We start from the raw sequence: 57,671 nt of genomic DNA, 5'->3' as shown, positions 1-57,671 counted from the left end.
TCACCCGGCATTACCGCTGGCAGCAGCAGAAAACTCAACAGTTACGCCGATCGAACCATTTACTGTGGTTGAATGGAGCTAACAGTCCGCTGGCAATGGTAGGCTGGGATGAAGATTTTCGGATTGTTCAGTGGTCGAAACGCGCTGAAGAAATCTTTGGCTGGACATCCGATGATATGATGGGCAAGCAGTTCGGCGATTTGGCTTTGGTTTGCGAGGAAGATAGAGAGGCTGTAAGCGCGATCGAGCTCGAACTAGCCACCGGCAACGGCAATACTTCAATTAACCGCAACTATACTAAAAGCGGACAGGTGATTTGGTGTCGCTGGTTCAACTCGATTATTCGCAGTGGCGATACTTTTACCGTGCTTTCTTTGGTGGAAGATATCACCGATCGCAAACGATTGGAAGCAGAAAAAGCCCAAGCTTCTCGCCTCACAGCAATGGTAGCCGATGTGGGTATTGCCCTCACCAAACACCCTCAAGATATCCTGCTTCCCTGCTGCGAGGCAATGGTGCAGAATCTTGATGTCGCCTCTGCTGAAATTTGGACTTTCAACTCTCAACAGAATCTTTGGCAATTACAAGCAGCCTCGGGAATCTACAGCCGCACAGACGATCGGGCTAGCTTTATTGAAAGTAAGGTTAACTCGATCGCCAAACAGCAAAAACCGGAATTTGACTGCGGATTTGAACTCAACAATTTTGGACTCCCAGAGGAAGAATCCCCGAAAGCAACAGAGGCGCAAAGTTCCGAAGTAGCAATTATCAACACGAGTCAAAAGCCGACAAATTGCCCCATACCTAAGCAAATTTTTACCTTCGCCGGCTACCCTTTGATAGTCGAAGAACGGCTGGTGGGAGTCATGGTAATTATCAGCCGCCAGCCGCTGACAGCACCTTTTCAAGAAACTTTAGCATCGGTGGCTGATGTCATCGCTTTAGGCATCGAACGCAAGCGTGCAGAAGCTGAATTAAAATCTGCTAGAGGGTTCCTCAATTCCGTAGTAGAAAATCTGCCGGTGGGAGTTTTTGCTAAAGATGCTTCTTCGCTGAAATTTGTGCTGTGGAATAAAGCGGGAGAAACGATCGCAGGTGTTACCTCTCAAGAGGCGATCGGCAAAAATGACTACGATATTTACCCCAAAGAACAAGCTGATGTTTTTACTGCTCAAGACAGGGAAATATTGACGGGTGATCATAACCAATCTACTGTTAAAGACATAGCGGAAGAGCCGATCCAAACTCGCCATAAAGGTATGAGAATACTGCACACCCGCAAAGTGCCAATTCTCGACGCCGCAGGCCGTCCTCAGTACGTTTTGGGGATTACTGAAGATATTACCGAACGCAGGCAGGTAGACGAAAGCGTGCGCCTCTACGACCAAATTGTGGAGAATATGCAAATTGGTTTGTACGTCTACCATTTGGAAAATATAGACGATGACAGCACTCTCAGGGCGATCGCCTCAAATCCTGCGGCTACCCTATTTACCGGATTAGAAATGGCTGATGTTTTGGGAATGACAATCGACGAGATTTTTCCCCATCTGCGATCGAAAAACATTCCCCAAGCATTTGCTTCGGTAATTCGCACCCAGAAAGCCGTAGAACTTGAAGATATTGACTGCGATGAAGGCGGCCGAATAACTCGCGCTTTTTCTATTAAAGCTTTTCCATTACCCAACAACTGCGTCGGTGTGGCTTTTGAAAACATTACTGCTCGCAAGTGCCTAGAACTAGAACTGCAGGCGTCGTTGGAAAAAACCGAACGTTCCGAACAACTCCTGCGTACAGTAATAGACAAAACTAGCGACTGGATTTTGGCAAAAGACAAAAATTTTCGCTGTATTTTGGCAAACAAGAGTTTCGCTCAAGCAATTGGTAAAACCGTCGAAGAAATTATTGGCAAATCTGATTTAGAATTAGGATTTTCAGAAGAACTCGTGTTTGGGAATTGGGCTAAAAATATCCGAGGCTTCCGCACAGACGACTCTGCTGTACTGGCAGGCGAAATCATCCACAATCCCTGCGATCCGGCAACTATTGCTGACGGTTCAGTACATATTTTTGATACCCAAAAACTTCCCCTGCGCGACGCTGAAGGTAATGTATTTGCAGTGCTAGCTTTCGCTCACGATATTACCGAACGACATGAGTCCGAAGCAGCTTTGCGTAGAAGTGAAGCAAGATTTAGGTCTTTGGTAGCTAATATTCCCGGAGTGGTTTATCGCTGGAAGTGCGATTTTTCGACTAATTTTATTAGCGATGCCGTTTACTTATTAACGGGCTACCCTGCGGCTGATTTTATTTTGCTTTTGGACAGGAGAGGCCGGACTTTTGCTAGCATTATTTACCCGGAAGATTTGCCAAAAGTAGAAGCAACTATTCGGCAAGGCATAGAAAACAAAGAGTCTTATAACTTGGAATACCGCTTGCTAGCAGCAGACGGCACGGTTAAATGGGTTTGGGATAAAGGTTCTCCTGTGTTCGACGCAGAGGGAAACGTTTGCTATTTGGACGGGGTGATTTTTGATATTAGCGATCGGTACTACGCAGAGGAAGCATTGCGCCAAAAAACTTTAGAGTTAGAAGCAGTTTTTCGCGCTTTACCTGATTTGTATTTTCGACTAGATGCTGACGGTATAATCGTGGATTATTTGTCAGGAACTTCCTCGAGTTTATACGTGCCTCCCGAACATTTTATGGGTCAACGAATGACAGACATATTGCCACACAATGTCGCCTGCCAATTTGCCCAAGCAATCTTTGAAGTTTCCGAAACAAGAAACTCAATCGATATAGAATATTCGCTTTCCATGTCGGAAGGAGAAACAACTTATGAAGCCCGACTGTTGCCGTTTAATTCCGATCAGATTATTATTCTAGCTCGCAATATTACCAAGCGCAAACAAGCCGAAGCTCAATTAAAACATAAAAATCGCCAGCTAGAGCAAACATTGAAACAATTAGGCAGGACTCAAGCTCAACTAATTCAAGCGGAAAAAATGTCGGGTTTGGGACAGCTAGTGGCGGGAATTGCTCACGAAATCAATAATCCTGTCAGTTTTATTTACGGTAATATCACTTACGCTAGTGAGTATGCCAAAAACTTGCTGGAACTGTGCAGTTTGTACCAAGCACACTACCCGGAACCTGTTGCGGTTATCCAAGATTTGGCAGAAGAAATAGAACTGGAATTCATGAAAGAGGATTTCCCGCACCTGCTGAATTCAATTCAAACCGGAGCCGATCGCATTCGCCAAATAGTTCTGTCTTTGCGTAATTTTTCGCGCCTGGAAGAATCAGATCTTAAGCGTGTTAATATTCACGAAGGAATAGACAGTGCTCTGTTGATTTTGCAACACAAGATTAAAGAAAATGGCAGAAATCGTCATATTCAAATAGTTAAAGAATATGGAAAATTACCGCAGATACAGTGCTACGTGGGACAGTTAAATCAAGTGTTTATGAATATTTTAAATAATGCTGTTGATGCTTTAGCAGATGTCCGGCAGAGGAAGTTGGAATTGTCTAGTTATTCGGAAGAGGAACGGCAAGATTTTGCTAGTTTACCTTTAAGTTGCTCCGCAGTGCCGTGGATTCGGATTCGCACGGAGTTGCTGGAGAACAATCGGGTGGCGATCGTAATTTCAGATAACGGGTCTGGCATGGCAGAGTCTGTTAAGTGTCGGGTATTTGACCCGTTTTTTACTACTAAACCAGTAGGCAAAGGTACAGGTTTGGGACTGTCTATCTCCTATCAGATTGTGGTGGAAAGACACGGAGGGACGCTGCAGTGCATTTCCGCCCCGGGAGAGGGAACTGAATTTGCGATCGAGATTCCAATTCGGCAGAGGTAATAAGTCATTGGTAATTGGTAGTTGCACCAGAAAAATGATACTCTAACTAAAGGTTGTAAAAGTCAGGAATATTAGCATGGTATACAAAAGCATACATACTTCTAATGCCGTTGCAAAACCAATTAAAGATGATGAGGATGATGATGATTCCTACGTTGACTATTTTTATGACGATCAGGGGGCTCCGCCGGGAACTCTCGACTTAGAACCCGATGCGCCGCCTCCCGAGATTGTATTAATTGACTATTGCGAAACAGCAGCTACTCGCGCCCACTTGGCAAATCCTCGAGAAGGTGCTGCGTATTTAGATACAGCATCTGTTTCTTGGGTTGATATGTTGGGATTGGGAAACAAAGAAACCTGGCGACAAATGGGCGAAGTATTTAATTTGCACCTAATGGCTCAGGAAGATGTAGTTAATGTTCCCCAGCGACCGAAAGTAGTAGACTATGAAGAACACATTTTAATCATTGCTTGGATGGTGATGCTGCATCCAGAATCTGATACTTTTCATAAAGAACAAGTAAGTTTTATTTTGGGCAAGCATTACCTGCTAACTGTTCAGGAAGAACCAGACTATGATTGTTTTGAACCAGTGCGCGATCGCATTCGTAAAGGACAAGGGATTATTCGCAAACACGGAGCCGATTATCTGGCTTATACTCTGTTAGATTCGATTATAGATGGATTCTTCCCTGTATTAGAAGTTTACGGAGAGCGCATTGAAGAATTAGAGGATGAAGTGGTGGTGAACCCCACCCGCAAAACCCTGGAAAAAATCTATAAAATCCGGCGAGAATTGCTGACGCTGCGCCGCGCCATTTGGCCACAGCGGGATGCAATTAATGTTTTGATTCGAGATAGCAGTGATTTGATTAGTCCAGAGGTGCGAATTTACCTGCGCGACTGTTACGATCACACGGTGCAGGTGATGGATATGGTGGAAACCTATCGAGAGTTGTCTTCTGGTTTGATGGATGTTTACTTGTCTTCGGTGGGCAATAAAATGAATGAAATCATGAAGTTGCTGACGGTGATTTCGAGTATCTTTATTCCTCTAACTTTTGTGGCGGGAGTATACGGGATGAATTTCAATACAGAGAAATCGCCATTAAATATGCCGGAACTGAATTGGTATTTTGGCTATCCGCTGTGTTGGGCTGTTATGGTAGGAATCGCCTCTGGTTTAGTTTACTTTTTCTGGCGGCGCGGCTGGTTTGATAATTTTTCTACTATCAAAGATGACTCATTAAAGTAACCGAATTGAAGATTTGAGATTGGGGATTAAAGATTGAAGAATTCAAAATCCTGTTAGGTGAAAAAGTTTCCTGCCCCTAGTTGAATCCGTGCGATAAATCCTTGGATGATAATTGCCAACTTTTGGGCCTCCTGATTCATCCGTGAGTGATTTTAAGGGGAGTTGCATGGAAATTTAATTGTTGGGCAGGCTTTCGGGCGCACCGTACAAGAGTTTCAATAAACTGAGATGTTGCAGCATTGTCAAGAACAGGCTTTCCGGCCTGTTCCACAATAAAATTCATCTCTTGTGGAACAGGCCGGAAAGCCTGTTCATAAAAAGCTTATTGACAATAGTGCCAGATGTGAGAATAAACACCAATGTCCAAATTAAGTGGGCGACAATTTAAAATATTCAATCTAAAATCCCAAATTGATTGACGAACGATCGCGTACAATAAATCTGGGGAAAAAGTAGGCGCAGGCGGTTGCGGATTAGCGAAAGCTTGTCTGAGGAAAGTCCGGGCTCCCGAAAAACCAAACTTGCTGGGTAACGCCCAGTGCGAGCGATCGTGAGGATAGTGCCACAGAAAGATACCGCCCCCCGATTTGAGATTGGAGATTGGAGATTTGAGATTGAATCAAAAATCAAGCATCGAAAATCGCAAAGTGTTAGGGGGTAAGGGTGCAAAGGTGCGGTAAGAGCGCACCAGCAGCATCGAGAGGTGCTGGCTCGGTAAACCCCAGTTGGGAGCAAGGTCGGAGGGACTATGGTTGGTTTTTTACCAGTTCCGTTTTTTGGTACCGCTTGAGGCGTCTGGTAACAGGCGTCCCAGATAGATAACTGCCCTCAAAAACTGCTTGCAGTGGAGAGAACAGAACCCGGCTTATGTCCGACTTTTTCCCCCCCAAAATCCCCGACTGGGAGAGTGGGGGAGGGGGAGAGTGGGAGAGTGGGAGAGTCAGAGAATTTTTAGATATTTTTAGAATAAGGTGAGATACACCAGATACATTCCCAATGCCCCATGCCCCATGCCCCATGCCCAATTCCCCATTCCCCATTCCGTATGAATCTGATTTATCCGGGTCGCCAAAAGCAACTTGAAACATTAATTCAAAAATTGGGACTGCCGAAGGATGCTTCGATAAAATGGCATCTCCTCGATTTAGCTTTGACTCATGCGAGCGCGTCAGCTAAGGCAAATTACGAACAACTAGAGTTTGTCGGCGATGCAGTCGTGCGGCTGGCGGCGTCGGAATTGTTGTTTGAGGTTTATCCTGACTGTACAGTGGGGGAATTTGCTGCTATTCGATCAATCTTGGTGAGCGATCGCATTCTTGCTAAAATCGCTGAAAGTTACGGGTTCGATCGCTATTTAATTGTTTCCAGCAGTGCCGCGTCGGACAAAACAGGCGCTGAACCCCGGCTGGCAGATGCTTTGGAAGCGGTACTGGCTGCGCTTTATTTGAGTACCCAGACGTTAGAATTAATTCGCCCTTGGCTAGATTCTCACTTTCAACGCCTAGCGACGGAAATCCGCAACGATCCTGCCCGCCAAAACTACAAAGCTGCTCTCCAAGAGTTGACTCAAGGCAAATACAAAACTTTGCCCAAATATAGCGTGCAAGAAACCGGGACGGTGCAGGGCGGGGAGGATCGTTTTACCGCAGAAGTTCTGATTCAGGGAAAGTTGGTAGCAGAGGGAAAAGGTCGATCGATCAAAGCGGCCGAACAAGCAGCGGCTCAGGCAGCTTTCAATAAATTAGTTAATAGTCAGTAGTCAGTAGTCAGTAGTCAGTAGTCAGTAGTCAGTAGTCAGTAGTCAGTTGACTGGTCTTATCAGTTATGGGTTATTTGTTAGCAGCTACCAATAACCAATCACCAATCACGACTGCCAACAGTTAACAGTCAACAGTGATTTTTTTGAGTTAAAACATAGATAATAATAACAAAATATGCTATAATTACTGTGCGATTTTTTAAATTATAATTAATGAAAATCGGAATAGCTGTATTGGGTGCAGGTCGCTGGGGAGTGAACTTAATTCGCAACTTTCTCGAACATCCCAACAGCCAAGTTTTAGCGGTGGTAGACCCGAATCGAGATTCATTGGCGGCTGTTCAAAAACAGTTTAATCTCGATGCCTCGGTGATTCTAGCTACCGATTGGTCTCAAGTGCAAGCCTTGCCGGGACTGCAAGCTGTGGCGATCGCTACTCCAGCTTCCACACACTACACCCTCGCAGCAGCAGCGCTGAAACAAGGCTACCACGTCTTAGCAGAAAAACCCCTCGCCCTCAACCTGACTGAAGCAATAGAACTCTGTCAATTAGCCGAAAAACAGCAGCGGCAACTCTTCGTTGACCACACTTATCTGTTTCATCCAGCAGTCGATCGAGGCCAAAGAATTATTCAACAGCATCAACTCGGAAAATTGCGCTACGGTTACGCCCAGCGCACCCATTTTGAACCGGTTCGCCATGACGTTGATGCCCTGTGGGACTTGGCGATTCACGATATCGCTATTTTCAATACTTGGCTGGAACAAATGCCAATTGAAGTAAGGGCGATCGGCACTGTTTTTCCGAAGAAATCAGGAATCAGGAATCAGGAATCAGGAATAAATAAAGAAGAAGCAGCAGAAATTGAAAATCAATTTTCTCCTTCACTGCTGACTACTAATCCTGCAGAAAAACTAGCAGATTTAGTTTGGGTAACGCTCACCTATCCCGATGGATTTCAAGCATTTATTCACCTGTGCTGGCTAAATCCCGACAAACAACGGCGCTTAACAGTTGTTGGCAGTTTGGGAACCTTGATTTTTGATGAAATGTCGCCAGAAACTCCCCTGATTGTGCAGCGCGGTAATTCGGATTTGGGGGGCGAAGAGAATAATTTTTGGGAAAGTGCGATCATCGCGCCACAGCCAACAAGCCTCAGACACCGCGAAGTGTTGAGTTTAGAACAAGTAGAACCGCTGAGGCGAGTGTGCGATCGCTTCCTCAATTGCGTGCAAACAAATACCCCCTGTCTTACCTCTTCGGGCGCCGCCTCCGTCGAATTAATCCGCATTCTCAGCACTTTGAGCAAATCCCTCGAACTCGGCGGACAGCCCCTAATACCATTTTAGATTTGAGATATTAGATTGCTAAAATCACTCCTCAATTTTTAAAACTTCCCTTTTCCGTTACTAAGTCGGGGCTGTGAAAATAAAAACTTGACTGCTGATTGACAGGCAAAGAAATCATCACCGTAGTACCTTGATTCACGCCCGCGCTGTGCAGGGTAATGCTTCCGCTCATAGATTCCATTATCCTTCGCGAGATAGCCAAGCCCAAACCGTTACCGCCAAACTTGCGAGTTGTAGAACCATCAGCCATCACAAAAGGTTGAAACAATTTCTGCTGGTGCTCGGGATCGATACCAATTCCCGTATCTTTAATTGTCACCACCACCCAATCGCTTTGACCGCTGGGGCCCGTCGTACTTTCAGCACTGCCGTTAAAACTACCAGAATTAGTTCTCGACTCTAGTCGCACAGATATATTAATGCTCCCCGACTCTGTAAACTTAACGGCATTGCTCAAAACATTTAAAAACACCTGTTTTAGCTTCTCCGGATCGGCATGAACAATAATCGGATCGTGAGGATCTGGCAAACTTAACTTCAAGCCTTTTTCCTCGATTGGACTCGCTTGCAAATCAATCGCGTCTTCCAGTACCTGAGTAATATCAACTACTTCTAACATCATGGAGAACGTGCCGGATTCTATTTTAGCAATGTCCAAAATATCATTAATAATATTGAGCAATTGCATTGACGAGTCGTGGGCCCGCTGTAGAAATTCCATTTCTTCATCTCGGTCATCGCAGTAGCCGTCCCGCACAATTTGAATAAAACCAATAATTCCGTTGAGGGGCGTTCTCAATTCGTGAGAAATATTCCCCAAAAATTCATTTTTTAATTGATTGGCAACTTGCGCTTCTTTGGTGGCGACTTCCAATTCTTTGGCCCAGGATCTAAGGCGCTGCACCATGCTGTTGAGTGCTTCTGATAGTTGATTGAATTCCCTAATTTGGAAATCTTGGGGCACTGTCTGCGACGCTTCCGTATCTACTTTCATCGCGTAGTCTCTCAGTTTTTCCACAGGACGCGCCAAGTCGCGAGACAGATATAAGGTCGCGATGATACTAGCAGCAACCAAACCTACAATTAAATTAAATAAAACTTGCTGAATTTCTTCCAAACCTGACAGAGCGTAATCTAAACGAGAAACAGCTAAAATAATCCACTTGCTGTTCTCCTGTGTAGTTGAAGGACTCGGGATAGCGGCGTATCCTGCTAGCAACTCTACACCATTTCTTTCAAAGGAAAATAGGTGGAGAAAAGCTTGTCCGCCGGCGATCGCCCTTCTGACAATACTTTTTAGTCGAGCGGCATCTGCCTCTTGGTCAATATTGCGGCCCACGCGATTGATATTGGGGTGCGCCAAAATCGTCCCATCTTGGTCGATCGCCACCGTATAGCCCGCTAAAGAACCCTTGGGAGCGCTGGTTTGGACAGGCAAGGCCGACTGCAGACTCAAAGCATAACTCAACTGCAGGGTATTGCCCCGACGAATGTAAACAGGAGCGCTCAACACCAAACTCGCTTGGCTATCGGAGCCTTCTTTACCCGCATCGGGAAAATCCTCAGCCCCCAAAGCCACATTCTGATCGCTTGCTGTCCCCTGTCGCTGCGGAGGTAAGGACAGGCTGATGTAAACGCTCTTGTCGTCCAGCAGCGTTTGCTGCTGCTGTACGGGCGGCCAAAATTTTGCCGGCAACGACTGAATCGGCTGCTGCCCGCAAGTGCTTGCTATCACTTGATTTGTCTTTACATTAGTCAATTGCAAGCAATCAACCTGCGCCGGCAACCGCTGCCCTAATTGGGCAATAAACTTTTGATAATCCTTCGGATCTACCGACTGCAACATCGAGCTTTCCGAAGCGCCGATCAGATTCGACTTCAGCGATTTCGCCCACTGTTCAATAGTGTCTGCTTTTCTGACTGCACTTTCTGTCAAGTTTTGACGAGCAGTTTCCAGAAGCGTCGAGCGTGCCTTGCGATAGGTAACATACTCCCCCACCAGTAGAACAGGTACGCTGAGCAACAAAATCCGCGACAGTAAAATACGGCGAAAGGAGGATTGACCTAACTTAACCATAGGAAATATCTAAATTAAGGTGCAACACCCAACAGCGACCATTAAAGTGAAATAAACCAGACCGAAAGCGCGAATCTGTCTAGGGGGCTCTGCTGACTGGACAACACAGCTTCCGAACAACATTTAAACACAATTATAGAAGCCACTGTAATAATCTCGATTCTAAGTGTGTGGGGCCAAAGATGCTCAGCAATTTGTTTCGCAAATGCCTGTGATTTCGGTCACACTTCCCTTCTCAATTCTCGGAACGACTGGCATCCAATCGCCCAGGTGCCATTTTTTCAGGCTGCAAAAAGCGTCGGGTGGACATACCGCCGTTGCTTGAAGCTAGAATCGCATAGATGCACTCGCCCCCAATTAACAGGCAAAAAGTTCGGTTTCCGGCTAGTGTACAGAGATAATTCTTGCTCGATCGGACTTTTTCTTTCCCAAGGCCTTCGAGAGATGGGCCAGAGATGGGCGATGCGAGATTTTGCACCCTGTCAAATATTTCTTTTGCCATCCGATTGATTCAGTGAAAATAATTCACCTGTCAAACAAAAAGAATGAGACGATCGAGCTGCCGATCGACTCTGACAACCCTAATGTGGGCAACCTTGGCCCAAACAGTGCACCCACGCTTCGTAAATGTGCGGTCTCGGCAATAATCTCCATAGCTTAATCGATGAAAAAAAACTTTAGCAATTATACGTATTATTACACAAACAACCGTCCGAGATATCATCACGCATATTTGATATCTCCTCTTTTAGAAATGCTGGCGACACTTCAGCATACCAGCAAGACAAAACTCCGAGTTTTGGATCTCGGCTGTGGCAATGGCAGCCTCAGTCACGTTATCGCAGAGCACGGCTGCGAAGTTGTCGGCGTTGACACTTCTGCGGCCGGAATTGCCATCTCCCGTCAAAGTTTCCCCGATTGTCAGTTTATCCAAGCAGATATTTACGACCTTCCAGATATCGATATTCTGAACTCATTTGATGTTGTCTTAGCTATTGAAGTAATCGAACACTTGCTTTATCCTAAAGAACTAGCAAAAACTGCAAAAAGATGCCTCAATCCGGGAGGAATGTTAATTATTTCCACACCCTACCACGGCTATTTAAAAAATTTGGCTTTAGCTGTTTCTGGCAAACTCGATAAACATTTTACCGTCCTTTGGGATAACGGTCACATTAAATTTTTTTCAGTAGAGACGCTGACCAAGTTATTAATATCCGAAGGATACACAGAGATAAAATTTAAATTTGCTGGTCGGTGTCCCTATCTTTGGAAATCAATGTTATGCTCTAGTAAGTTTTCAGGACAACCTGAAACTTATGAGTTGTGAGTTGTCAATAAATTAAGTTTCTTGACTAGACCACTAGACCTCATAAAAAGTAAAAAATAAGTTTCACTCACAAAAAGTAAAATGACTGTTGGCGTTTGGATATTAGGCGATCAACTGTGGGAGAACCAAGCTGCTCTCAACCGCACAGATGATAAATCCTCCCTACCGATAATTTTAATTGAATCTTGGCAGCACGTTCAACAGCGACGGTACCACCAACAAAAATTAGTATTAATTTGGTCGGCAATGCGGCACTTCGCTGAAGAATTGCGCGGCAGTGGATGGCAAGTTACTTACACAAAATCGGAGGACTTTGAAGCACCTCTCACAGCTTGGATACAAGCTCACAATATCACCGAAGTGCGGGTGATGGCTCCGAACGATCGACCTTTTTTACAAATCGTTCAAAACTTGCAACTCCCCTGTCAAATAACCCTAATTCCCAACAATCAATTCCTCTGGACAGAAACAGAATTCAAAGATTGGGCTTCAAGCCGCAAACGTTTGTTAATGGAAGACTTCTATCGAGCCAGCCGCCAACGTTTTCAAGTTTTAATGGATAGCAGCAATAAACCTGTGGGAGGGAAGTGGAATTTTGACAAAGAAAATCGTCAGCCACCCAAAGGAAAACTGGATACCCCGAAACCTCTCTGGTTTGAACCCGACGCCATAACTCAAGAAGTTATCGCACAAGTTAAATCTCTATCTTTCCCAACTTACGGCAAGATTGAACCTTTTCGCTGGGCGGTTACACGAGAGCAAGCACTGCAAGTATTAGATAATTTCATCGAACAGTGTCTCCCCGCTTTTGGCCCTTATCAAGACGCGATGGTAACGGGGGAGGAAACAATGTGGCATTCCCTAATTTCTCCGTATCTCAATATTGGATTACTTCATCCTTTAGAAGTTATTCAAGCCGCCGAAACAGCCTACCTCGAAAAAAACTTAAATTTAAACGGCGTCGAAGGTTTTATCCGCCAAATTCTGGGCTGGCGAGAATACATTCGCGGTGTGTATTTTTACGTGGATGCTGATTATTTTGAAAAGAATTGGTTCAACCACACTCAGCCGCTGCCGGAGTTTTTTTGGGACGCTAGTAAAACAGATATGAACTGTTTGCGCCAAGTTTTAACTCAAGTCGAAGGCAGCGGTTACGCGCACCATATCCAGCGGTTGATGATTTTGAGCAATTTTGGTCTAATTGCGGGAATCTCGCCCCAGGATCTAGAAAAATGGTTCCACAGTGCGTTTGTGGATGCCTATGACTGGGTAATGCAGACTAATGTGCTGGGCATGGGTTTGTTTGCTGACGGCGGTGTGTTGGCCTCGAAGCCCTATGCTGCTTCTGCCAATTACATTAATAAAATGAGCGATTATTGTCGGGGGTGCAAATTCGATCGCACAGTGCGATCAGGCGAAAATGCCTGTCCCTTCAACTTCTTCTACTGGGATTTCCTAGCGCGCCACCGGGACAAACTTCAGTCGATCGGTCGCATGAGCTTTATTTTAGCCAATCTCGACAAAATGCCGCCGGAAGAATTGGCAACCATCCGCCAAAAAGCGGCAGAGTGGCACTTAGGAAGTCATTAGTCAGCAGTCAGTAGTCAGTAGTCAGTAGTCAGCAGTCATTTGTTATTTGCTACCCATGCCTCATGCCCCATGCCCTTTGCAATTCTTATTTTTTCCCTGACTTTTCCCTAAACATTCCACAGCGTTTCCACAGGCAAGTCTGAGGTTTTCCACAGATCCCACAAAGTTTTCCACAGAAATTAACGGCACGGTAGCATCTTGCTGCGGAATTGGGGATTTCCTTAACTTGCTGGCTAATTCCTCATAAACCGCCCACCACATAAAGATATGTAACAAAAAATGCCCTAAAAAGCTGATTCTTTGGTAAACCTTTTTTTTATCTAAAGGACTTTGTAATATTTCGCAACATTGACAAACCCACCCCCTCATAGCGCACAATGATGCGACCGACCTAAAAAAAAGCGCTCTGATTTCGGCTGTGCCTGCACCTGTATCCGGCCGAAGGGGGGTTCTGTTTTCAATTTATTAGCGAGACTAAACAAAATGATCAACCCAACAGTCAGTATTTTTGCTGAAATTCCCGAAACGCTGCACGATTCTCTCAAAACTTACCTAGAAACCCATCCCGAATGGGATCTAGACCGAGTATTTTGCGCGGCCCTGTCGCTGTTTTTGTTGCAGAATGCCGATAGCGGTACGCCTGAAGCTTCGCGCAGTTATCGCCAAGCTGCGAGAGTTTATCTCGAAACTCTGTTTCAATCTCCTCAAGACTTGCACAGCAACAATGTAACTCCGTCCTCTTAAAAGATCAGGGGAGAGAGGGAGACGCAGTTTCTGGGAAGGATTTTAGTTGACCGAGAGGGCGCGCACTGCATAGGTGGCAACTTCAGCTTAAAATCCCTGAGAACTATCGCCTATAGCTTAATGCAGAGCTCCATTGCATCTCCCTTAAGAAGCAGGGCGGTTTCATTCTCCCGAAAATCGCGATTTTGTAGGGGCAGTGCTACCCCTACTCCCCGTGCCTACCCCCTCCACGGACGAGGGAATCGGTGTTTCAAATATTGGGGCAACCACGGGGGGATTGGGGCAACCACGGGGGGATTGGGGCAACCACGGGGGGATTGGGGCAACCACGGGGGGATTGCCCCTACAAGAGAATGAAAAATCCCCCCGGACTATCAGGGGATGCCGGGAGGGTAAACTGCCTTAATCGTCAAACAGTAGACGGGTAGTAGTACATAAGACGCGCTTGTTTACACGCATGGTGCTTATGGCGCACTCTACAGACTACAAACTAATGGCTGAAGACTACATCATGCCCATGCCGCCCATGCCGCCCATGCCGCCCATGCCGCCCATGCCGCCCATGCCGCCCATGCCGCCCATGCCGCCCATGTCGCCCATGTCGCCGCCGGCTTTTTTCTTCTCGGGTTTTTCGACAATCACAGCTTCAGTGGTCAGCACCATACCAGCGATGGAACCGGCATTCTGCAAAGCCGATCGCACCACCTTAGCGGGGTCAATAATCCCGGCGGCAATCATATCTTCGTACACGTCGGTGAGAGCGTTGTAGCCAACGTTGAACTCGCTCGCCCGCACTCGTTCGATGACGATGGAACCTTCAACGCCGGCATTATCAGCAATTTGACGCAAAGGTGCTTCCAAAGCTTTAGCAACCAAGTCAGCACCTACTTGTTCTTCGGCGTCTAAAGTATTTCTGATCGCATCTATTTTTGTAATCAGGTGAAGTAGCGTCGTACCACCTCCGGCAACGATACCTTCTTCCACAGCAGCTTTAGTAGCGTTCAGAGCGTCTTCAATACGCAGTTTACGGTCTTTGAGCTCGGTTTCAGTAGCTGCGCCGACTTTAATTACAGCGATACCGCCGGCGAGTTTGGCGATGCGTTCGGTTAGCTTTTCCTTGTCGTAGTCGGAATCCGTCGCTTCTAGCTGTTTGCGGATTTGCTCAATCCGTTTTAGCACGTCAGCTTTGTGTTCGTCGCCAGCAACAATGATCGTGTTTTCTTTGTCGATCGTAATTTTGCGGGCAGTACCGAGCATTTCTAGAGTTGCGGTATCGATGCTGAGTCCGACTTCTTCGGAAATCAGTTGACCGCCGGTGAGTACGGCGATATCTTGAAGCATAGCTTTGCGTCGATCGCCAAAACCAGGAGATTTCGTTGCTGCGATGTTCAATACGCCGCGGGCTTTGTTGACTACCAGAGTTGCCAAAGCTTCGCCTTCAATATCTTCGGCGATAATTAGCAGCGGTTGACCTGTGCGGGCGATTTTTTCGAGAACTGGAATTAGTTCTTGAATCGAGCTAATTTTTTTGTCGGTAATCAGGATGCGAGCGTTTTCGTACTCAACTTCCATGCGATCAGTGTTGGTAACGAAATACGGAGAAAGATATCCGCGATCGTACTGCATCCCTTCGACAACTTCCAATTCTGTTGTCAGAGATTTCGACTCTTCTACAGTAATTACGCCGTCTTTGGTGACTTTTTCCATTGCTTGAGCAATCATGGCGCCGACTTCTTCGTCGTTACCGGCGGAGACTGTGGCGACTTGAGCAATGGCGCTGCCTTCGACGGGTTTCGCCAATTTCTCGATTTCCAGCACCAAGTGGGCGATCGTTTTTTCAATACCCCGGCGCAGTGCGACTGGGTTCGCGCCTGCAGCGACATTCTTCAAACCTTCGCGAATCAGGGATTGAGCGATAACCGTTGCGGTTGTAGTGCCGTCGCCTGCGATATCTTTAGTTTTGGAGGCGACTTCTTGAATTAAGCGAGCGCCGGCATTTTCCAGGGGATCTTCGAGTTCGATCTCCCTAGCAACGGTGATACCGTCGTTAACAATTTGGGGACTGCCGTATTTCTTTTCCAATAGGACGTTCCGGCCTTTCGGGCCCAAGGTGATGCGGACAGCATCGGCGAGTTGATTGACGCCGCGTTCTAGTGCCCGCCGAGATTTGTCGCTAAATGCAACTATTTTGGTCATGTTTGTCTCCAATCGCTTACATTAGCAAATTTAGCACTCTCTGAGGCTGAGTGCTAAGTTGATCGATTTTTGATTGTAGCGCGCCTCAACGTTGTGGGGGATTGGGGGGACGGATTGGAGATTTGGGCGATCGTTCCGGGGGGCTAAGGACAGGGCATTGCCGTGTCCCCACAGATCTCGTGTTCCCACAGATATAATGTGGTTTGTTACATATCGATATAATCAGGTTTTGGTTCAGGTCTAAACCTAATTTTGATGGCGCGTCATCCCAAAGCAGAATTTTTATTAAAAATTTCTTAACTTGTGTTTTCGGTCATCTACCTTTCGATAGAGCTTCTATTCTTTTTTTCAAACTTCTACCTTCTATAGCAACCGCCAAGACTATTAGCACGTTCTTAATTGCTGAAAACCTTGGGGAAGACTCCTTCTTCCTTCAGCATCTATCCGTGACATCCCGTACATTGCTCGCTGCCGAACATTCTTCCTTTCCTCAATTAATCTCAAATTACGCACTAACAAATGGCTCGTTATTCTCGACTGCAAAAACTCGGCTCTTATATGCGCCCGCACTGGAAACCAACATTCTGGGGCGTTTTTTCGCTATTAGTTGTCAATGCTGTGGGCGTTTACATTCCCCTGCTGATTCGGAATTCAGTTGACACTCTGCAAATTGCGAATAAATTTGACCAAGTTTTCAACTACGTGCTACTAATTCTGATTCTCGCCTCAATTATGTGGGTAATTCGGATGGTGTCGCGGATTTTGCTGTTTGGCGTTGGGCGTCAAGTCGAATTTGACCTCAAACAGCAAATATTTAATCATTTATTAACATTAGAACCGTCTTATTTTGCTTCCAATACGGTAGGGGATTTAATTAACCGCGCTACTTCCGATTTGGACAATATTCGGCGCTTGGTGGGGTTTGCGGTGCTGAGTTTGGCAAATACAGCTTTTGCTTATGCTTTGACTTTGCCGGTGATGCTGGGCATTAATGTACGGCTGACGCTGTTGGCGATCGCCGTTTATCCTTTAATGTTAGTTTTGGTGCAGTTATTTAGCGACAAACTTCGCATCCAACAGTTAGCCGTGCAAGAGGAATTGTCGGCGATGAGCGATTTAATTCAGGAAGATATGAGCGGGATGTCCGTAATTAAAATCTACGCTCAAGAAGAAAACGAACGCCGAGCTTTTGGCAATTCCAATGCGAAGTTGCTATCAGCAAATTTGCAATTAGCAAAAACTAGAAACTTTATTTTCCCCCTGCTGGGCGGTTTGGCAAGCATCAGTTTGTTGGTGCTGCTTTCTGCTGGTGGCGGGGCAATTGCTAATGGCCAAATTAGCATTGGCGATTTTGTGGCATTGCTGATTTATGTCGAGCGTTTGGTGTTTCCGACGGCGCTGTTGGGTTTCACAATTACTGCTTACCAGCGGGGAGAAGTGAGTGTCGATCGCATCGAATCAATTCTGACTGTGGAACCGCAAATTAAGGATGCTGCCGGTGCAGTTGAACTGCCAACTCCAGTCAAAGGCGAAATTGTCGCCCGCCATCTAAATTATACGTATCCCGGCGCTAAGAAACCTGCGCTTAAAGATGTTGATTTTACCATAAAACCGGGCGAAACTGTCGCAATTGTAGGGGCGATCGGCTCGGGAAAATCAACTTTAGCTAATGCGCTGCCCAGACTGCTGGACATCGATCCGGGCGAGTTATTTGTAGACGGACAGGATATTACCGAGGTAAAATTGACCGAATTGCGCGGGGCGATCGCCTACGTTCCGCAAGAAAGTTTTCTGTTCGGCACTACCATCAAGAATAACATCCGCTACGGAAACCCTTTAGCGGAACAGCCGGAGATTGAAGCCGCGGCAAAACAAGCGCAAATTCACGCCGAAATCCTCAACTTTCCCCAACAGTACAAAACAGTTGTCGGCGAGCGAGGCATTACTTTATCCGGCGGACAGCGCCAGCGGACGGCACTTGCTCGCGCTTTGTTAGTTGACGCCCCGGTGTTAATTTTGGATGATGCTCTTTCCAGCGTTGACAATCAAACTGCTACCGACATTTTGCAAAACTTGGCAACGGGAACCGATCGCAAAACAGTAATTTTTATCTCGCATCAAATGTCGGCTGCTGCTACTGCCGATCGCATTTTTGTGATGGAGAGAGGAGAAATAGTTCAGAGTGGCACTCACGTTGAATTGGTAGGGCAAACAGGGCTTTATCAGTATTTGTGGAACCAGCAAAAATTAGAGGAATTGCTGCATTGACAAGTGACAGATACTTTGAGTCATCTATACTTAGACCCTAAATAAGTAGATTGGTCAGAAATTACGCAAGTACGCTATATATAGCGTGCATTTCAAAAACAAACACTACGAATCGAAACCCGTCAGGGTCAAAAATACAGAGTATCTGACAAGGGCGTGCTTGTCGCGATCGCTTTATTAGATTTATTAAGCGACCGCTGCTCTTTCTTAGCACGCTACATATAGCGCAATACGGTTCAGTTAAGAGCAATCTGACTTCTAAAAGATGCCTGTATTTCCCATAAAATCGTCAGGTTAAATTCGTCGGACAGCGTTAACTGAAACGTATTGACATATAGCGTGCTTGCGTAAGTCCTGTGGGAGTCGGAGTGATTTCGGGGATGACGGGATTGTTACATCTCTTTACATTTGGGTTTGGGACAGCTCGTATTCATCCTTACCTTATATTGTATGTTATGCAAGCTTTTTACTTGTTCTGCTTGCTTCAATAAATCTGCCTGGGAGTGGCGGTTTAGTTACATTTCTTTACATCCTGTCCTATTTTGTCCGTATCCCGGCTTTACCCTAAAGGGGATATTTAAGCCGGATTTGGTATAATCGCGTGTTTTATTTCACGGCGATCGCTGAAATATTTTTCAGAAAACTAATGCTAGGAGCAAAAAAGAATTCGCCTCCTTTCATCGTGACAAAATGATAAAAATCGAACGGTACTTTCTCGTCCTTCCCCCACTCTTTCGGCCACGCTTGCCCTTCAATTTGTTTTTTTCCTTGACCTGCAATGCCGTCCAAGCCTGTTGTATAGTTGACAAAATGCTGATTATTCGCCCAGTTTTTTTGCATAAACATAAACTGGTTGAAAATGTCGCGCTGAAAACATAGAAACAGCAATCCTACTTTTTCGCCTGACGCTGGCTGAACCTTCAACTCTTTTAAATGTTCCAGTTGATTTTCAAATAGCGAGAGTTTTGACAGGGAGTTATCCCGTGCATTCGGCATCTCGCCATAGCTAACTGCTCGACGAACAATTCGACGCTGGCGGTGTTCTTCTAAGGTTTGGTATTTGTCGTTTTTGTCGCCGCGCGGATTTGCTTTGCGGATGTGTGCGTGAAAGGGACATTTCATTCCGTCGCGATCGCCATCATAATTGAAATTATTAGGAACTGTATCGGAATTTTGTTCCGATGGAGAAAGCGTCACTGGCGTTCCGTCTCTGAACCGCCCTACAACTAAAGCGCCGGCCCTTTCTACATCTTGATCTGACAATCGCAGCTTTTTAGCCAGTTCTCTCTCCGCTTCTCTGAAGCCTCGCACATCTTGTTCGAGCTTTCGGTAGACGCAATAGCTGCCAAAGCTATGCTCCCCCTCACCGAAAGGATCTTTTACAAGCACTAATTCTAAAGGTGCAGAAGTATCCCACAAATCAGTACCTTGTTCTTTGGCTAGCTCAATATCTTCTTTTAAAAATAGAGGCTGGCTGACGCCATCTCTGAACCCAAAATGTTCAATAATCTGCCCTTTTTTATTTTTGAGGACAATGCCTACTTCTGTATGAACAATCTCTGCGACGCGCCCGACTTCTTCTACGATCTGTTTTGCCTGTTTTGCCAGATTGTCGCGATCGTTATCAGCCAAGAGAATGAAAGCATGAATTTCATCTTGAAAACCTTCTTCCCATTCTTCAACTGGAGGATCTTCTAACTTTTGCTGGACGGCAAGTGATGGAAGGCCAACAAGAAAATTCCAACAGGGAAATTTCCCCTTTTCGCTTTTCCCTTTCAAATCGAAACCCAAAGCTTTATACCCTTTATAAGAAAGGAGAAAACCGGCAAATAGACCGCCTGATTCTGTCCCTTCACTTTGTTTATATTTAGCACTATATTCGATTTGATTTTTGGCGGAAGTGACAAAATTTTCGCCGAAATGACTAATCCATTTTCTGGCAGCCTCATGCTCTGATTTGAATTTTACGAAAATATGTGCCGAGTAGTTTCGTTCGTGACCTTTGAGGATATTTCCCTGCAAGTCTTCTAATAGGGGCTGATATGTCGGATCTTGAGGATCGATATAGGTTTGGTTCAAATCTACTGACACAGATTCCTCCAAAGTGCGTTTAGGAGCGGGTTTGTCCCGTTGCTAGCAATATTATAATTCTAAATAGCCAGCTTCCTTGCTAATGCACAGGCACAGTCTAAGTGAGTAATCAATACCCTACTAAAATATTTACGTCAACTATTGTTGATGATATTTTACAAATTTCTATTTTCAATAAAGTATGATAATCTTTTTTATAGCGAATTAGAAAATATGTATTTCGCTGAATCATCAAGAAGGTAAAATCATGCCAAACACATACCCTCCAGACTTACAGACTGCCTGGGCTCATGTTGTCGCCCGTGCTTGGACAGATCCAGAGTTTTTTAAACTCTTGACACATGACCCGAAAGCAGCATTAGAGTCAGATCCGCACAACCCGCACCATCATACGATTCTGTCGCATGGTGGTGCTGTCTTTCCACTTCCTACATTACCGGCAAGGTTACATAATTCAAGCGTAGAAGAGCTCGCCGCGTTTGCCGATCACGAAGGATTCTTCGGAATCCTGCGGTTTACTTGAACTCAGAACCTACCAAGAGCGTCGGTTTAGTAATTATTATAGTAACTGGGTTTCTTTGTTAGTATTCCAAAATTCCGCTCCTTAAAAGTAACAGAAATCCCGTTTATTTACCCACAAGTCAATACTGAACCGACGCTCTACTTGCGATCGCTCTTAATCAATTGAATTGTACTGTCCTCTGTCAGGTAACAGACAATTTATAGAACCGGACAGTATCACCCTTTACAAAATATAAGGAGATTAACATCTCAGATAAAATACTTAAAAACAAAAATGATTCGCCAACCGAAGTTTAAGCAGTGTTATCGTTGCGAAATAGTTCCCTCAGAAGGCTGCTTTTTAATTACTGAAAAAGAATATTTTCTGCTTCGCGGGTCTGCTTACATAATGCTGGCCCCGTTCCTTGACGGACAACACGCAATAGAAGAAATTATCAACCTTCTTCAGGAGCAACTATCGGCTCCCGAAATATTCTATCTGCTCGATCGCCTGCAAAGTCAAGGCTATATTACAGATGCCGATCCCTCCGTGTCCGCCGAAAAAGCTGCTTTTTGGGAAATGCTAAAAGTCGATCCAGAAATAGCTGAAAAACACCTCCAAGAAACGATTTTTTCTGTAATTTCCTTGGGTGAAATCGACACCGAACCATTCAAAGAAATGCTCGCATCTGTTGGAGTGAAACTCGGCGAAAATGGCGATCGCTTTGTCGTGCTAACCGACGATTACCTGCAAGAAGATTTAGAAGAAATTAATCAAAAAGCCTTGCGGTGCGATCGCCCCTGGATGCTCGTTAAACCATTAGGAATAGAAATTTGGATAGGCCCGATTTTTGTCCCCGGCAAAACTGGCTGCTGGGAATGTTTAGCGCACCGACTGCGATCGCACCGCAAAGTAGAAAATTACCTGCAACAGCAAAAAAATACCTTATCTTTCCCCACTTCTTTATCTGCATTGCCATCAACCCTAGCTACAGCCTACGGCATCGCCGCCACCGAACTTGCTAAATGGATCGCCTGCGATCGCAGCGAATCTCTCAAAGGCAATATCATCACCTTAAACGCGCTTTCTCTAGAAAAACGCAATCACATTCTCGTGCAGCGTCCCCAATGTCCGTGCTGCGGAAACCCGCAAGATTTCGCAACCAAACAATCAGCACCCATCGCTCTTTCTAGTCGTAAGAAATCTTTTACTCGCGATGGCGGACACCGCTGCATCTCGCCAGAACAAACCTTGAAAAACTTAGAGCATCACGTCAGCCCAATTACGGGCATTATCAGCATTCTTCAGCGAATTTCTACCTGGGAGGAAGAAAACGGACTGACAACTTCCTACCGTGCCGGTTACGGCTTAGTCGGCGCGATCGCAGACTTAAATGAATTGCAAGAAAGCCTGCGTAGCGAATCTTACGGTAAGGGAAAAAGCGACACTCAGGCAAAAGTCAGCGCCTTGAGCGAAGCAATCGAGCGCTACTCCATCGCATTTCAAGGAGATGAAGCCAGAATCCGAGGGAAGTTAAAAGACTTGGGGAGTGTCGCAATTCACCCAAACACTTGTATGCTTTTTAGCGAAAAGCAGTTTTCAAATCGTAAGCAATTGAATAGCGGTCGCATCAGATTTAACTGGATTCCAGAACCATTCAACCAAGAGGTAGAAATCGAGTGGAGTCCAGCTTGGTCGTTAACTCACAACGCGCCTCGATACATCCCCACTGCCTACTGTTACAGCGGTTATTCCCAAAAATATCATGCCCCCTTTGCTGTTGCCAACTCCAATGGATGCGCCGCCGGAAACTACTTAGAAGAAGCAATCCTCCAAGGCTTCATGGAATTAGTAGAACGAGACAGTATTGCCCTGTGGTGGTATAACCGATTGAAAAAACCAGCAGCGGATCTTTCCAGCTTTGACGAGCCGTATTTTCAGGAAATAGAGGCGCATTACAAAACGCTTCAGCGCGACCTCTGGGTACTCGACCTTACCAGCGATTTAAACATTCCCGTATTTGCCGCTATTTCGCGCCGCAATGACCGTGAAGAAGAGAATATTATTATGGGTTTCGGGGCGCATTTTGACCCGCAAATAGCCCTGCTACGGGCCTTAACCGAACTGAATCAATCGCTGCCTGCTGCGTTTTTTGGCATACTCGATCCAAAGAGTGCCGATCGCGATCGCGACAGAGAAGCGATCGAATGGTGGAAGAGTGCAACAGTCGCTCAACACCCCTATTTATTGCCAGATCAAACAGTTGCCTCAAAAACACTTGGTGACTATCTCAAACAGTGGAGCGACGATATTTATACAGACGTAATGAACTGCGTAGAAATTGCCCGAAAAAACGGATTAGAAACAATTGTTTTAGACCAAAGCCGCCCTGATTTAGGCTTATCCGTTGTTAAAGTAATTGTACCCGGACTGCGGCATTTTTGGCCGAGATTTGCCCCTGGTAGGCTCTACGATGTACCCCTTAAAATGGGTTGGCTAGCTAAAGCTTTGAATGAGGAAAATTTGAATCCCCTACCAGCTTTTTTCTGAGAGGTTTAGGCTTATGGATAATAGAAAAATTCTCAATCATTTGTATAAAATTGTAGGGGCGGTGCCCCCGTGCCCGCCCCCAAAGATGGGGCAACCACAGGGGGATTGCCCCTACAAAGTTTGTCCAATTTTAAAAATCTCAAGAATCTTATGTTGAAGCCCTATCCAATCATCGATGCAGATTGCCACATTTTAGAGCCAATTGACCTGTGGAAAAACTACCTCGAACCAGCCTTTAAAAACCGAGCGCCATCGCCAGAACTGAAAGTTGATGGTCAACCGATTTATCAGAAGATAACCCGCCAACACCAAGAGGAAGGGCTGAAAGTGGCAATCCGGGATTTCACCAGCTACGGAATCGATCGCTACGATCCCTGTTCTCAGGTAAAGGCGATCGCGAAAATGGGAGCTGATATCGCATTTTTGTATCCCACAATGGGACTGTGGCTGCTTGCCGTCGATACAATGGATGCACAACTGGCAGGTGCATTTACCCGCGCCTACAACAATTGGCTGCGAGACTTTTGCAGCTATGACCCCCAGATTCTTAGAGGAGTCGGTGCGATTAATCTCCACGCTCCCGAAGAAATGGTGCCAGAACTGCGTCGCATCGCAGAATTTGGATGGAAAGCCGTGTTTTTGCGCCCCAACCCAGTCAAGGGACGACTGCTTTCCGACCTTGCTTACGAGCCATTTTGGAGCGAATGCGAGCAGTTGGGGATTGCCGTCAGCCTCCACGAAGGCACTCATTCCCACCTACCAACCACCGGATCGGATCGGTTTAACACCCGATTTGCCATGCACGCCTGTTCGCATCCAATGGAACAGATGATGGCGCTGTTGGCCCTCATCGAAGGAGGAGTGTTGGAACGCCATCCCCAACTCAGAGTAGGCTTTCTGGAGTCGGGTTGCGGCTGGCTACCCTACTGGCTGTGGCGGCTCGATCGCGAATATAGCGACCTCGGCTGGGAAGTCAAAGATCGTGTTAAAATGAAGCCTTCGGAGTATTTTCGCCGTCAGTGCTTCATCTCCTTTGAACCTTCTGAGCCTTATTTAGCTGAGACAATTGACTACATCGGCACGGATAATCTGATCTTCGGTTCTGATTTCCCTCACATCGATCATCAGCCAGACGTTATCGCCGAAGTTGTCGCGCTGAGCGATCGCCTATCCGAAAAAACCGTAAAAAAAATCCTCTGGGACAATCCCTTTCGCTTTTATGGAGGGTAAAAATAAATATTTTACTCATACTTGACCGACGATCTAGGCTACTAACAACGACCTATTTTTTGAATCCACATCATCTCTTAACTAAGGCATGAACCGTAAAATTATCGGCTATCAGATTTTATCAGAAATATATGAAAGTTCCAATTCCTTGGTTTTTCGGGGCTACCGAGAGTCAGACAATCAACCCGTTATTCTTAAAATTCTGAAAGAAGATTATCCCACCCCCGCAGAACTGACCCGATATAAACAGGAATATGAAATTACCCGCTCTCTGAATCTGGATAGTATTATCAAAGTCTATGACTTACAGAAATATCAAAATACTCTAGTAATGATTTTGGAGGATTTTGGTGGGAATTCCTTAAAGATATTGATGGCAGAACTAAAAATCACGCTGGAAGAATTTTTAAGACTGGGTATAAAAATTTCTGAAATTCTGAGCGCTATTCACGCTGCCAATATCATCCACAAAGACATTAACCCCTCCAACATAGTTTTTAACCCAGAAACGGGGATACTCAAAATCATCGACTTCGGAATTTCGACGGTATTATTGCGCGAAAATCCCACGATTCGCAATCCGAATGTATTAGAAGGAACCTTAGCCTATATATCGCCGGAGCAAACCGGAAGAATGAACCGGGCGCTCGATTACCGAACAGATTTCTACTCCCTGGGTGCAACGTTCTATGAAATGCTAACTCAGAAACTCCCTTTTGAAACAACCGATGCAATGGAGTTGGTTCACTGCCATATTGCCAAAGAACCTATACCGCCTCACGAACAGATCCCTGAGATTCCCTTAGCCGTTTCAGCTATTGTAATGAAATTATTAGCGAAAACCGCTGAAGAACGATATCAAAGTGCCTGGGGATTAAAATCTGATTTAGAATTATGCCTGAATCAATTACAGACTACCGGCCATATTTCCAATTTCTCCCTCGGGGCTCAGGATATTTCTGATAAGTTTCAAATTCCTCAAAAACTCTATGGCAGAGAGCGAGAAATTGAAACTCTACTAGCAGCCTTTGACCGAGTAGCAGATTCAGCAACAGAAAATTCAAAATCCAAAATTGAAATGATGTTGGTGGCGGGTTATTCTGGCATTGGAAAATCAGTGCTGGTGCAGGAAATCTATAAACCGATTACGCAGCAGAAAGGTTATTTCAGTTCGGGTAAATTTGACCAATTTCAGCGGAATATTCCCTACTCTGCTGTCGTCAGAGTATTTTCTGAACTGGTGCGGCAAATCTTAACCGAAAGTGAATCGCAACTTAACAACTGGCGAGAGAAGCTTTTAGCCGCTTTGGGTCAAAATGGACAGGTAATTATTGATGTAATTCCAGAAGTAGAGCTGATTGTTGGCAAACAGCCTCCGGTGCAAGAACTCGGCCCTACTGAATCTCAAAACCGCTTTAATTTGGTCTTTCAAAATTTCATTCAGGTATTTTGCCAAAAAGAGCATCCGTTAGTTATCTTTTTGGATGATCTCCAGTGGGCTGACTCTGCCACTTTGAAATTAATTCAACTGATAATGACAGATGAAAATATGCAATATCTGTTGATGATTGGTGCGTATCGGGATAATGAAGTCAGCCCAACCCATCCTTTGATGATGACTCTTGACGGGTTAAGAAAGTCAGGAGCGATTATTAACCAAATTATCTTAACCCCTCTCGAAATAGAGCATATTAACCAGATACTTGTTGATACTTTGAAGTGCGACTTTGAAGCCGTCAAACCATTAGGAGATTTGCTCAGACGTAAAACCAACGGCAATCCCTTCTTTGTCAATCAATTTCTGAAAACACTTTATCAAGAAAACCTACTTACTTTCAGCGTTCCTCAAGCTGGAAGCCAAGGAAAATGGCAATGGAGTATCGCTCAAATTGAGGCGATGGATATTACCGAAAACGTAGTGGAGTTGATGCTTGCAAAGTTGAAGAAATTCGCGATCGCTACACAACAAGTTTTACGTTTGGCAGCTTGTGTGGGCAACCGCTTTCAACTGGCAACTCTCGCGATCGTTAACGAAAAATCAGCCGGAGAAACTTTTCGCGACTTAAAGAGCGCAATTCAGGAAGGCTTAGTGATTCCCACTTCCGAGTTAGAAATTGCGCCAGAAGAAGAGCTTCAAATTTCTGACGTTCAACTATTAATTGTTAATTTTAAATTTCTACATGACCGCGTGCAACAGGCAGCTTATGCTCTCATTGATGACGAGCAGAAAAAAGCAGTTCATCTCAAGATTGGTCGGCTAATGCTGGAAAAAATATCCCCACAAGAGCGCGATACAAGAATTTTTGAGGTGGCAGATCACCTGAATGTGGGGCGAGAATTAGTTGCCGATTCCCAAGAACTAAATGAATTGGCTAACTTGAATTTAGAAGCTGGTAAAAAAGCTAAAGACGCAACAGCCTACGCTGCGGCTAGTCAATATTTGACCGCAGGTTTGGATTGTTTGCGCGGTAATGACTGGGATGAGAATTACGACCTGACTTTATCTCTATATAAAGATCTGGCTGACGTTGAATACTTAAAAGGCAACTTCGAGCAATCAGAAGCTTTGATTAACCAGACATTAGAACGGACAAAATCAGCACTAGAAAAGGCAGAAATTTACAAGTTATTGATCGTGCAATATACCTTGCGAGCCAAGCCATTAGAGGCGATTCAGACAGGTCGAAAAGCTCTTAAGCTAGTTGGTGTCGAGTTACCTGAAGAAGACCTACAAACGGCTGTTAGCGTCGAACTAGCGCAGGCAAAAGAAAATCTTAACAATCGGGATATTGCCTCGTTTATTGATCAACAAGAGGTTCAAGATCCAGAAAAAAAGGTTGCCTTGCAATTGCTGGCAAATCTGGCAGCGCCTACTTTCGTCGCAGATCAGGCACTATTTCCTGTAGTTAATCTAAAAGCGTCGAATCTCTCTCTCAAATATGGGCCTTCTTCCGAATCGCCGATTGGCTACGCAAATCACGGACTTGTGCTAGTTTCTTTGGGGGATTATCAAGGCGGTTATCAGCTAGCTATGTTAGCTCAAAAACTAACAGAAAAAACGAATAATCTGAGTCAACAATGTAAAATTGCTGTTATTGTCACTACTGAAATCGGGATCTGGGTCAATCATCTAAGATGGGCAGATCCTATTTTAGATGCGGGGTATTATGCAGGTTTACAATCTGGGGAACTTCAATGGGCTGGATACATTCTTAAGTACAAATTACTCAATGCTTTCTTTCAGGGTAAAAATCTGGAAAACCTGGCAAAGGATATTCCCAACTATTTGAATTTTAACGAAAAAACAGAAAATAATTGGGCTATTGATATCATTCTATCGGGTAAAGCAATAATCTGGAATTTGACCGGGATCGGCTCAGAAAAGTTCAGTTTAAAGACGGAGGAAATTAGTAGCAAAGAGCAATATATCGAACGTTGTAAGTCTCATCAAAGTTTCTTAGGAATTTGCACATATAATATTTTTGAATCTCAGGCTCTCTACCTGTACGGTAAGTATTCGGAAGCTCTCCAGAGTGCTTTGGCAGCGGAAAAACTCCTGATTTATGCGGTCGGTCACAACCAGTTAGCTGAACAGAACTTTTATAGTTCGCTAATTTTAGCGAGTCTCTATCCAGATGTTTCAGAATCAGAACAAAAACAATATTGGAATAAACTAGAATCCAATCAAGGGCAGATGAAAATTTGGGCAGACAATTGCCCGGAAAATAACCTGCATAAGTACCTTTTGGTAGCCGCAGAAATGGCCCGTATTGCGGGGGAAAATATAGAAGAAGTGCTGGAATTGTACGATCGCGCGATCGCCTCCGCAAATGAAAACGACTTTATTCAGAATGAAGCCTTAGCCTGTGAACTAGCGGCAAGATTTTGGTTGAGTAAAAATAAAGAGCAGTTTGCCAAATTCTATATGCAGAAGGCTGAGTATGGCTACTTACTTTGGGGGGCTAAGCGTAAAGTCGAGGATTTGCAAGAAAAATATCCCCAATTAGTTAGCAAAAGTTCAGCAGCAAAAACCCAAGTTAAGGGGACAAAAACGACTTCGACAACTGGCACGGGGGCTGGCGAAGCGCTAGATTTAGCTACAGTCGTGAAAGCTTCTCAAGCTATTGCCGGGGAAATTGTCTTAGATAAATTGCTCGCAAAATTGACGAACCTCGTCCTCGAAAATGCCGGGGCGCAAAAAGGCTTCCTCATTCTCTCCGACAACGGAATTTTAAAAATTCAAGCACAAGGAGAAATTGAGCGCGAAGTCCAAGTGCTGCAATCTCTTCCAGTTTCTAGCAGCGAAAATCTCCCCTTGGCGATAATCAATTACGTCGCTCGCACTCAAGAAAATGTGGTTTTAAGCGAGGCGACGCGGGAAGGGATTTTTACCAACGATCCTTACATTCTCGCTCACCAACCTAAGTCAATCTTGTGTAGCGCCATCGTTAATCAAGGCAAACTGACTGGCATTCTTTACTTAGAAAATAACATCGCGATCGGTGCTTTTACACCAGAACGCCTGGAAGTTGTGAAAATCCTTTCTTCTCAAGCAGCTATCTCCCTTGAAAATGCCATTCTGTATCGCACTTTAGAACAAAAAGTCGATGAACGCACTGCCCAATTAGCATCAGCCAACCAAGAAATTACGGTACTTAACAAGCGTTTGAAAGCTGACAATATCCGAATGAGTGCTGAGTTAGATGTGACGCGCCGACTGCAACAAATGATTTTGCCGAAAGAGGGCGAACTCAGTAATATTCCCGGACTTGATATTGCTGGCTTTATGGAACCCGCCGACGAAGTAGGTGGCGATTACTACGATGTACTGCAATACGGCGATCGCATCAAAATTGGCATCGGCGACGTAACGGGACACGGATTAGAAAGCGGCGTTTTAATGATTATGGCGCAAACTGCCGTGCGAACGCTAATGGTGAACAATGAAACTGACCCCGTGCGATTTTTAAATGCCATCAATTGCACTCTTTATGACAATGTAAACCGCATGAATTGCGACAGAAACCTCAGCCTTTGTTTGCTAGACTATGAGGAGGGGACTCTGCGCTTGAGCGGACAGCACGAAGAGGTGATTGTAGTGCGGTGTAGCGGCGAAGTGGAACGAATCGATACGATGGATTTAGGCTTCCCGATCGCTTTAGACTCAGACATTGCCGATTTCATTCTATCAACTGAAGTCCACTTAAATCCGGGAGATGTGGTGGTGCTTTACACTGACGGAATTACAGAAGCGAAAAATGAACAAGGCTTGTTATACGGTGTGGAACCACTGATAGAATCCATCTGCCGAAATCGCGATCGCACTGCTGAAGAAATCCGCCAAGCTGCGATTGATGACTTGCGCCATTACATCGGCGAACAAAAAGTGTTTGATGATATTACCTTAGTGATACTTAAGCAGAAGTAGCCTCGGCGGGGAGACTGGGCTGTTTCATTCTCCGCTCATTCATCAAGTCATGGAGGCAGCTATTCCTTACCGTACAGATTGGGTGATTGAAAATGCGAGCCAAGAAGGCCTAAAAATAGCGAAGCTGTCATCAACCGCTTTCGTAGCACTTCAAACTCTTACCTGATAAGGCATTGCGATTAATGTTGCACTTTTTTACACATATCTCGGCTCAATACCCTATTCACATGACACAAGTGAATTAATCCACTTTTGCCAAATAAGTGCTACAAGGTCAGAAAATTAATGGATTTTTTATGAAGGTCAACTATCAAGAAAGAATTGATGCAACAGTCAAGGAGTTGAAAATAATTTTGTCACAACAACGAACTGTAATTAATCGACAAAAAATCCACGCACTTTATTGCTTAAAAGCTGGCTATAGTCTAAGTCTGACAGATGTAGCTGAACGTTTAGGGGTACATAGAGTTACTGTACATATAGCCTTTCGAGCTCTCATATGAGGTACTCATGGCCTCCGTGGCCTCCGTGGCCTCCGTGGCCTCCGTGGCCTCCGTGGCCTCCGTGGGCATACCTCACCACGCTTGAGAACCGCTATAGATGGTTAAAAAAATATAGTATTGGCGGTCTATCAGGATTGTTAGAAATACGGCAATCAACGGGTAGACCGCGAGTAATTCTTGCAGGACGTAATAGCTGGATTGTCAAAAAAGTTAAGTGATGAGTCCTGTGAATTCAAGAGTTATAAGCAAATTGCGAAATTGGTGGAAAAAAGGTCTCAAATATCACTCAATTCTCACAGATTATACAAACACTTACACTATCGAATGAAAGCTAAACTAAAAGTACCAAGATGCAAAGAGTATAAAAAAATATGAGCAAGCAGCTATCGCTTTCAAAAATACACTCAATAAATTGCTGAAAATGGCTTGATGGTTGGAGTATACGACTCCTAAGCCAGCAAAAAATGGGGTCAAGTATTGGTCTCAAGATGAAACTAGAATTGGCTTAAAAACGATTTAGAGAAAAATAATTACAGCTTTGAGAGTTAAGCCAAAAGGTAAAGTTCAATGGAATTTTACAGCCTTCTATTTATATAAGCCAGTTGCCCCGAAAACTGGAGAAAGTTTTTGGTTAGAGTTCTCACATTTATATGGTCTCTGCTTTCAAATATTTTTAGATAAATTAGCAGAACAATATCCGGATAATTTAAATCTTATCCAATTAGATAATGGGAGATTTCATCCTGGTAGTAAGCTAAAAATACCAGATAATGTTATCTTGATATTCCAACCACCCTACAGCCCTGAATTGAATCCAATCGAAAGAGTATGGCAGCACATTAAACAAGAACTGAGTTGGGACATTTATGATGATTTAGATGGTCTTAAATAAAAAATTTGCGCTGATCGTAAAGAATTTTCTACAGAGACAATAGCATCTATAACTGGATGGGATTACATTTTGTCAGCCCTAGCTACTGTTGCATGATTTTTGAAAATTGGTATCAGTTAAAAGCTAGTTTGTTAGCAGATTACCTCAGCCAAGAGCTTAAACATGCCTCTCTTAAGCTGAAATTTATTTAGTTAACTCCTCAATTCAAACACACATTGATTATCTTTTTATCTAGTGTTCGCCTGAGTCAGACTGTTGGTGATCGCCAGATCCTTAATGCGCTATATAGTCATTGCGTAAGTCCTGTTGGTGCAAATAAACTGGTCACGAGGAGGGCGGGTTTTGTCAGAATAACAGGCTGCTAGCATAGCTCCCGGTTAAACCCGCCAGACCCATCTAATGTTTATTTGTAACCACCTACTTAACTAGGAAAGTTACGGTTAAAATTTATCCCACTAGCTGCATCCCTAATCATAGGATTTGGGTGATAAAAAAGCAACCAAATTTATTGCCAACCGATTTTAATTAGCTATATTACTCAAGGCAATTTCTTCTTGTTGATGAAATAATTTAATCGATTGCAGACTATCTGAAGCAGCATCCCAAAGAATGAATTGGAAGCAGTCAGGAATATCGCGAATTGTCAGTGATTTTGAATTAGCCAGCAGGTGAATATTAGCATTGTGACAAGCCTGAAGATTATAGTTAGGTATTCGCTCAGAGAGATGATGAATATTGTGGTAAGCAATATCAGCAGAAAACCAATTGAGAATACTCGGTAATTTGAGGTAACTACTGCCTTCAATTGCGCCCCGAAGATAGTCCCAACCTTCGGATTTATGAGCGTAGGAACCGTCAAAATTATGCTGAACAAAGAAAATACAGATAAATATCGCTGCAGAACAGGTCATGACAATTGAGTAAACACTCCAGAAAAAGCCAAACCCCAGTAAGTTGCTCAGATAAATCCAGCTACCAACAACACAAATATTGTTGAACAGTAAATCCCAAAATTCAGCCGGCGTATACCAATGTTTGGATTTATAAGAAGCAATGATTGCAGATAAACCCATGCCTAAATCTTGATTTAGACAAGCAAAAATATGTCGGATAAAACCCGTAATTCCTAAGATTAGCGCGAGTCGTGGCTTAATAATTAGATAGAAAAAACCACCGGGAAACAGCATCAATGGGTGTCTGAGTAACTGATACATCTTTTGACTAAAGGGACTTAGTGCCGCAAATTTTTCGGTGGATATCAACGCCGAAGGGCCTCGGTACATATCCCAATTACCATTATGTTTGTGGTGATAAGCGTGTCCCCTCGACCAGGGGTACTGAGGAATCGCATTGATGATACCTAGCAGAAAACCCATAAGGCGATTGACTTTTTTGGAACTAAAAAGAGAATAGTGTCCGCAATCGTGCATCAAAGAGAAACAACGTCCTGAAAAAAGTGTCATCAACACCATTATCGGCGGCAGCAGGAATACAGAAATGGCAGCAGCTTTAAATGCTAAAAACCATAAGCATATATAAGGAACCACTGTATTGAGTATTTGGCAACTAGCTTTCAAGTTGTTGCTCTTCATATAAGGAGCTAGCACAAAATCCGACTTTTTGATCGCGTTTTTCATTCAGTATGTCTATGGTGTGTGGATAAGTGCTTCGCTTAGCATCACAGTTGCGGGACAGCGGCGGATTTACCCCGGACTTTCCCCGTTTATTCCAAAAGTTTTGTTGGAACCGATTTTTGCACATTTATGAGGTTATCACAACTCTGCTTTGTTTACAGAAAAAACTGTGAAGCCTGTCAACAGCCGAACAAATCGCTGCACCGGAAGGCATTAATATGATTGGTTGGTTGCACGATCGGCATTCGGTGATATATGCCACTATTTTTGCTTGCATCGTCTGTGCCACACTTTACCGTACCGGGTTCTACCCCAACTCGATCGCACGCTCAAAAGTTGGGCTACTCGCGAAAACTTTTTATCCGTTGGGAGGGTGATAGGGGCGATCGACAAACCGCCCGCCCCGGAAACCAAAGCTGACACAACATCCACAACTTTTTGCTTGATTCTGTATCTACTCCTGAAGACGGGAATTTGATAAATCATCGTACTTGCTGGCGATCGTTCTTTATCATCGGAGCTCTAACTTGCTACAATCTAATCGCACACGCGACTAGAAATGGGTTATGACCGAACTATTAGATGAGACGCTTTCTATTGAAATGGCCGCTCGCATCAAAAGCAACCGTAAAAACTGCTTTGACAACGCTTGTAAAGCAGCGTTAGCCACCGAGGGCGCGATTTATGTTCAAGGCTTTTTAGCCGTGCCGGGAGTGCCATATAAACCCATCGAGTATAGCTGGATTGAACTCGACGAGCGAATTGTTGACCCAACTTTTCCCCATCTCGGTTTCCTCGCTCAAGACATTCATTACTTCCCAGTACAGCGCTTCAGCGTCAAGAAACTCAAAGCAATTCTAGAAGAATCAAAAGAAGATTATCCAGAAGACGACCCGCTGCCAGTTTATGGCAATCAACCTTATGAATATTACGGCGATTTGATGTTAGGCGGTAGCGATTACCAAAATGCTTACGATTTGGCGGCCGCTAAATGCAGGGAATTGAACCAACCCAAAAAACAGGATGCGAACTAATTCAAGACTTACCCAAAAATTGTTGGATGCGCCTATTATAGCAGTAAGGTACGCTGCACCCCACGTATAGAGGTTCAAGTAAGTGCTGAAACTCGAAATCTCGAATAATGAAAAGCAGCCAATAACGGATCTGATTTCTGATTCCCAATCAAATCCGCCAATAATTTAGCCGTCACCGGAGCCAACAAAATGCCGTTGCGGTAATGCCCCGTAGCCCATGTCAAATTCTCCCAAGCACTAGCACCCAAAATCGGCAATTCATCGGTCGTAGCCGGCCGAAATCCCCACCAAAACTCCAGAATCGGATAATTTTGTAATTCGGGATATAACTTAATCGCTCCTGCTAGCAAACTTTGGATTCCCGCCGGCGTATTTCCCGGCGTAAAATCCACATTTTCGCTCGTTGCACCAATAATAATTCTGCCATCTTGACGTGGCACAATATAAATCCCCGTCCCGAATAGAACGGTTTGCAGGGGCTGGATAACTCCACAATCTTCTGGTACACATACTGACAGCATTTGTCCCTTTCTTGGAAAAACAGGAACATTCAATAACTGCTCAGACCAAGCACCCGCCGCCAAAACATAACGGTCTGCTTGCAGTTTTCCTGCTGTTGTTTCAATGCCAAAAACTCGGTTTCCCTGCCGAATAATTTCCCCTGCATTGCCTTGAATAATCTCAATCTGCAATTCTTTAGTTGCGGTCTGAAGCGTCCGAAACAAAGCGCGGTTGTCTACTTGAGCGTCGTCAGGATACCACCAACCGCCAATTACTTCTTGACCTAATCCAAACTGGTGCTGGCGAACAGTATCTCTGTCCAACCATTGATAATTAAGGTTTGACAAAAGCGGCTTTTCTTGAGGCTCATTTTGACAAACTGGTGCGAGAATTCCCGATCGCCAATATCCCGTTTTCAATCCGGTAATGTCTTCTAGCTGTTCAACCCAGGCGGGATACAGTGCGCGGCTTTGCAAGCACAAATCCAACATCGGACTGGGGGGAATTCGTTCGGCTTGCGGGGCAAGCATTCCGGCTGCAGCCCGGGCCGTCGGTTGTTTAGAATCGGCGGTGAGAACCGCGACAGATGCCCCTCGCAATTTCAGTTCAACTGCTAGCGAAAGACCAATTATTCCGCCGCCAATAATCAGAATATCTTTAGATGAATTCATTAACTTTTATATGGACTTTCTGGCTTTTTTGACCTCTCGGCTTTCTTTAGGGTAAGGTGCGCTAAGCACACCTTACAGTTAGAATTATTATGCAAGTCTTACAGATTATCTGGCAAGGCGATCGTCCTATCTGCCTTCCTTAACAAAAAATCTATGCTTGGGGTTTCCAGACAGTTTCAGAACCTTGACCCCAGAAACCGTCATATTTTGTCACCTTAATATCGCCTAAAACCTTGGTTTGGCAAGACAAACGGCGGTTGGAGGCTGGAGAATGGGGAGGAACCGAAAGTCTGGCTTTTTCGCGCCACTGGGGCTCGGAAACTTCGCCCTCGACGGTGACGGCGCAGGTGCCGCAAGTGCCGAGGCCGTGGCAGTTGATGACTTTGGCGTTGCCGTTGTAGAGATCGATGCCGTTTTTGAGCAAAACTTCACGGAGATTGGCTCCGCGATCGCACTCAAATGTTTTTCCTTGCGCTTGTACCTTGACCACAGCAATTTACCCCAATTAGATTTATGTTAATTTTCCTATATATTATCGCATTAAATTCAAATAAATTCATCTAATATGGTAAGTGATATATTACCAATTTCTCGATCGCAATTTCCCATGACAAATCGGCTCTGGATCTACGATACCACGCTGCGAGACGGTGCTCAGTGCGAGGGACTCTCCTTATCTCTCGAAGACAAACTGCGAATTGCTCGACAGTTAGACAGTTTAGGAATTCCCTTTATTGAAGGCGGCTGGCCGGGGGCGAATCCTAAAGACGTACAATTTTTTTGGCGTCTCAAAGAACAGCCCCTAACTCAAGCAGAAGTGGTAGCTTTTTGTTCGACTAGGCGGCCGGGAACTACGGCAGCTAATGATGAAATGTTGCAGGCTATTTTGTCCGCAGGTACTCGCTGGGTGACGCTGTTTGGCAAGTCGTGGGATTTGCACGTTATTGAAAGTTTGAAGACCACGCTAGAAGAAAATCTGGCGATGATTCGAGATACAATTGAATATTTGCGGATTCAGGGAAGGCGCGTTATTTACGATGCCGAACACTGGTTTGACGGCTACAAGCACAATCCAGATTATGCTATTAAAACTTTAGAAGCGGCGGCGGATGCCGGTGCAGAATGGCTGGTGCTTTGCGATACTAATGGCGGTACTTTGCCTCACGAAGTCGGTCAGGTTGTTCGCGATGTTTTAGCAGCTTTAGGAACCAATCGCGAAGTACCTGTGCAGTTAGGAATTCACACTCACAACGACTCAGGAGTTGCGGTTGCTAATGCTTTGGCTGCTGTGCGGGAAGGAGTGAGGATGGTACAGGGAACTATAAACGGTTACGGTGAACGCTGCGGCAATGCCGATTTATGTTCCTTAATTCCTAATTTTCAGCTCAAATTGAATTATGACTGCATTCAAAATGAGCAATTAGTTAGATTAACTCAAGTAAGTCGATCGATCAGTGAAATTGTCAATCTTGCTCCCGACGATCATGCTCCTTTTGTAGGCCTTTCGGCTTTTGCTCACAAAGGTGGAATTCACGTCTCGGCGGTTGAGAAAAATCCGTTAACTTACGAACATTTGGAACCGGAAAAAATTGGCAACAGGCGGCGAATTGTGATTTCTGATCAAGCTGGTTTGAGCAATGTTTTGGCGAAGGCGCGCACTTTTGGCATGGATCTCGATCGCAAAAATCCTGCTTGTCGCCAAATTCTGGAAAAATTGAAAGATTTGGAAAGCCAGGGGTATCAATTTGAGGGTGCTGAGGCGTCTTTTGAATTGTTAATGCGGGAGGCCTTGGGCAAGCGCAAGCGTTTATTTGAAATCAAAGGTTTTCAAGTTCACTGCGATAAAGGTAGGGAGGAAACAGTTAATTCTTTAGCAACGGTGAAAGTGACTGTTAACGGTCAAGATATTCTGGAATGCGCGGAAGGAAATGGGCCTGTTTCGGCACTTGATGCGGCTTTGCGGAAGGCTTTGCGGAATTTTTATCCGGCCATTACTGATTTTAACTTAACCGATTATAAGGTGCGAATTCTGGACGGATGTGCGGGAACTTCTGCTAAAACTCGCGTGTTGGTTGAGTTTAGCAACGGTCAAGACCGCTGGACGACTGTGGGGGTTTCTGGTAATATTTTGGATGCTTCTTATCAAGCGGTTGTTGAAGGTTTGGAGTATGGTTTGGTGTTGGGAGATAGGGAGGCGATCGTTTTAACTGTGTCGAGTTATTAGGTTGACGGCGAAGAGAAGTTGCCTGAATATCGATGTTTAAATAGATACCAAGGGGAGCATCTCAATGAAAGCAGTCAAGCTATAAAATTGGAGTTTTGAGGCAGGAGGAAAGGGTCAGAAGGAAGGAGCCAAAAGAAGTGTTTTTACAAATATGAGATGCTCCCCTACTTTTGGGAGCATCTCAATGAAAGCAGCCAAGCTAGTCGAAATTTTAGTTTTGAGGCAGGAGGCTCTCTTGCTGCGAGGCAGGAGGAAAGAGTCAGAAGGAAGGAGTCAGAAGAAGTGTTTTTACAAATATGAGATGTTCCCCTACTTTTTCACCTCATTATTATTACCTTCCCCAACTATTGCTCGCATTCCTTCGAGCGTAGCGGGAATGCTGCGCGGGTCCATAAACATCACCTTGCTGCTGTCGCTGGTGCCAATTTTTAGACCCATATCTAGATAGTTTTGAGCTAACAAAAATTGTAAAGCTTCGCGAGCATTGGGGTCATTTTGCAGAGTTTTGCCGATTATTTGCAAGGCCTCAGAAGTAGCTTGAGCTTTCAAAACCTGACTTTGGCGTTCTGCTTGAGCTTTCAGGACGATCGCCTTTTGTTGAGCTTCCGCCTCCAAAATAGTCGCTTTTTGGCGCGCTTCTGCATCCAGAACTTGCGCTTCAGCCTTACCTTTGGCGCTGTTAACTGCTGACTCGCGTTCGCCCTCGGATGTCAGAATTGCCGCCCGCTTCCGTCGATCGGCTGCCATCTGCAATTCCATCGATTCCTGTACAGTTTTAGAAGGGATAATATCCCGCAATTCTACCCGCGTTACTTTCACTCCCCAAGGATCGGTAACAATATCTAAATCTCTGAGCAAGATTTCATTAATTTGAGAACGAGCAGTAAAGGTTTGTTCTAGATCCAGTTGACCCATTTCGGCGCGAATTTGAGTCAGCACCATATTTACCATTGCTGACTGGAGATTTTCTACTTTGTAACAAGCTTTTTCCAAGTCTACAATGCGCCAGTAAACCACAGCATCAACGGTGAAGGAAACGTTATCGCGGGTGATACAAGCTTGCGGGGGAATATCTAAGACTTTTTCCCGAATTGTTTGCTCGTAAACGACGCGATCGAGAAACGGCGTGACAAAATTTAAACCGGGTTCCAGTTTCTTGCCGCTGTATTTACCTAAAGTTTCCACCAGCGCTTCATTTCCCTGATTGATAATCTTGACGGAACCTGCGAGGGCTGAGCCACCGAGTGCTAAAAATACAAGTAAAAAAAATTGTTCCACGGTTGCCTCCTATAAATGTTGACTTTTGACTAAAAACTAATGACTGATGACTTTTGACTAAAAACTAATGACTGATGACTAATGACTGATGACTAACTACTAATTGTCTGTGATTAATTACGCATTTTTTTTAAGAATGCAAGAGATTTTCTGGCAAAACTATCAGAGTAGTGCCTTTCCGTCCCACGACAATTACGTTTTGGTTGGGGGGGATAGTGGCCTTCGTGTCTTCGCAGCGAGCTTGCCAAGAATTCCCCTCATAAATGACTCTGCCGGCTTCTCCGGGGGGAATTTCTGTTAAAGTTTTTGCTTCCTGAGAATCTGCGATCGCCCTTGCGGTGCCTTTGGGTATCAACCGCCGAGACAGCAGCACAAAAACTGTCGAAAATACCATCCAGAGGAATATTTGTAAATTAACGTAAGGTAGAACTAGAGAGCATCCAGCTACGGCGAAGGCGCTCAGTCCCATCATAAAAGCGACAAAAGCAGTCGGAAGAAATAGCTCGGCCAAACAGAGCAAAGACCCAGCTATCAGCCAAAGGAGCGTCGGAGTCAAGATCATAAAAAGAATAGGTGATACTATTTAGATCTTAGATTGGAAATTTAAGATTTAAGAATTGCCAACAACTTACTCTGCAAGGGTTTGCGACTTGCAGCCCCTCAGAGCGATTTTTCGCGCAGCAGTACCAGGTTGAGGCTTCCATCCTACTCCAAGTCAGAGTTTAGTAACTTAAATTACAATTTAAGCCGGTGCAGACTGGCAGAAACTACAATTTCTAGGGGCCCAAAGGCAGTTAAGAAATTGATAGGGGCTAAAATCAGTTTATTCTCAAGCTCATGAATTTGGGCTGGCGAATCAAATATCTTCAGAATCTTTTTACACAAACTATTTCGATATGATCAGCAGTTTCTCCGAACCCATTTATTGCCCGAATCTTAGCTGTCCCGATCCCCGCAATACCTTTGGCCGCCAGCACTGTGCAGCGTGCGAAACGGATTTAATTTATCGCTATGTGTGGGTGGTGGGGCAAGCAGCCGAGGAAGTGCCGGCGGGTAAGGTAATAGCCGATCGATACTTTGTCATTGCACCGCAAATCTGGCTCGACAGCCGCCCAGCTTTGCCTCCGAGCGTCCCGGAACACCTGCCGGATACCATTATGCCTTACCTGCATTTGTATCCCCAACGGCTGCATACGCCGGAAGTATACGGTTATTGTTCGCTAGGGGAAGCACCCGAAGCGACAGAAGTGCTGTTGCTGGAAAATGTGCCCATCAATAATTTTGGTCGCCTGTATCCTTCTATTTTAGAAGCTTGGTCTGGGACAACCGGCGCGCGCCAAGTTTACTGGCTGTGGCAAATGCTCCAACTGTGGACGCCGCTATCGGAACAGGGAGTCGCTTCGAGTTTGCTGGTACCGGAAAATTTGCGGGTGGAAGGTTGGCGGGTACGCCTGCTGGAACTGCACCGGGGCAATTTTGTACCGACGCTGCGGGATTTGGGAGATGTGTGGTCAGGTTTGGTGGAATCAGCCGGGCCCGAGGTGCAGGCGAAACTCGGAGAGATTTGTCAGTTTATGCGTCGCAGCAGCATGAATTTCGACGCGATCGCCCTGGAACTCAACGATTTACTATTAGAACAAGCCGCTAAATTGCCTCTGCACTTAGAAGTAGTCGGCATGACTGATACCGGGCCGCAGCGCTCCCAAAATGAAGACAGTTGCTATCCGACTGCTGCTGATTTTCAATTTAGCAAAACTTCAGGGGGCGAGAAACTAATTCCTTACTTGACAATGGTTTGCGACGGGGTTGGAGGCCACGAAGGAGGAGAAGTTGCCAGTCAATTAGCCGTGCAGTCCCTGAAAGCTTTAATCCAAAATTTGCTCGCAGAAATTGCTCAACAAGAAGAGTTGATGACGCCAACAATGGTCATCAAGCAACTCGAAGAAATAGTCAGAGTTGTAAATAATGTGATTTCTGCTCAAAATAACGAGCAGGGAAAAGAGTTGCGGCAACGGATGGGGACGACTTTGGTGATGGCCCTCCAGTTGCCTCAAAAAGTGAAAATTTCCGAGGATTTGCCCTCGAATAACAGCCACGAACTTTATTTAGTCAATGTTGGAGACAGCCGCGCTTATTGGATTGGCAAAAATTACTGTCACCGGCTGACTGTGGACGACGACGTAGCCTCAAGGGAAGTCCAGCTAGGACATTGTTTGTACTGGGAGACTCAACTGCGATCGGATGCAGGAGCCCTGACTCAAGCTTTGGGGACGCGGGATGCCGATTTCCTGCGCCCGACGATTCAGCGATTTATTATCGAAGAGGAAGGCTTACTGCTGCTGTGTTCCGACGGTTTGAGCGACAACGACTGGGTAGAGAAATCTTGGGAGAATTACGGCCCAGAGGTGCTTGAGGGCAAAATGTCTTTGGAAGCCGCAGTTCAGTCTTGGATTCGTCTCGCCAACGAGAAAAACGGTTATGACAACACCTCCGTGGTGGCGACTCACTGTCGGATGTCGCCGGAGAGATTGGTACTGTTTGATCCGGCGGTGGCGTCAGCGCCGGCGTCAGCGCCAGTGTCAGCCTCGGTGTCGCTGCCACCTTCCCTCGTCGCTGCGTCCCTCCAGAAGTCCGGGAGGATTCCAGAATCTCAGCTTTCAGAATCGTCCAAACAGTTGTTGTATCCCGAAACTTCCCCCGCCCCGGAACCCGTTCAAAAACAGCGATCCAAGCTGCCACTGCCCCTACTGGGGGTGTTGGGGCTGATATTAGCCGCCGGCGGTTTAGGTTTGTGGGTACAAAGCCTCCAAAGCCCCCAGCCAGAGCCCGCACAAGTTCCGCCACCGCCGGAAACTCCCGCCCCAAGTCCTTCGGAAATTCCGTCGCCCGATAGCGAGAGTCCCTCGCCGTCGCCCGAATCGACTCCTGCGGAAATTCCGCCCCCCGATAGCGAGAATCTCTCGCCGTCGCCCGAATCGACTCCTGCGGAAATTCCGCCCCCCGAAGAAGCGGAAACTCCTTTGCCATCAGCGGAGTAAGGGAGAATCTCTCGCCGTCGCCCGAATCGACTTTTGAGCTTACAAAACAATGCTTCGAGCGTCGCAGCTTATCTACTATCCAAATTCGGGAAAACTTTCCCAGTGTAAATGGAATGATTTCTGGTAGAGGTCGTTGATTTACAGCATATTCAATGTAGATGTAGATCGCGAGAAACCTGGTTTTTTGAACAGAATCAGTAAGGATGCGAGAACTGTAAAGAAACCTGGTTTCTGGGGTACTTCATAAACCTGGAATACGCTGTATATAAATCAAACTTCACAGTGGGAGCATCTAAATGAAAGCAGCCAAGCTAGAAATTAAAGTTTTGAGGCAGAAGGAAGGAGTTAGAAGAAGTGTTTTTACAAATATGAGATGCTCCCATCACAGTTAATGGTTTTGTATCATAGTCCGCTGGTAGAAACAAGATGGCTAAAAAGTCAGCCATCACTACAAAAAGTAGTTAAAAATGCTTAAGAATATCCATGCAGCTAACAATTAGCGATTAGGAACTAACAACATAAGCTTTTTTATATTGACCACGAATTTCAAAGGTGGTATCCGCCACCTGATTTATCCATGGAATCAATCCAAAATCGAAAATCGAAAATCCTCAAGCCCCCGCATTTATCCGTGGGGTCGCCTCTAAAATCTAAAATCTAAAATCTAAAATCTAAAATCGATTGACGGCGCACAATTTATTAACTATAATTACCAGGCCAAAACTAACAAAAATCTTACGCCTAACAGTTTTTCTCAAATAACCGTTAAACTATTCTAACGTTTGCGCGTACCCAACGTTGCAGGCACAACCTATATCTGTTAAGGATTCGTCCTGATTCACAGGAGCAAGATTTTAAAATATGCATCTCAGCGAACTGACTCACCCAAACCAATTACACGGCCTCTCGATTCATCAACTCGAACAAATTGCCCGACAAATTCGAGAAAAGCATTTAGAAACTGTAGCCGCTAGCGGCGGCCACCTCGGCCCAGGATTGGGTGTAGTCGAACTGACCTTAGCACTCTACCAAACACTCGACCTCGATCGCGACAAAGTTACCTGGGATGTCGGCCACCAAGCTTATCCTCACAAATTAATCACCGGCCGCTACAACCAATTCCACACCCTACGCCAAAAAGACGGCGTTGCAGGCTATCTCAAGCGCTGCGAGAGCAAATTTGACCACTTCGGCGCAGGCCACGCTTCCACAAGCATTTCCGCAGCGTTAGGAATGGCGATGGCGCGCGATCTCAAGGGGGAAAACTTTAAAACTGTAGCAGTCATCGGCGACGGCGCCTTGACTGGGGGCATGGCACTCGAAGCGATTAACCACGCGGGCCATATGCCGAAAACCAATTTGTTAGTTGTGCTCAACGACAACGAGATGTCAATCTCGCCCAACGTCGGCGCAATTACCCGCTATTTGAACAAGATGCGATTGTCGCCACCGGTGCAGTTTCTCAAAGATAACTTAGAGGAACAATTCAAACACATTCCCTTTGTCGGCGAAACTTTTACTCCTGAAATGGAACGCCTCAAAGAAGGGATGAAACGCTTGGCCGTCTCGAAAGTTGGAGCAGTAATTGAAGAATTGGGCTTTACTTACATGGGCCCGGTAGATGGACACAATTTGGAAGAGTTAATTGCCACTTTCAAACAAGCTCATACTATTCAAGGGCCGGTGTTGGTTCATGTGGTGACGGTAAAAGGCAAAGGATATGCGATCGCCGAAAAAGACCAAGTAGGATATCATGCCCAAAATCCTTTTAACTTAGCCACAGGCAAAGGCATTCCCTCCACTAAACCCAAGCCTCCAGCTTACTCGAAAGTCTTTGCCCACGCCCTGGTCAAGCTAGCAGAAGATAATCCCAAGATTGTCGGCATTACCGCTGCGATGGCAACCGGAACAGGTCTGGATAAACTTCATGAAAAACTGCCTAAACAGTACATTGATGTCGGGATTGCCGAACAGCACGCCGTGACTTTATCCGCTGGTTTAGCCTGCGAAGGGATGCGCCCGGTTGTGGCAATTTACTCGACATTTGTGCAGCGGGGATACGACCAAATAATTCACGATGTTTGTATCCAAAATTTGCCAGTTTTCTTCTGTTTGGATCGCGCCGGCATTGTCGGTGCTGACGGCCCAACTCACCAAGGAATGTACGACATTGCCTTCTTGCGGTGCCTGCCAAATATGGTAGTTATGGCACCAAAAGATGAGGCAGAATTGCAGCGGATGATTGTCACGGGAATCAACCACACAAGCGGCCCGATCACCATGCGTTACCCGCGCGGCAACGGTTACGGCGTGCCTTTGATGGAGGAAGGTTGGGAAGAATTGCCGATCGGCAAAGCCGAAATTCTCCGCAACGGCGACGATTTGCTGATCTTGGGTTACGGTTCAATGGTTTATCCGGCAATGCAAACCGCCGAGATTCTGAGCGAACACGGCATTGAAGCAACTGTCATCAATGCGCGTTTTGTCAAGCCTTTGGACACCGAATTAATCTTGCCTTTAGCACAGCGAATCGGCAAAGTTGTCACAATGGAAGAAGGCTGTTTGATGGGAGGCTTTGGTTCAGCAGTAGCCGAAGCTTTGTTGGACAATAATGTTGTTGTTCCAGTGATGCGGTTGGGTGTACCCGATACATTGGTAGATCATGCAACGCCTGAACAATCATTTGCCAGTTTGGGATTAAATCCGTCGCAAATGTGCGATCGTATCTTAGCAACATTCAGCCGCAAACAGTCTCCTGTTAGCGTGTAAATAGCTAGAATGGTAGGGTGCAGCGCACCTTACCATTCGAGCTCCGATCTATGACAGTGAAAGAGCAGCATGATTGAAGGAAGATTTGAGGACAACGGAGAAAAAACAATGACTAACGTGAAACCAAATCGTACCGTGCGACGGGGAAGATTGTTCCCAGAAATTCAGTGGTCAGAAGAAAAAAAAGCCCAGTGGCGAGCTGAAAGAGCGGCATTTCGCAAGCGTTGCAAAGTAATTTTCGATCGCCTTAAACCAGAATTAATTGACAGTCACTACAACTGGTACATGGCGGTTGAACCTGATAGCGGGGAATATTTTATCGACAAGGATGATATGGCGGCTACCAAAATGTGCCACCAGAAACACCCAAATGCTATCCCCTACCTTTTCCGCATCAACAATACAGGGGCGTGCGGCTCAATATGATTGCAGGAAGATTTGGTGATGAAGATGAGCTATTTTTTGAAGTAGAATTGATTGCTGATAACGGCTTAGAATTACCTGTTGATGCTCTGCTAGATACAGGTTTTTCGGGCTGGTTAGCAATGGACGAACAAGATTTCGAGGGACTTGATTGGATTTATATTAGGCGACAAGAAATGCGGACAGCAAAGGGAGAATTTGATTTCGATCTTTATGCAGGAAAAGTACGCATAGATGAGCAAGAATTTGACATTCCCGTTCATGTGGGTGACGGAGTACCGGAAATTTTAATCGGCCGCCAGTGGCTGAAAACTCGGCGGTTAGTAGTTGATATGTCTGCGGGTGTTTTGACATTGGAAGCGAGTTAAAAGCAAAATGAATTTAAAAAGTTTTGACATAGTAATAGTAGGAGCAGGCCCTGCAGGCGGTCACTGCGCGAGAATCCTAGCCCAATCCGGCCACAAAGTCTTGCTGGCAGAGCAAAACGACAATTTTTATAAAAATGACTTTTCTAGCGCCGCTACACCTCTAGAAACCCTCTCTAAATTCGATTTACCTGAATCCGTTATCGGCAGTTTTTGGCACAAACTTACTATTGAAACTAGCAAAGTCAGTCAAAGTTGGGAGTCTCCCGAAAGCTTGGGAGTTGTTCTCAACTTTGCTAAATTTAGAGCATTTTTGGCCAGCGAAGTTGAGCGATTTGGCGGTGAAGTTTGGTTGGGTTATCGCTACATTCGACACTCACAAGAAAACGGCGAAACAATAGTACAATTCAAACAGTTATCCGACGGTCAAATTATCAAAGTTAGCACTAAAGTATTGGTTGATGCTACTGGCTTTGCTAGGGCGATTATGTACGAAAAAGAGAATGATAAGCCGGATTTTTTGTCGGGAACTGGAATTGAATATTTAATTGAAGTAGAGCCAGAAGTTTACAATAAATACAGCGGTGATTTAATCTTCTTTTTGGGCGATAAATGGATGCCAAAGGGTTATTCCTGGATATTCCCAATGGAACCAAACAGGCTGAAAGTTGGTGCGGGGCGCATTTTTTTAGATTCGAAAACGGTGAGGCATTTGTCACCGCTGAAAAAATATATTGATTTACTGATTGATGAATATCTGAAGTCTAAAAATTATAAAATTATTGACAAACACGGTTCGACGCTGAAGTACAGTCGCGGCTTGAAGGATATTTATTGGAAAGAAAATAATGTAATTGCGATCGGCGATAGTGTTTCGACAGTAAATTTTTTGGGTGGCGAAGGCATTAGACACGGGATGGATGGTGCCCAAATCGCCGGGAAATATATTCAAAGGTATTTGCAGGGGAAAATCTCAGATTTTCGGGATTATGAGGCGGAAATGCACCGCAAGTTTGATCAGAAATGGAATATTTCGGAAAGGTTGGCCGTGAGAAAGTATATCGATGATGTTAATGATGAACTAACCGATAAAATGATTTCTTATTTAAAGTATATGAAAACTGAAGATGTTATGGATATTTTATTTTATTATAAATTTGATAAAATTTCCAGAGGGTTAGGCGGTTATTTGCAGCGAAAAATCAAGGCATTGATTAATAAATTTAACTTGTAAGGTGCGTCCGTTGAGAGATTGTTAGTTTAGGGAAAAATCGGGCTGATTGACGCACCTTATATCAATTCCGGCTGCGCCGGAATGATATCAAATCCGCGCTTCATCATCCGGCGTAAAGTCGAATCAAGTTCGCAACAAATAATTCGCGCAATTTTCATTTTTTTGACTCACAGTCAACAGTCAACCGTCAACAGTCAACAATCATTCCGGTGCAACCGGAAGCGAGATTACTAAGCTAATTTTACGGCATTTTCGGCGGTGACTTGAATGCGCGGCAGCGACAATAAAGAATCTTCAAAACTGCTAAAATTTAATGTATATGATACACCAAAAGTATATCCACTCGCTCCAATTAAATGCGCTACAATTGGATCGACATCCCCGTAAGGATAGGCAAAACATTTAACAGATTTCTCTAATCCCCGTTCCAAGATAGCACGGGATTTGGCTGCCTCCCGCACAATTTCTGTCGGCGACAATGCAGTCAAAGGTTGATGAGTAGCAGACATAGAACCGAATTCAATTCCTGCATCCCGCAGTTGCAAAATTTCCGGCCATCCCATTAACTGCACTTCTTCAAATTCGGCTTTTTCCCAACTATTTGTCTTTCCTATTGACTCCGCTACGATAAAAACAGTTGCTGTAAAATCAAAGCGTTTTAGCAGAGGCCAAGCATATTGGAAAAAGTCGAGATAGCCGCCGTCAAATGTCATCAATACAGCTTTACCGGGTAAAGGAGTTTTAGCCAGTTTCGCGCTTCGCCAATTCTCCCAACTCGCACTGTAATAACCGAGATTTTTGAGATTGTGTAACTGTTGTTCAAAAATCTGGGGAGTAACTGCGTCTAAACCGTCAGGAGAAATGCGGCGGTAGGAGAGAATCGGGAGTTTTTTTGTAACGCTATGATTGTCCAAAACTTGAGGTTTCACCGAGTGAGAAACTTCCCGATAAGAAGATTTTGAGCCAATGATTTCCGGTGCGTAAAATACTTGCTTTGGAAACTCGTTTTCTTGGGGAATTTGCATTGTCGGTTCCCCCGCGATTGCCGCGGCTGACTCGATTTCCGGCAGCGCCGCCGCCGGGAGTGCGGCGCGACGGCTGACACTTGTCCCGATCGCACCCGATCGCCTGCCGAACATCACCGCATTTTGGGGGTAAATGCCCCCAGCACCCGGTGCATTCAACCAGTCGGGCAAATTAGATCTTTGCTGAGCACAAGAGGCTAAGCGCGATCGTAGCCCTTGCTTGCCGTTGAGTGTTTTTCCCATCAAAGCTTCTCGCACGGCGGCGACGCACAACTCAAAACCCATATTTCGAGTAATTGTCGATCGCAATTTTTGAGCCGAAACCAAATTATTTTCCACCGCAACAGTGACAATACCGACAGCAACGCCGCCTACTTTCACCAGCACGTCTATTTCATAAAGGTCAACTTTTATATTAGCAAATTCCTCGCTAATTTCTAAGACAATCAAATCTTTTTTGAGGGTAATTGTGGGGACTTCCTCTGCTATTTCTGGCTTGTATAAATCCTGCAAATGCCAATGCGGGCGCCCCCATAATTCTTGCTGAAATAGCGTCCAGTCATGTTTACGGTGCAATGGTTCCAGCAAAGTTTCCCACAACTTATTGCCTTTTTCGCAGCGATTGCGTTGAAAGAAGCGATCGAGAATTGACCAAGCAAACTGGGCTGCAACCGCATCCGCCAACACCGAAGCCGCCACCATACCATCGCAAATCGGCAATTCAATAATACCGAGTTGAATTCCTTCTAGTTTGATCGTACAGCACAGGCTATCGCATATTTGCCAAGCGTAAATATCCGAAATTGGTTCGCTCACTTCCACCGTAACTTTCCAGGCAATTTCACCTTGGACTCGCTGAATTTTATCTAAAATATATCTGATTTCCTTTCGAGTGAAAATTTTATGATACTTGTGAACCTTACTACTTTTGACATCTCTCTCAATTCCTTTGTGCCAAGGTAGATTTAAACTTAGCTTTGCGGCTTTTTCTTGATAATTAACGAGCATTGTGCCGTCATATTCAATGCCCATAAAATGACAGATTTTTGCTAAAATTTGTGTTTTGTTATCTAAAAGCTCCTCATATTTAACTAATATATGATTATATTTATTAATATATTTGTGGCTAGTTAACATCGCGTGTTCCCAGCGATTGATACAGTGGTTTAAATCCCAACCAGCGCCCCACAATTCGTTAAAACTCCTAGTAGCCTCATACATAGAAGCTATTGTATCCATACCGTTTCGCAAAATATGTATGAATTTCGCATTCGGCAAAAAGCGCTCTATGTCATCAATAAAATATATGTGTTCCGGCGTTTTTTCCAACCAAACGCTGTTTTTTTGTTCAGCAGCCAAACCATCCAAAACTCTCACAAACCAACTAGCTTTAGCTTCCACACTTTGGCTGTCATCAAAATCTTTCAAAAGTTCAGGACGTTTAATCTCATCCTTAAAAAAAGCTTCCATTCTACCGGGCAACTTTCCCGCAAACTGATCGTATAGCAAATAGTGAAAAAACTTAGATTCGGGAAAAGAAATAACTTCGGGATGAGCGGCTAATAAGCTTTGAAGAATTGTTGTGCCACTGCGAGGAGATCCTACGAGAAATATTCGTTTCATTTTTATACTTTATAAGTTGTTTGTGAATGAGATTATTTTTAACCGCAGAGAGCGCAGAGGGCACAGAGGGAGAGAATAAAGAGGTAGGATTCATGTTCCTCTGTGCCATCTCTGCGGTTAAAAACTCTTTTCCTAACTCCAAGTAAAATCCTGTTTTAACAAGTCAGAAAGTTCTTGATTGTAAGGTTTGAAATAATCTGTCAATTGTTGTTCGATTGCTGCTGGTATTTGGCTGTATTCCTCGATCGCATTAATCTCATATTCTTTACTTGCGATCGCTCTAATATCCAAGAAATCTAACACTTCGGAAACAACTTTGTCGGTATTTGCCTCAAAATCTTCGCTTTTGAGAATTAGCAACTGTTCCCTCGGAAAATAATCGAGCCAATTCCTGATTTGTTCAACATAAATTCCTCGCGACAAATAAGAATAATGTTGGTGGTTGAAACTGTAATAACTTGGATCAGCTTTGAGCTTTTCAATTTCACCTTTTAGGCGATCGGGCTCGGAAGCGATCGCCTTTTCAAAATCCAGCTTTTCGCAGCCGATAGCCACTTCTAAATGATAGTGCAGCCAAGCTCGTTTTACCGGGTTTCGCAGCATTACAATTAGCTTAACATCCGGGAAGCACTTGTAAACCCGCTCGGCAACCAATGGATGATAAATATAGTAAGCAGTCATCTCCCACAGCAACACCTTTTCACCCGCCACACTGCGAGTCAACTGCTTGCTGTACCAATCAACGCCCCGCTCAAAATTCAAATCAAAAAAGTGAATTTCGCGGGAACCTTCTTTGAGAATTTGCAAGTGATTTGCGAGATAGCCGGATAGAGGTTCCGTGCCACACTTTTGAGCGCCAATAATGAAAAAATCTGGTTCCTGCTTATTTTTCAACTGATCCAAAATTTTGGCATAGGCGGGATTATCCTTATTCAATGCGTGAACTTTCTCGGCTGGTTCGGGTAAATCCGCAACCTGCATTTTGTCCTCAAATTCCCAGCGGTAGGGCGGACAAAGAATCGTTTTTTGGCTTACAGTCGATCGCACGTACAGCGGATAAATGTGCCAATGATAATCATAGGCGTAAGCCCAACTCTTCTCGTAAACCCCAGCATTCACGTAATACTGACCGTTGCCTAAATCCAGCCTATCTACGTGCAGGCTGATTGTGCCTTTACCTTCCGCCAGCGGCAGCAATCGGCCCATTTGATTAGTATTAGTCTCAAAACAACTTTGACCGTCTTCCCGGCTGATTGTCACGCCAAAAATAGCGGACGAAATTGCTTTTTCTACAGAATAATGAATTTCCACAGTAATAGAATCGCCACTGTTTATCTCATCATCCGGCAAGACTTTGACATCCGTAATTTCTACTTCTAAAGAACCGAAGCGATTGTCATTAATTCGCAGTTGTGAATCCATACTCGTCACTTCAGGAGGACGCATGGGAGTGCGTTTTTCGGTTGGTGGGCGCATTTCCGACAAATACTGACCGACTACCACTTCTGGTTCCCCGTAAGCCACGATTTCACCTGATTTCAGCCACAAAGCCCGATCGCACAGTTTATGAATTTGCGCCGCGTTGTGAGAAATCAAAACAATCGCACAGCCTTGATTCTTAAACTCGGTGATTCTGTTCAAACATTTAGTTTGAAAAGCCACATCACCAACCGACAAATGTTCATCAACTAACAGCACTTCTGGATCGGTGTGCACCGCCACCGAAAAAGCCAGCCGCATTTGCATCCCTGTACTGTAAGTCCGCATCGGACTATCAATAAACTGTTGCAATTCCGCAAATTCAACAATATCATCAAATCGGCGCGCCGCTTCCCGACGAGTCAAACCGGCCACCACCGCACCCACAAACACATTTTCTCTGCCCGTTAAATCCGAGTGAAAACCCGCACCCAAATCCAACAAACCGCCAATTCTGCCATTAACTTCAATAGTTCCTTCTTGAGCCTGGCCGATACCGCCAACAAGTTGCAGCAGCGTCGATTTTCCCGCGCCATTCTTGCCGAGAATTCCCAGCATCTCCCCGGGAGAAACAGTGAAATTGATATCCCGCAGTGCCCAAAAACGCGCCTGCGGTTTCATCTGCCGAAAACCCGCCAAAGCGGCCTGCATAATCGTATAAGGTCGATCGGCCGAGTAGCGGTTGAAACGTTTCCCCAAACCCTTGACAACAATAGCTTGACGCATTTACAATTCCTCCACAAAAGTATTGCTTTGCCGTCTAAAAATTCCCAGTCCGATCGGCAAAAGAGCAGCCACAACCAAGCTAACAATTAACAGCGCCAGCCAATCCGGCTGCATACCTTTGAGCAGTATGGCGCGGTAAGCTCCAAGTAGTGGCACCATAGGATTTAACTGATAAAGAGGCTGAAATTGTTTCGGAACGCTGTTGAGGTCGTAGAAAATCGGAGTCAGGTAAAACAGCATCTGCAAAAGTACACCCAAAGTGTGCTGAGTATCGCGAAAAGTGACATTCAAAGCGGCGAGGGGGTAAGCCAAACTGACAGTCAAAATAAACTGAATAGCCATCAGCAGCGGCAACACAAACAACACTGCACTCGGCTGAACGCCATCAATTGCCAGAAAGATAATTAACACCGGCAAAGCTAACAGAAAGTGAATTAGCCCCGTCATAGTCGTGACTACCGGCAAAATTGCCGTGGGAAAATTAGGCTGTCTGATTAGCGCTTTATTGTTGGTAATTAATCCCGTTGCTTGAAATAATGCGGTTTGAGACCAACTCCAGATTAACAAACCGCTGAAAGCAAAGGAAGAAAATTTCGGAACGTTAATCGGTACAACAGAACGAAATACAAATGAAAATACAGCTAACTGCAACAGCGGATTGATTAAAGTCCAAGCAATCCCCAAAGTCGATCGCTTGTAAAGTAATTTCATATCGCGATCGACCAACACCCGCAGCAAATCGAAGAAATGAGCGATTTTGCGCCTGTAACCCACCCTTGGAACACTTCTCATCGCACACCTCCGGCGACTTGCTCAGGTTCCGACTGTAGCTGCTCTTGCGGCTCAATCTCAGCTAACTGCAGCGCCTGCAACTGCGCTTTTCTGTAAGCAAAAGGACTGTCGAGAGCTCCCAGCAACTCTCTGACTACCAACTTGCGCGGCAGCAAACCCGGAACCCCCAAGCGGCGCACCAGCCACCAACCAAGCCACTGAAACATAGCAAATTTCCAAATTTCCCAGCGCGGCACAGTGCGGTTGCGATCGCACGTGAGTAAATAAGCCCCAAAGCTGCGCCCGTTGTCCTGTAACTGCCGGCTCAAAGCCTCGGCGCTGCGTCTGTGCCGATGCCACACCAAAGCTCTCGGCTCATAAAAAGTCGAGTATCCCTTCGCCAGAATCCGATGAAACATCTCAATATCCCCACCACCGCAAGTCGCAGTGCCCACATCGAGAGCAACGTCAAAATTGCCCACAGCCTCGAAAACTTGCCGCCGGAAAGCCATATTCGCTCCCACGCCGTATTTGGTCGCCCACAGCAACTCCCGCGTCGAGAGCTTGCTACCATCAAATTTAAAACTGTCGAGGTATTGCAGCATTCCCCCGTAGCGAAGTTCAAATTGAATTTGAGCCTCTGTTTCTAGTTCCGCCGGCGCGACTAAACCGCTAACTGCCATAATTTCTGGGTCAGCAAACGCCGCAGCAATACCCCGCAGCCAACCCCGATCGGGCCGCACGTCGTCGTCAGTAAAAGCAATAATCTCATGCCGCGCTTCCCCGAGCCCGCGATTGCGCGCCCAGTCCAATCCTGGCCGTTCTTCCTTGACGTAGCGTACCGGCGCATCCGCGACTAATTCAGCGGTGCTGCTGTTTGCAGGAGCGTTGTCTATAACGATAATTTCGCGGTGCGGATAGTCGAGGGCGAGCAGAGCTTCCAGAGCGCCTTTGAGCAAATCTGTGCGATCGCGCGTGCAGATGACAACGGTAATGGACGGCAGGTGGCGATCCGCCACTGCTTCAGAAACAGCCCCGAACAGCTCTCCTAAACTCGATCGCACCAACTCTTTTCCTAACTGATCCACAATTGTTTGCCGCACTCGCTCAGCGGAAATTGTTTGTTCCCAGGGATTGTTACTAACAGAAGCCCAGCCCAGAGGCCGTCCCCGGTAGCGAACTAAAAAGCGAACTGCTTCGTATTGTTCGAGTTGCCGAATCGGATTCATCTGTTCGGTAAACTCAATTTCCATCACTTTTATTGCCATAACTTGCTCCGTAAAATTTTGCAACGGTAACTCGATCGAAAAATTTTGAGTTTTGGCTTTTAAGTTGGGGGTTGCTATTTCCCAATTTCCAACTTTTGAGGTTTGAGTTTTTGGTTTAACTTCCCCGAATTCAGTATATCTGCACGAAAAAAATATCTTCTACGGGCTGGTTTAGCTAAGGATAACGAGATATAAGCCATAAGGTGAAGGCACTCATCTGCCCGAATCATGTAATGTTTATTTGCACCTACCTACTTAGTTATTAATTGCTAACTCGTAACTTTCAAAACCAACTAAAGGTTTTTCTTCAAGCGTTTCAGCAGTGCGGGGCATACCGTTAACCGCGATCGCCCCCGCCAGCGGTTGAGCAAAGTGAAGCGCCAGAATCGATCGCAAGTGAGCGCCTCGCAGCGGTTCCGCGCCTGCTTGCGGAAAAATATGGCCGACTGCTAGTTGGTCGTAATACAGGTAAACCCCAGCAGGTCGTTCCGCATCCAGCAGACTTTCTGCAGCTTCCCAACCTTGCTGCAAATCAATGTTAATTTCATGTCCGCCCAAATCACCACGGGCCGGGCCTCCTTGCATAAAACTAGAAATAGCAGAGCGACTTTTTAGCTCATCAATCACACCCCGCAAATACCAATAACCGCGCAATTTTGCCCGCAACCACCGCCAAGTTCCCCGCATCCCCAAGCTTTCCAGCAAATCCAGAGATTTCCTGACTCCTACACCCAGCCCATCGACAACCGCCGGCCATAAAAACGCGATCGCCACCACAATCTTGTCTACCAAAAAATAAGGAGTTTCGTAGTCTTTTATTTGCAGCGTCGGTCTGAGTTCCGGGTGTCGGCGGCCGATCAAAACATCAGATCGCCCTTCCTGACGAGAGCGGCGGAAAGAGCGATCGAGATTATTAGTTTCGTGTTCGTAATGATAGCCCACAGCCTCCCCCGCTACAGCAAAAGGTACACCAGCTTTCAGCAAACGCACCCCAAACTCGTAATCTTCTCCGCCACAGTTCCCGAAAGCCGAATCAAAGCCATCGAGACGAGCAAACAGTTCTGCATCCAAAGAAAGGTTGCCGCTGAGCAAATCTTGATAAGTAAATCGGTGACCAGGTTGGCTCATCTGATAAAACTTCTCTTCCCACCACGAGCGCACTTCCACGTCAAAAAACCTAGTTTCTCCGTGCAACTTAGGCGGATAGGGCCCCATGACAGCCGCTCCCGGACGCAAAGAGTGAACCCGCGCATGGCTTTCCACCAAAGGTGGCAGCGCTTCGATATCGTCGTCGAGAAACAGCAGCAATTTCCCGGTAGCCGAAGCCGCTCCCGTATTGCGGGCGATGGCAGCACTCCGGCAATTTACCTCGATCGCCTGCAGTTTAAACTGAGCTTTGTAGTCTTGTAGCATTGCCAAAGTATCGTCAATGCAGCTATCTGCCACTACAATAACTTCGAGCAGGTCGATCGGATAAGTCTGCGATTGCAAAGCATCCAGAGCGCGCCGCAGCGAAGAACTTCGATTGTGGCTAGGAATAATTATGCTAACTGTTAGATTTTCCATATTTACATTACAACAATTAACTTCATCTGCATTTCATCTCCCTTCATCTGGCGTTAAAAATAATCTAAAAATCCCTATTCATTGCTCCCCTTAATTTTTTGTAACAACTTCCGAGAAGCAAAATAAGCCCTCGGCCCGCTAATGCAGCCCCGAAATTGAGCCCACAGCAAATCCCTCGGAACCGCATCCGGTTGCTTTCGCCAAGAAGCAATTAATTCAGGAATTTGCTTATACCGCAGCCATCCCCAAGCTAATAGAGGCACACTGAATTCTCTGTTGATTACAAACAGCCGCGTCCAGAAAGCATAGACTCCGATGCCGTAGCCTTGGAGCGTTTTTCGCAATTCTTCCCAAGTGCGCCGATGGCGGTGCCAGCTCAATGCTCTCGGCTCGTAGACAATGCAGTAGCCCGCGCGCAAAATGCGGGCAAAGAGTTCACAGTCTTCGCCACCCACCGTGGGCGTTCCCGCCCCCAAAGCTTCGTCAAACAGGCCAATGTAGTCGATAGAACTTTTCCGCAAAGCCATACTCGCCGAAACTCCCACAAGATGCACAATCAGAGGATTGCACTGCGCCCCATCAAAAACTCGGCGCTCAAATCCCCGCCCGTGCGGGCTGTACCACTCAAACCATTCTTGCGCTTCGGTTTCCAGTTCCAAGGGCATCACCAGCCCCGTGACGCACATAACTCGCGGATCGCTAAAATTCCACAAGAGCGATCGCAGCCAGTTCGGATCGGGGGCAGCATCGTCATCTGTAAACGCTACGAATTCGTGTTTAGCTTCGCGTAAAGCTCGGTTACGGGCAGCGCTGGAGCCTGGTACGTCTTCGCGCACATAGCGGACTTGTGGGTAATTTTTTACCAATTCCTTGGTAGCGTCCGTGCTGGGACAATTGTCAATTACTAAGTATTCCTGACCCTCGTCTGGGAGCTGCATCAGCGCGTCAAGAGTGCGCCGCAAATCTTCCGGGCGATCGCGTGTGCAAACTGCTACTGTGGCGATCGGCAATGCCTCCACCGACCCCCGCTCATCCCATTCTAGAGTGTCGTAGAGCCAGTTTTTCCACAAGTTGTCACCAGCAGCATTCATCAGTGTTTCCCGTAATTCGTCACCGCCAAGGTGGCCTCCGACTACGGGCAAAAGAGCTTGACCGATCGGTTTTCCGTGCAGTCGAATTAAAATCAAGGCTTTGCTGTAAGGCTCCTCAACCGTAATTTCTGGCGGGAGTTTGGAGATTTCCAGCTCAAGAATAGCTGTTGCCATTTTAGATTTTAGATTTTAGATTTTAGATTGCGAAAAAATCCTAAATACTCCGTATATTAGCGGATGTATTTTAGCAGCAATTGTTTTAGGGGAGAGCAACTTCTCAATGCCATACTTGTTGGCGATCGCGAATCAAACATAAAGCCTCCTTTTGTTATGGCTATTATTTATTTTAACTTTCGATTACCCGCTGATGTCAAGTTTTTTTTCTCCATAATATTTTTTATCAAAAACCTTCGCACCTTGATGCACGTGTCAATTGCAGCCGTTATTGGCGGTCGGCGCCCTCCCCATTCTCCCCATTAATACCAAATCTAAAAACCAGATTTTTTGATAAAACCCGGTTTGTGCGATCGCTCCTCATTTCAGCTTTAATTGCGATCGTATACTATTATCGAAAACATACCCAACAATTAAAGGAGAACATCTCATACTTGTAAAAACACTTCTTCTGGCTCCTTCCTTCTTTCTCTTTCGTTCTGCCTCCTGCCTCCTGCCTCAAAACTCCAATTTATAGCTGGGCTGCCCAAGTGAGATGCTCCCAATTAAACACTTAAACACTCTCGCCATTAAAACTTTCCCCAGTAGTAATTATTATAACCATCTCCAGCCCTTTGTGGTTCTTCCGTACTTAGTATGCTAAATCTTTAGAAAAATGCCAAAACAGCAAAGCTCGCATTTCAAGATTTTAAAAATTTCTCAAAGCAAATACACTGCGTTTTAACAGTTTTAATTTATTATTAATACCTTCAACCATTCCGTTGTTTGTTCTTTGTTCAAAATGTCCTACTACCTCCCCAAACCACCTTTTAATGGTGTTTACGATCTTTTTATAGTACGGCTCTGCCTTTTTCAACCAATCGATTATTTCTAATATTCCCGCACTTAAATTTTTACATTTGTCAAATAAAGCGTGAAATTCTTCTTTTAAGGAGTGCATAATTTTTACGAGTGGTAAGTCTGATTGCACTTGTAATAATTTTGCTTTTTCTTCCTCAGATAAGTAAGTTAGACTCGGCTTTGGTAGTGCTTTTATGTAAAGGATGGAGAAAATTGAGGCGGTTGAGTCGGTAGTGCTTTTATGTAAAGGATAGAGGATAATAGCTCTATGCCAATCTTTTGAGGAGTCTCATGATGAAACCCTAT

Annotated in this window: 37 protein-coding genes and 1 other RNA gene (1 of these 38 running past the window's edge); 20 read left to right on the top strand and 18 right to left on the bottom strand. The window is 45.3% G+C overall.

Features of this window, described 5'->3' with window-relative positions:
- From QUB08_RS09955 to QUB08_RS09935, 5 genes are all read left to right on the top strand, one after another.
- A protein-coding gene (locus tag QUB08_RS09955; protein ID WP_333224597.1) for a PAS domain-containing protein crosses the window boundary here: on the top strand, window positions 1-3,863 show its 3' portion. 373 nt of this gene lie to the left of the window's left edge; the window shows 3,863 of its 4,236 coding nt (coding positions 374-4,236); its start codon lies beyond the left edge, outside the window; its stop codon occupies window positions 3,861-3,863.
- Window positions 3,864-3,939: 76 nt separating this feature from the next.
- Entirely contained in the window at window positions 3,940-5,121 is a 1,182-nt protein-coding gene (corA, locus tag QUB08_RS09950; protein ID WP_333224596.1) for a magnesium/cobalt transporter CorA, read from the top strand.
- 449 nt (window positions 5,122-5,570) lie between these two features.
- Window positions 5,571-6,004, top strand: an RNA gene (gene rnpB, locus QUB08_RS09945) — RNase P RNA component class A.
- A gap of 162 nt (window positions 6,005-6,166) precedes the next feature.
- Window positions 6,167-6,880 carry a ribonuclease III gene (gene rnc / locus QUB08_RS09940; RefSeq protein ID WP_333224595.1) on the top strand — a complete coding sequence of 238 codons (714 nt, stop codon included), beginning with the start codon at window positions 6,167-6,169 and terminating at the stop codon, window positions 6,878-6,880.
- A gap of 213 nt (window positions 6,881-7,093) precedes the next feature.
- Entirely contained in the window at window positions 7,094-8,230 is a 1,137-nt protein-coding gene (locus QUB08_RS09935) for a Gfo/Idh/MocA family oxidoreductase (protein WP_333224594.1), read from the top strand.
- A gap of 31 nt (window positions 8,231-8,261) precedes the next feature.
- Here the strand turns inward: QUB08_RS09935 and QUB08_RS09930 are convergent, their stop codons facing one another.
- Window positions 8,262-10,307: an ATP-binding protein gene (locus QUB08_RS09930; RefSeq protein WP_333224593.1), complete on the bottom strand. Its 2,046-nt coding sequence runs from the start codon at window positions 10,305-10,307 to the stop codon at window positions 8,262-8,264.
- A 235-nt stretch (window positions 10,308-10,542) separates the two neighbouring features.
- Window positions 10,543-10,809: a hypothetical protein gene (locus QUB08_RS09925; RefSeq protein WP_333224592.1), complete on the bottom strand. Its 267-nt coding sequence runs from the start codon at window positions 10,807-10,809 to the stop codon at window positions 10,543-10,545.
- A 162-nt stretch (window positions 10,810-10,971) separates the two neighbouring features.
- On the opposite strand from QUB08_RS09925, the gene QUB08_RS09920 reads away from it, so the two are divergent.
- Both QUB08_RS09920 and QUB08_RS09915 read left to right on the top strand, forming a co-directional pair.
- Entirely contained in the window at window positions 10,972-11,637 is a 666-nt protein-coding gene (locus QUB08_RS09920; RefSeq protein WP_333224591.1) for a class I SAM-dependent methyltransferase, read from the top strand.
- Window positions 11,638-11,718: 81 nt separating this feature from the next.
- Window positions 11,719-13,227, top strand: a complete 1,509-nt coding sequence (locus QUB08_RS09915) for a cryptochrome/photolyase family protein (RefSeq protein ID WP_333224590.1) — start codon at window positions 11,719-11,721, stop codon at window positions 13,225-13,227.
- Window positions 13,228-13,287: 60 nt separating this feature from the next.
- Here QUB08_RS09915 and QUB08_RS09910 read toward each other — a convergent pair whose 3' ends face one another.
- On the bottom strand, window positions 13,288-13,503 hold the full coding sequence (locus QUB08_RS09910; protein ID WP_333224589.1) for a hypothetical protein: 216 nt from the start codon (window positions 13,501-13,503) through the stop codon (window positions 13,288-13,290).
- A 210-nt stretch (window positions 13,504-13,713) separates the two neighbouring features.
- On the opposite strand from QUB08_RS09910, the gene QUB08_RS09905 reads away from it, so the two are divergent.
- Window positions 13,714-13,971, top strand: coding sequence for a DUF2811 domain-containing protein (locus QUB08_RS09905; protein WP_050813024.1), 258 nt, complete (start codon window positions 13,714-13,716; stop codon window positions 13,969-13,971).
- Window positions 13,972-14,475: 504 nt separating this feature from the next.
- Here QUB08_RS09905 and groL read toward each other — a convergent pair.
- On the bottom strand, window positions 14,476-16,167 hold the full coding sequence (gene groL / locus QUB08_RS09900; protein WP_333224588.1) for a chaperonin GroEL: 1,692 nt from the start codon (window positions 16,165-16,167) through the stop codon (window positions 14,476-14,478).
- 519 nt (window positions 16,168-16,686) lie between these two features.
- Between groL and QUB08_RS09895 the strand changes: the two genes are divergently transcribed.
- A complete protein-coding gene (locus QUB08_RS09895; RefSeq protein ID WP_333224587.1) occupies window positions 16,687-18,435 on the top strand; it encodes an ABC transporter ATP-binding protein in 1,749 nt (582 codons plus the stop codon).
- Between the two features lie 606 nt (window positions 18,436-19,041).
- Here QUB08_RS09895 and QUB08_RS09890 read toward each other — a convergent pair.
- Window positions 19,042-20,526 (bottom strand): Dyp-type peroxidase, encoded by a 1,485-nt coding sequence (locus QUB08_RS09890; protein WP_333224586.1) that lies wholly within the window; start codon window positions 20,524-20,526, stop codon window positions 19,042-19,044.
- A 796-nt stretch (window positions 20,527-21,322) separates the two neighbouring features.
- Here QUB08_RS09890 and QUB08_RS09885 point away from each other — a divergent pair.
- The 4 genes from QUB08_RS09885 to QUB08_RS09870 all read left to right on the top strand — a co-directional run bounded on the left by QUB08_RS09885 (window position 21,323) and on the right by QUB08_RS09870 (window position 31,631).
- On the top strand, window positions 21,323-23,578 hold the full coding sequence (locus QUB08_RS09885; protein WP_333224585.1) for a TOMM precursor leader peptide-binding protein: 2,256 nt from the start codon (window positions 21,323-21,325) through the stop codon (window positions 23,576-23,578).
- A 150-nt stretch (window positions 23,579-23,728) separates the two neighbouring features.
- On the top strand, window positions 23,729-24,808 hold the full coding sequence (locus tag QUB08_RS09880) for an amidohydrolase family protein (protein WP_333224584.1): 1,080 nt from the start codon (window positions 23,729-23,731) through the stop codon (window positions 24,806-24,808).
- Window positions 24,809-24,896: 88 nt separating this feature from the next.
- Complete coding sequence (locus QUB08_RS09875) at window positions 24,897-30,236, top strand: AAA family ATPase (RefSeq protein ID WP_333224583.1); 5,340 nt, start codon at window positions 24,897-24,899, stop codon at window positions 30,234-30,236.
- Between the two features lie 1,041 nt (window positions 30,237-31,277).
- Window positions 31,278-31,631: a transposase gene (locus QUB08_RS09870; protein WP_333224582.1), complete on the top strand. Its 354-nt coding sequence runs from the start codon at window positions 31,278-31,280 to the stop codon at window positions 31,629-31,631.
- A gap of 521 nt (window positions 31,632-32,152) precedes the next feature.
- On the opposite strand, the gene QUB08_RS09865 is transcribed toward QUB08_RS09870, so the two are convergent.
- Entirely contained in the window at window positions 32,153-33,268 is a 1,116-nt protein-coding gene (locus QUB08_RS09865; protein WP_333224581.1) for a fatty acid desaturase, read from the bottom strand.
- A 258-nt stretch (window positions 33,269-33,526) separates the two neighbouring features.
- The gene (locus tag QUB08_RS09860; protein ID WP_333224580.1) at window positions 33,527-33,751 is read right to left on the bottom strand and encodes a hypothetical protein; all 225 of its coding nucleotides are present in this window, start codon (window positions 33,749-33,751) and stop codon (window positions 33,527-33,529) included.
- Window positions 33,752-33,831: 80 nt separating this feature from the next.
- On the opposite strand from QUB08_RS09860, the gene QUB08_RS09855 reads away from it, so the two are divergent.
- A complete protein-coding gene (locus tag QUB08_RS09855; RefSeq protein WP_333127673.1) occupies window positions 33,832-34,299 on the top strand; it encodes a hypothetical protein in 468 nt (155 codons plus the stop codon).
- Between the two features lie 74 nt (window positions 34,300-34,373).
- On the opposite strand, the gene thiO is transcribed toward QUB08_RS09855, so the two are convergent.
- Both thiO and QUB08_RS09845 read right to left on the bottom strand, forming a co-directional pair.
- Complete coding sequence (thiO, locus tag QUB08_RS09850) at window positions 34,374-35,471, bottom strand: glycine oxidase ThiO (RefSeq protein WP_333224579.1); 1,098 nt, start codon at window positions 35,469-35,471, stop codon at window positions 34,374-34,376.
- A 151-nt stretch (window positions 35,472-35,622) separates the two neighbouring features.
- Window positions 35,623-35,961 carry a 2Fe-2S iron-sulfur cluster-binding protein gene (locus QUB08_RS09845; protein ID WP_333107358.1) on the bottom strand — a complete coding sequence of 113 codons (339 nt, stop codon included), beginning with the start codon at window positions 35,959-35,961 and terminating at the stop codon, window positions 35,623-35,625.
- 75 nt (window positions 35,962-36,036) lie between these two features.
- Here QUB08_RS09845 and cimA point away from each other — a divergent pair, with 75 nt between their 5' ends.
- The gene (gene cimA, locus QUB08_RS09840) at window positions 36,037-37,695 is read left to right on the top strand and encodes a citramalate synthase (protein WP_445300906.1); all 1,659 of its coding nucleotides are present in this window, start codon (window positions 36,037-36,039) and stop codon (window positions 37,693-37,695) included.
- A 309-nt stretch (window positions 37,696-38,004) separates the two neighbouring features.
- On the opposite strand, the gene QUB08_RS09835 is transcribed toward cimA, so the two are convergent.
- Window positions 38,005-38,973 (bottom strand): SPFH domain-containing protein, encoded by a 969-nt coding sequence (locus QUB08_RS09835; protein WP_333224578.1) that lies wholly within the window; start codon window positions 38,971-38,973, stop codon window positions 38,005-38,007.
- A gap of 130 nt (window positions 38,974-39,103) precedes the next feature.
- Entirely contained in the window at window positions 39,104-39,535 is a 432-nt protein-coding gene (locus tag QUB08_RS09830) for an NfeD family protein (RefSeq protein ID WP_333051437.1), read from the bottom strand.
- Between the two features lie 334 nt (window positions 39,536-39,869).
- Between QUB08_RS09830 and QUB08_RS09825 the strand changes: the two genes are divergently transcribed.
- From QUB08_RS09825 to QUB08_RS09805, 5 genes are all read left to right on the top strand, one after another.
- A complete protein-coding gene (locus QUB08_RS09825; RefSeq protein WP_333224577.1) occupies window positions 39,870-42,011 on the top strand; it encodes a protein phosphatase 2C domain-containing protein in 2,142 nt (713 codons plus the stop codon).
- Window positions 42,012-42,872: 861 nt separating this feature from the next.
- Window positions 42,873-44,780 (top strand): 1-deoxy-D-xylulose-5-phosphate synthase, encoded by a 1,908-nt coding sequence (gene dxs, locus QUB08_RS09820; RefSeq protein WP_333224576.1) that lies wholly within the window; start codon window positions 42,873-42,875, stop codon window positions 44,778-44,780.
- A gap of 108 nt (window positions 44,781-44,888) precedes the next feature.
- The gene (locus tag QUB08_RS09815) at window positions 44,889-45,206 is read left to right on the top strand and encodes a hypothetical protein (protein ID WP_333224575.1); all 318 of its coding nucleotides are present in this window, start codon (window positions 44,889-44,891) and stop codon (window positions 45,204-45,206) included.
- A complete protein-coding gene (locus QUB08_RS09810) occupies window positions 45,203-45,571 on the top strand; it encodes an aspartyl protease (protein WP_333224574.1) in 369 nt (122 codons plus the stop codon). Before QUB08_RS09815 ends, QUB08_RS09810 begins: the two co-directional genes overlap by 4 nt.
- Before the next feature lie 7 nt (window positions 45,572-45,578).
- Window positions 45,579-46,802, top strand: coding sequence for an NAD(P)/FAD-dependent oxidoreductase (locus tag QUB08_RS09805; RefSeq protein WP_333224573.1), 1,224 nt, complete (start codon window positions 45,579-45,581; stop codon window positions 46,800-46,802).
- Between the two features lie 230 nt (window positions 46,803-47,032).
- Here the strand turns inward: QUB08_RS09805 and QUB08_RS09800 are convergent, their stop codons facing one another.
- The 7 genes from QUB08_RS09800 to QUB08_RS09770 form a co-directional block, all read right to left on the bottom strand.
- Window positions 47,033-49,450, bottom strand: coding sequence for a sulfotransferase (locus tag QUB08_RS09800; RefSeq protein ID WP_333224572.1), 2,418 nt, complete (start codon window positions 49,448-49,450; stop codon window positions 47,033-47,035).
- A gap of 132 nt (window positions 49,451-49,582) precedes the next feature.
- Window positions 49,583-51,655: a Wzt carbohydrate-binding domain-containing protein gene (locus tag QUB08_RS09795; RefSeq protein ID WP_333224571.1), complete on the bottom strand. Its 2,073-nt coding sequence runs from the start codon at window positions 51,653-51,655 to the stop codon at window positions 49,583-49,585.
- A complete protein-coding gene (locus QUB08_RS09790) occupies window positions 51,656-52,447 on the bottom strand; it encodes an ABC transporter permease (protein WP_333224570.1) in 792 nt (263 codons plus the stop codon). It abuts the gene before it with no gap.
- Window positions 52,444-53,694 carry a glycosyltransferase gene (locus QUB08_RS09785; protein WP_333224569.1) on the bottom strand — a complete coding sequence of 417 codons (1,251 nt, stop codon included), beginning with the start codon at window positions 53,692-53,694 and terminating at the stop codon, window positions 52,444-52,446. Before QUB08_RS09785 ends, QUB08_RS09790 begins: the two co-directional genes overlap by 4 nt.
- A gap of 255 nt (window positions 53,695-53,949) precedes the next feature.
- The gene (locus QUB08_RS09780; RefSeq protein WP_333224568.1) at window positions 53,950-55,260 is read right to left on the bottom strand and encodes a glycosyltransferase family 2 protein; all 1,311 of its coding nucleotides are present in this window, start codon (window positions 55,258-55,260) and stop codon (window positions 53,950-53,952) included.
- 74 nt (window positions 55,261-55,334) lie between these two features.
- Window positions 55,335-56,525 (bottom strand): glycosyltransferase, encoded by a 1,191-nt coding sequence (locus tag QUB08_RS09775; protein WP_333224567.1) that lies wholly within the window; start codon window positions 56,523-56,525, stop codon window positions 55,335-55,337.
- A 688-nt stretch (window positions 56,526-57,213) separates the two neighbouring features.
- Complete coding sequence (locus QUB08_RS09770) at window positions 57,214-57,561, bottom strand: transposase (protein WP_333224635.1); 348 nt, start codon at window positions 57,559-57,561, stop codon at window positions 57,214-57,216.
- Window positions 57,562-57,671: the final 110 nt, after the last annotated feature.

Source organism: Microcoleus sp. BR0-C5 (assembly GCF_036705045.1).
In the GTDB taxonomy this organism is placed as follows: Bacteria; Cyanobacteriota; Cyanobacteriia; order Cyanobacteriales; family Microcoleaceae; genus Microcoleus.
Note: the sequence above shows the minus strand (reverse complement) of the source record. Positions and strands in the feature narration are given on the sequence as shown.

What these genes read in the sequence shown, in the direction of transcription:
- corA (WP_333224596.1), top strand. Translation starts at nt 3,940, where the DNA reads ATGGTATACAAAAGCATACATACTTCTAATGCCGTTGCAAAACCAATT.
- rnc (WP_333224595.1), top strand. Translation starts at nt 6,167, where the DNA reads ATGAATCTGATTTATCCGGGTCGCCAAAAGCAACTTGAAACATTAATT.
- QUB08_RS09935 (WP_333224594.1), top strand. Translation starts at nt 7,094, where the DNA reads ATGAAAATCGGAATAGCTGTATTGGGTGCAGGTCGCTGGGGAGTGAAC.
- QUB08_RS09930 (WP_333224593.1), bottom strand. Translation starts at nt 10,307, where the DNA reads ATGGTTAAGTTAGGTCAATCCTCCTTTCGCCGTATTTTACTGTCGCGG.
- QUB08_RS09925 (WP_333224592.1), bottom strand. Translation starts at nt 10,809, where the DNA reads ATGGCAAAAGAAATATTTGACAGGGTGCAAAATCTCGCATCGCCCATC.
- QUB08_RS09920 (WP_333224591.1), top strand. Translation starts at nt 10,972, where the DNA reads ATGAAAAAAAACTTTAGCAATTATACGTATTATTACACAAACAACCGT.
- QUB08_RS09915 (WP_333224590.1), top strand. Translation starts at nt 11,719, where the DNA reads ATGACTGTTGGCGTTTGGATATTAGGCGATCAACTGTGGGAGAACCAA.
- groL (WP_333224588.1), bottom strand. Translation starts at nt 16,167, where the DNA reads ATGACCAAAATAGTTGCATTTAGCGACAAATCTCGGCGGGCACTAGAA.
- QUB08_RS09895 (WP_333224587.1), top strand. Translation starts at nt 16,687, where the DNA reads ATGGCTCGTTATTCTCGACTGCAAAAACTCGGCTCTTATATGCGCCCG.
- QUB08_RS09885 (WP_333224585.1), top strand. Translation starts at nt 21,323, where the DNA reads ATGATTCGCCAACCGAAGTTTAAGCAGTGTTATCGTTGCGAAATAGTT.
- QUB08_RS09880 (WP_333224584.1), top strand. Translation starts at nt 23,729, where the DNA reads ATGTTGAAGCCCTATCCAATCATCGATGCAGATTGCCACATTTTAGAG.
- QUB08_RS09875 (WP_333224583.1), top strand. Translation starts at nt 24,897, where the DNA reads ATGAACCGTAAAATTATCGGCTATCAGATTTTATCAGAAATATATGAA.
- QUB08_RS09865 (WP_333224581.1), bottom strand. Translation starts at nt 33,268, where the DNA reads ATGAAAAACGCGATCAAAAAGTCGGATTTTGTGCTAGCTCCTTATATG.
- QUB08_RS09860 (WP_333224580.1), bottom strand. Translation starts at nt 33,751, where the DNA reads ATGATTTATCAAATTCCCGTCTTCAGGAGTAGATACAGAATCAAGCAA.
- QUB08_RS09855 (WP_333127673.1), top strand. Translation starts at nt 33,832, where the DNA reads ATGACCGAACTATTAGATGAGACGCTTTCTATTGAAATGGCCGCTCGC.
- thiO (WP_333224579.1), bottom strand. Translation starts at nt 35,471, where the DNA reads ATGAATTCATCTAAAGATATTCTGATTATTGGCGGCGGAATAATTGGT.
- cimA (WP_445300906.1), top strand. Translation starts at nt 36,037, where the DNA reads ATGGTAAGTGATATATTACCAATTTCTCGATCGCAATTTCCCATGACA.
- QUB08_RS09830 (WP_333051437.1), bottom strand. Translation starts at nt 39,535, where the DNA reads ATGATCTTGACTCCGACGCTCCTTTGGCTGATAGCTGGGTCTTTGCTC.
- QUB08_RS09825 (WP_333224577.1), top strand. Translation starts at nt 39,870, where the DNA reads ATGATCAGCAGTTTCTCCGAACCCATTTATTGCCCGAATCTTAGCTGT.
- dxs (WP_333224576.1), top strand. Translation starts at nt 42,873, where the DNA reads ATGCATCTCAGCGAACTGACTCACCCAAACCAATTACACGGCCTCTCG.
- QUB08_RS09815 (WP_333224575.1), top strand. Translation starts at nt 44,889, where the DNA reads ATGACTAACGTGAAACCAAATCGTACCGTGCGACGGGGAAGATTGTTC.
- QUB08_RS09810 (WP_333224574.1), top strand. Translation starts at nt 45,203, where the DNA reads ATGATTGCAGGAAGATTTGGTGATGAAGATGAGCTATTTTTTGAAGTA.
- QUB08_RS09805 (WP_333224573.1), top strand. Translation starts at nt 45,579, where the DNA reads ATGAATTTAAAAAGTTTTGACATAGTAATAGTAGGAGCAGGCCCTGCA.
- QUB08_RS09800 (WP_333224572.1), bottom strand. Translation starts at nt 49,450, where the DNA reads ATGAAACGAATATTTCTCGTAGGATCTCCTCGCAGTGGCACAACAATT.
- QUB08_RS09795 (WP_333224571.1), bottom strand. Translation starts at nt 51,655, where the DNA reads ATGCGTCAAGCTATTGTTGTCAAGGGTTTGGGGAAACGTTTCAACCGC.
- QUB08_RS09790 (WP_333224570.1), bottom strand. Translation starts at nt 52,447, where the DNA reads ATGAGAAGTGTTCCAAGGGTGGGTTACAGGCGCAAAATCGCTCATTTC.
- QUB08_RS09785 (WP_333224569.1), bottom strand. Translation starts at nt 53,694, where the DNA reads ATGGCAATAAAAGTGATGGAAATTGAGTTTACCGAACAGATGAATCCG.
- QUB08_RS09780 (WP_333224568.1), bottom strand. Translation starts at nt 55,260, where the DNA reads ATGGAAAATCTAACAGTTAGCATAATTATTCCTAGCCACAATCGAAGT.
- QUB08_RS09775 (WP_333224567.1), bottom strand. Translation starts at nt 56,525, where the DNA reads ATGGCAACAGCTATTCTTGAGCTGGAAATCTCCAAACTCCCGCCAGAA.